The following is a 50,410-nucleotide window of genomic DNA, read 5'->3' as shown; positions in this document are numbered from 1 at the left end:
ATACTCTAATATTCCTTCTGGTAATATTAAACTTAACAAGGAAAACTCAGTGCTTTTATTCATCAATGGAATTTAAAACGCAAAGAAAGTTATTTTTCAATTTAGACCCAACTTTTGAGATTGATCCATTTTAAGCTTACTGGCCATCAAACAGAGGGAGATATACTTCACTTGCATTTTGAAGAGAAACCAGAGGTTCCTAAAGAGTTTTTTTGGATCAATACTGAATTACTTTATCAACAGAAGTACTAACGCTTCAGCTGAGTCCTTTAATGCGAAAATAAAAGCATTTAGAAGCCAATTTAGAGGAGTAAAAAACATAGAATTCTTTCTTATACAGATTAACTACAATTTTTGCTTAAACACAATAATTAGGATTGATCCGTCTTTACTTGAAGAAACTAAAAGTATTGAGTTAATTATTTTTCCTGATCAAGTAGGAGAAGAAACTTTTAAAGTAAGTGTTTTTCTTTCTGGACCTAATTTGTATGTTTTGAATCAAGCAATTTAGAATTCTGCAGAATTAATAAATATAGTTCATTCACAAGATGGATTAATACCTGAAGTTACACTTTTAGATCCAATTAATTCGAGCTTTGAAGTAAATCATGTTCTTTCAGACGTGGTTGGTGAATGGTTAGAATATATTTGGAATCAGGCAGAACACAAAAATATTAAACTTGAAGCAATTATTTCAGATGAAGATTACGGAATGAATTTGCCAATTGAGCTAAATTAAAATGATAGTATGTAAAGTATAAATGTTCCAATTTTAATCTGCGGTGATTCCTTTCAATTAATGCCGAAATTTTTATTAAGATTACTTTTCAACTTCATCTTTTTTGAAAAATTAAGTAATAAGGTATAAGCGTTATAAAATAATTTACCGAAAGTTAGATTGTATATTGGGTACACTCTTATTGATGTAATAATCCTTTCAATATCTTCTTGGTACGAACTGCATAGAATTAAAATTTTTATTTTTCATGTATTTATGTTAAAAAAATATATAATTTAAAAATTTATATTGTATTTTTTTATAATTCTATGCATCTTGCCAATGTCTTAAAAAGAGACATTCAGAATATCACTATATAACAAGCATTAGAATAAATTTAGAAAGCATCTTCAATATTCTTGAAAAATTATAATTTTGTATTCAATTAAACTATTACAAAACGCAAACGAGTTAATGATTAATGATAAAAACCGTTTAGAAGATTTAAATTCTTACCGCATATTAGATACTTCACCTGAGGAAGAACTAGATTTAATTACAGAGTTGGCTACTTTAATTTGTGGAACGCCAATTTCTTTACTTACCTTGTTGGATGATAAAAGGCAGTGGTTTAAATCTAAAAAAGGGCTTGCAAAAAAACAAACCGATATAAAACAGGCGTTTTGTAGATTTGCACTTGAAAATCCTAACGAAGTTTTTGTTGTAAATGATTCATTAGAAGATGAACGTTTTAAAAATAATGAACTGGTTTTAAATGATCCTAATATTAGATTTTATGCTGGTGCACCATTAGAATCTAGCAGAGGTAATGTTCTAGGTACACTTTGTATTATAGATACTAAACCAAGAACCATTACAGAAAATCAAAAAAGAGCTTTACAAATTCTGGCTAAAAAAGCAATGGGGCATTTAGAGCTGAGAAAAATCTTAATTCATAAAAATGAAACCATAGCAATGGGGGCGAATCGTTTAAATAAACTTACACAAAATGTGCCTAGTGGTATTTTTCAAATTCGTGTTCAACCAGATTTAGCTTTTAAATTTGAGTTTATTAGTGAAGGGATTAAAAATTTTCATGCAGATTTATCTATAGAAAAGTGGTTAAATGATCCTCATATAGTTTTTTCTTTAATACACCCTGATGATGTTATGGAACTGAAATTACAAGTTTCTAAAGCTGTAACTGCTAATATAAATTTATATCATGAATATAGAGTCTTAAAAGATAATAAAATTTATTGGCATTCAATTAAAGCGCATCCAGAAAAAACAAATGATGGCGATACAATTTTATATGGTGTTTTTAATGATATTACAGATCATTATGAATATGAGCTAGCCATGGAACAAATATCTTTTGATATTTCTCATAAATTAAGAAAGCCAGTAACTAATTTATTGGGACTCACTAATCTAGCAGAGAGTAATAATAAAGCTACTAAAAAAGAATTAAAGGAATATATGAGTTATATACAAATCGCATCTGATGAATTAGATAAATACACAAAGCAATTAAATGAAACTTATCAATCTAAAAAAAGAAAGTTTAATAGTTGATACTTATATCTGTTGATAATTTTAGTTTTTTAATTTTGATAAAATTCGTTTTATTTTAGCCATATTAAAGGGTTTGGTAATGTAATCATTAACAATCGCATAATTTTTAGCTTTTAAAATATCATCAGAACCTGAGGAAGAAGAAACCACTGTAATCTTTAAATTTTTGCTATTTTCTAATAGAGTTATTTTTTCTAAAAATTCCCATCCGTCCATAACAGGCATATTAATATCTAATAATATTAGATTTGGTAATTTAGAATTTGTTTTTAAAGCCTCTACAAAATAAGAGTAAGCTTCTAAGCCATTTTCAAAAATTAAAAAGCAAGTATTTGAACAACTTCCTATTTCGATCATTTTTTTAGAACTAAATCTAAATAGTGGGTCATCATCGATAATACAGATATGGTTTGTTTTATTTTCCATTCAGCAATTTCACTTTAAAAGTTGAACCTACACCAACTTTACTTTCTAAATCTATGGTTCCGCCTATAGCTTCAACTTGGTTTTTTGTAATAAACAATCCAATTCCTCTAGCATTTTCATTACTATGAAAAGTATTGTACATACCAAATAATTTAGATTTATTTTTTTCAATATCTATACCTAAACCATTATCTACAAAATTAATTTCTATATAATTAGTTATTTTATTTGCAACTATTTTTAATAAAGCTTTTTTATTTTCATCTTTATATTTTATCGCGTTTGTTATTAAATTAAGTAATATACTTTCTAAATAAGCAGGTATAGCTTTAACCGTAAGCTCATTATTTACTTGAATGTCTACTTGAATATTTTCAGCTTTTATCGATGCAGAAACATTTTCTATCGTTTTATCTATGAAATGACTCAAATTTAAAGTTTCGATATTCTTATCATTTGCTTTATGCATTAAAACCACCTCATTAAGATGCTGAATTGTTTCACTTAAATTTTCTACAGATTTTCCTAATAGATACATTAATTCGTTATCTAATAATTGTGGTTGTTCTTCGTGCAATAGTTCTAATAGCATTTCTAAATTTCCAGAATGTGATTTAAGATTATGTGAAACAATATTTGCAAAGTTTAATAATCTTTGATTTTGGTCGGTGGTAATATCTAAATAAGAGTTTAATTTTTCTTCATTTTTGTATTGCGGTGTAAGGTCTATAATTTGTGCTAAATAGTTAATAGGTTCTTTATTTATATTTCTAATAACCGTTAATACCAGATGAACATATAAAATATTACCATTTTTATGTCTATATCTTTTTTTGCTAGTATAACTTTGTATTTTATTATTTTTAAGTTTATTTAAACCAATAAGAAATTTATTTATGTCTTCTTTAAAGATTACATCTTTATATGTGAGCTTTTTCATTTCGTATTTACGATAACCCAATATTTCGCAAAGCCCACTGTTTACCTTTTCAATATGACCAAACTCATCAAAAGAGGCAATACCAATACTGGTGTTTTCTAAAACATGACTAATAAATTGTATTTGCTTATGTAATTTTTCTTTCTTTTTTTCTTCTATATCAATATCTTGAAACAGTCCATAAACGCTAGTACATACACCATCTTCGATCACAGGTATACCTACAGACCTAACCCAAATTTCTTCGTTTAAAGCCGTGGTTAATTTTATTTTAATATCAAACTCTTCATTTTTTTCTATAGCATTTTTTAAAGAATTTATCATTAAATTTTTAGAGTAAGCATCTTTATAAAATTTTAATGCCTCATTAATATTACATTCAAAATTTTCACTTACACCGTGAATTAATTTGGTAACACGGTTCCAATACAATTCATGACTTTTTAAATCTAATTCCCAACTTCCCATTTTAGCATAAAGGGTTGTTTTTTCTAAGAGTGATTTATAATTTTTATTTTGGGGCATGGCAATCATAATAATTAGATAATATTTACGAACTTTTCAAGCATCTAGATTTCATCAAATAAAATTTTAATCTTGTAACAGTACTAATATTTAAATACAAATTTAAGTTGATTCCACATTAATTTATCAATTTTTTCGGTAAGTAGTTTTTTTGTGAAGTCGAAAAGTAAAATTGAAACGCTAACTTGTTATCATATTTTTATAAAAATTTTAAATATTGTTTTTAGTATAAGCTTTTGTTTAGTGTTATCTTCAAAATAAAAATAATAATCATGGAAAATTTAAAACTAGCTATCATTTATTATAGCTCAACAGGGACTAATTATAATTTGTCTAGAGAAGCAGAAACAGCAGCTAAAAATTTAGGAGTAGAAAATATACGTTTTAGAAGATTTGAAGAAACAGTACCAGAAAATGTGATTAAGCAAAATGAAGATTGGTATGAGCATTACAAAGCTACCAAAGATATTGAAACAGCAACAGTAAATGATTTAAATTGGGCAGATGCTATAATTTTTAGCTTTCCTACTCGTTATGGAGATGCTCCTTCTCAAGTAAAAAGTTTAATAGACTCTACTGGTGGGCTTTGGCAAAACGGTAAATTAGTTAATAAAGTAGTTAGCGGAATGACAAGTGCCGGAAATCCTCATGGTGGGCAAGAAGGTACTTTACTTTCACTTTACAAGACTATGATGCACTGGGGGGCTATAGTAGCTGCTCCAGGATATGCAGATCCAATTATTTTTGAAGTAGGAGGGAATCCTTACGGCTTTAGTGTAGTTGGTGGTACAGATCTTACTGGAAAACACAAACAAGCCATTAGTTTTCAAGTGAAAAGAACATTAGAAATCGCAGAAAAAATAAATAAATAAATATTCTAAAAGGGAAGTATTTAAACTTCCCTTTTTCTTTTATACAAGCCAAGTATTTAATTGATAAGCGCTTTCCCAAAACATATATTCTAATTTAGTAGCTGCGATAAATGCTTGAGTCATTTTTTCTTGTTGTGCTTCCGTGGACTTTTCAGCAACAGCATCGCAAATTTCTATTGCTTTAACAACAGATTCTTCAAACTCTTCACCCGCATAAGTGTCAATCCATTTTTGATATGGATTATTTTCATTTATTTTATTAGCATAAATATAATCACCCACCTCTTTATAAATCCAAAAACAAGGTAAAACTGCTGCCATTGCAACTTCAACTTGATCTAAAGCAGCACTACTTTTTAAAAAATTAAGATAATGGTGTGTAGTAGGCTCTATATTTCCGCGATCTGTTAATCCAAATTCTTGAAAGTATGAATCGTGCAATGCTTTTTCGACAACAATGCCGCCTTCTGCAAAACGAATAAAATCTAGAGCGTGATCAATACTTTCTGCACGTGCACCAATTAACGCTAGGCTTCGAGAAAAGTTTTCTAAATAAAATGAATCTTGTCCCATATAAAATTGAAATTTTTCCATAGGAAGTGTTCCATTCTGAAGCTCTTTAATAAATGGCATTTCAATAATTTTTTGATAAATAGGTTCGATGTTTTTCCAGGTTTTAGCTGTCCATTTCATTTTTGATAAGTTTTTGAGGATTAAAAAAGTGATTTACAGGTCCGTTTCCATTTCCTATAGCAACATCTTTACCATAAAAAATAGCTTGATGAATATAGTTTTGCCCTAAGCTTACCGCTTTTAATAACGATTTTCTTTGCGCTAAATAGGAAGCTATGGCAGAAGAAAGTGTACAACCAGACCCGTGTGTGTTGTTAGTTTCATATTTAGAAAATTCAAAACTTTCTATTCTTCCATCGGGTAAAAAATAAAGTGAAGTAAGTTTTTCAGTTTTTAAGTGCCCACCTTTTAAGAGTACCGATTGGCAACCAAGTTCCATAATCTTTTTGCCGGCAATTTTCATTTCTTCTACATTTTCAATTTTCATATCAGCTAAAATTGCAGCCTCATCTAGATTTGGAGTAATCACATTCGCGATAGGAAATAATTCTTGAATAATAATTTCTATGGTTTCTTTATCAATGAGATGATCACCGCTTGTAGCCACCATAACGGGGTCAAAAACAATAGGTAGGTTAGGGGAGTGGCTCAATTTTTTAGTAATTGTTTTTACTAATTTTGAAGTATGAACCATTCCAATTTTTATGGCATCGGGTTTTATATCTTCTAAAATGGTTTCAATTTGTTCACCCACTACTTTTTCAGGAATACTAAAAATAGATTTTACACCAGTTGTATTTTGTACTGGCAATGCAGTCAACGCAGAAGTCGCGTAACAACCTAATGCAGAAATAGTTTTTATATCTGCTTGAATTCCTGCTCCGCCGCTACCATCAAAACCAGCAATTGTAAGAACTGATGGATAAGTATATTTTTTATTATTCATATTTTTCAATTTTATTTCTCAATTCTTCTGCAGCTTTTCTAGGATTTTGAGCTGCGCAAATTGCAGATACAACAGCAATACAATTGGCTCCAGCTTTTATAACATCATCAGCGTTTTTAGCATTCATATTGCCAATGGCTACTAAAGGTTTTTGGGTGATTGAACGAATTTCTTCAATTCCAGCTAATCCCCATTCTATAATTGTATCTGTTTTTGTACTTGTTTTAAAAACCGGACTTACGGCAAGGTAATCTGAAGTTAAACTTTCTGAAGAATTTAACTGATTTTTATCTTCAATAGAATATCCCAAACACTTAACTTTTTTCCAATTTTGACGGATTTGTTTTGGTGGTGTATCTGAAGTACCTACGTGTATACCAAAAGCTTCTATTTGTTGAGCTACTTTTAAATTATCGTTAATGATTAACGGAACGTTATACCGATCTAATATTTCTTTTAATTGAAATGCTTTATGCTGAAATTCTGCCGAAGATGCATTTTTTTCTCGAAGTTGAACCAAATCTACACCGCCTTTTACCGCTTGTTCCGCCACTTTGAGAAAATGATCATTTATACAGGATTCTTCAGAAATGACGAGGTATAATTTATAAGGAAATGAATTATCCACGTTTTATTTCAATTTTTAAGGTAGAAATAAATTCTTCTTCAGATAGGTTGTAGAGTTTATCAATTATATTTAATTGTAAACTACCTGGGCCTTTACTTTCTTTTGCGGCTAATTCACCTGCAACTCCTAACAAAGCCATTGCAGATACAGTTGCTTCAGCAGTATCTTTTATGATGGCAGAAAATGCAGCAACTAATGCGGTAGCAGAACAACCCATACCTGTGATTTTAGCCATCATTTTATTTCCGTTAGAAAGATGAACTTCTTTTTCTTCATTTAAAATAATATCAGTTATTCCAGATATACAAACTGTAGTTTGAAAGTTTTTAGCTAAAAAATTAGCGGCAGTAATAGCTTCATTACTATCAGCAGAACTATCGACACCTTTTGTTATAGTTGTGTTATGTTTGGCTAATGCCATAATTTCTGAAGCATTACCACGAATAATTGTAGGATTTAAACGAAGTAAGTCTGCTAAAATTTCATCTCTATAAGGTGTAGCTCCTGCACCCACGGGATCGAGTACCCAAGGTTTTTGAAGTTTGTTGGCTTGTTTGGCTGCCTTTTTCATAGCTGTAACCCAATATTCATCTAAAGTTCCAATATTTATCACCAGAGCTTGACAGATATTCATCATATCTTCCATTTCTGAGTGTGCATGAGCCATAATAGGAGAGGCACCTGCTGCTAATAACGCATTTGCGGTATTATTCATTACCACATAATTGGTAATATTTTGAATTAGAGGAGTTTCTTTTTTAAGTTGAGTAATATTTTTCCAAAGGAGTTCTTTCATCATTTAATTTTTTAGAGTTTTATAAATGGCTGAAGGATACTTCCTCAAGAATATGAAGAACTGTAATGATAACTTTTCCCTACGCCGGTGCTAACCGAATCAGGTTCAAAGGGACTCTCTCAATTCTTTTTAGAATACCCCTAAAGCCGTCTCAAAAGTAAAGATTATATAGTGAAACGAATAATTTTTTAAGTTATAATTTGAATTGGTAAAACAAAAAAGGCGTGATTAATATCACGCCTTTTTGAAATATATGTAGAGTTAATTAATATTTAAAGCCTAGTGTAAAAACAATTCGGTTACCGTCTTTACTGTGGTAAAAACCTAAGTTTCCTGTAAACGCTTGGAAGCCGTTTAAGAATACAGACCCACCGTAACTATTATGCCACCTGTCTGAATCATCATTCTCTTCCCAAACACGACCATAATCAAAACCTGCAGTTACACCCAATCTTAACGGTATAAAATTGGTTCTAAACTTGGCTACTCCTACACGAAGATCTGAACTTTGAAAGAAGGAATATTTACCATTAAAACGTTGGTATCTAAAACCTCTAAGGCTTGTATTTCCTCCAATAGTTGCTCCATGATAAAATTCGTAGTCATCACCAATAATGGCTTTACCTTGAATTTTTGTAGCCAAAACAGCTAATCCGCTTTCGTGTAAAGGGTAGTCAAATGAAATAGTTGGTTCAATGTAGCCAAATTTGTTGTCATTATCATCGATGTTGGTTTTGTAACCACCAACAATTCCAAATTCCATACCACGACGTATAAATGCTAATTGACCAGGTTTATTTTTAAATTGAAAACCAACTTCTGCACCAGCATATAATTGATTGTTGAATACTGGATCATTAGCATTAAATTCTAGACCAGTTACTTGATTATCATTGTACTTTACATCGTAAGATTCTATAGAAGGTTTTACGTAAAATTTATAACCGATTTTATCTCTCCAAATTAAAGAAGGAGCCACACTCCATTGGCCAATTTTAACTCGGTTATAATCCATAGTAACATCATCTTCATTATAAGTAGTTCTATTACCAGCGCCAAAATAGTTAATGGCATAATTAGCACTTGTAAATCTAGCGTCTAAACCAAAATTCCAATTATAGAAAAAATGTGCAAACTCACCAGAATAGTCAAAAGAGAAACCAGTAGTTGCTGAATAATAACGAGCGTCAAAAGTGTGCTGAGAAGAGTATGGGTTGTTGGTTAAACCATATTTAGTATACGTATCTCTTACCCCAATTTGAAAACCTGCATCTGGATTAAAAGCAATACTTGGTAAAACTACATTCTCATTAATTTTCTTCTTTTCTGGATCGTAGGTATTTACATCATAAGAATCTACTAGCCATGTTTTTCTTGCATTTTTAATGGTGTTTTTCTTGCTTTTATAATCGTAGATTTTAGTTTTTCTAGTATTAGCGAAATCATAGATATCATTATTTTCTCCTCCTAAAATATTTAAGCGAATGTAATGATCCCCTTCTCCTTCAATTTTAAAAGTGTCTTCACCATCTAAACCGTAAATCCAAATTTCATTAGTTTCATCTTTAAGATATTCATTATCAAAAACTAATTTTCCATCTTCGTTGGTAATTTGAATTTGAGTAACACCATCTGGTTTACGTGTAATTAAAAATTCATCATCATCTTCACTTCCTATTAAAGTTTCATATTTTTTTAGATAAGTGTAATAACGTTTTGTAATATCTATTAAATTATCTCTCCTAAGCTTTAAATCTTTCTTGATTTGTGCAATAGTTTCATCTTGAGTATCTTTTGGGAGACTTGCAAATGCTTTATCTATCGTTTGATCTGTTAAATTATTTTGAATAAATTCTGCTTGGTTTTTCCAGTCTTTCCAGTTTGCTTTGTTAATTAGTGCTTTATCTAAATGTGAACCATCTCTGTTAAGCCATTTTACATTTTTAACGTCAGGTCCATAAGATTGCATAGGTCTAAGATCTGTTATTCCTAATTTTAGAAGTTTAATAGCTATACCATCATATTTAGGAAAATCTTGATCACGATCTCTTGGTATAGATTTATAAAGTTTAGAACCATCTTCTTGCTCAAACTCTGCCCATCTCCATTGGTCGCTATGTCTATCCCAGTCTCCAAAAAGCATATCCATTAAACGGGCTCTTATAAAAACGTCTTCATCTATTTTAACCTTGGTTCTGCCTTCTCTAATTTCCAGTAACATGTCTGATGTACTTAAAATATCATCTGCATTCCCAAATCTTTCAAAATCTTTGTTTTCATCTCCAGCATGAGCTTCTAGCATATATAATTTATCACCATAATCTTCATTATAGATACCTAAGTTTTTTTGTTTTGGTAGGTAATAAATATCTGGTTGAGAGTAGTTAATATCTACGGCTGTAAACATATCTCCAACAGCAAACGGAGCAAATGGGTGAGCCGTAGTATAAAAATCTTGTACCAAATCTTCAGCCAATGTTTCATTCATATAATTATAGATATAGTGATCTTTAATAAATGATTGAATAAAGCGTAAAGCACTTTTTTTAACTTCTCTTAAGGTGTATTCGTGCTCATCATCCCCCTTAATTCTTACAGATCTTGATTGGTGGCCACCGCCTTCTCTCATTCCTTTTGGATTACCAGCAATGGTATCTATCCATAAAACGGGAACTTCAATTTTTTTCTGATAAACATCTCTATAGTGATCTCCCCAAAACCATTTATATAACTTGCTTTTATCTGTTTCTTTATCGGTATAAACAGATGCTTTGTAAGTATCTCCAAATTCATCTTTAGTATGATACGTTACCTCGTCAATAGAAATACGTTGCCTCTTGATGATATTTTCACCAATTTTTTCTGAATCTTGGTTAGCCACTTTAAAAAATTCTACTTTAGAGCTACCATCTTTATAAACTATAAGTTTTGCGTAACCTACTTCTGAAGATGCAAAATGACCTTCATCTGGTTTTCTTGTATTTTTTGTTTTTTTCAGTCCTGTACCACTAATAATTTGTGGAATAGCATCATCTTTTAAATATTGTAAATTTTCATCGTTTCCAGATACAAAAATAACATCTTCAAACTGGCTGGCTAGTGTTTCTAATCTTCCAGCAAGCTCTTGGCGTTTTGCCCCATAAAATGCTTGCGAACCAAATCCTCCCATTTTACCAAAAAAACCTTGTTTGGTGTTAGACATAATTGGATGATGAACAACCACAATTACTGTTTTACCTTGCGCATCTTTAATGTCGTCTTTAAATTCAGCAAAGAATTGACTTCTGGTTTTGATTTCACATTTATTATTAATGTAAGGATGATTGTCCCAATCTTCTAAAAACCATTGAGAATCGACCATCACTAACTCGACATCGTCGTTAAGCGTTTTACTTTTGCTGGCGCAGCCATCGTTTGGCCAAAAGTCTGAATTGCTATTGTCTTGCAAAAATGACTCCATGTCATCAATATTCTCATGACCAGTTTTATTCCACTCATTAACTCCAGGACCTAAAATTAATTTCCCATTAAAATCTTTAAGAGGATTTAATAATTCTTCAGTAAGGTATTTTTTTACTTCATCTCGTTTCTTTTCTTCTCCTCTTTGTGGAAATCCTCCTTTAGGAGTAAGATTACCTACTAATAAAAAAGAAGCGTTAGTGGCATCTTGAGAAGCTTTAGTAATTGCATTTAATACTTCTTTAGAAGCAGAATTTTTATTAAACCCAGTATTAGCTGTAATAAATAGTGTTTTAGAAATTTCTTTATCATTTTCTGTTTGTGCTGAAACAGAAATATAAGAACCTAACACAACTAATGTAAATAGCCATTTGAACAAATGTAGTTTTTTCATATAAAATAAAAAGCGTTTGTTTTAAACGGTTCAATTTTCAAAAAAAAACTTTAATAGATAAGAACTTTAACGCACTATAACATTTGATATAACTTTTTTAGAAATAATTTAGAAAAAATATATTTCAGAATGGATTGAAAAATGATTTGTTTTTGTGTAATTGTGAAAATATTACTAAAACGTTATAATTTATATAAATGAGTGAGGTTATTATGTTTGCATAGTATATATTTGTGATAAGTTTGGGGTTATATCCTCAAATTTAAAAGGAAGACTGCTAACCGTTTTTGTGCTTTTAGTACAAGATCTCAGCAAACCGCTGCAGGATTTGTTGTTTTGGTAAAAACAATTATGTGGGGTAAATATGTTTTTATGGCAGTCTTCTTTTTAAATTTTAACTAAATTCCAACAATAAAGTTTTCATTGCCAATTTTCTTCACTTTATCTTGCCCCTCTTATTTAGCTTTATAATTTGTGAATAAAAAAAACACTTCTGGTACTTTTAAAAAACGCTTTAGAAAGGCAATTAATATTATAACAAAAGTTATTTTAACTTTGCTTATAGTCTTTATTTTACTAGTTCTTTTTATTAAAAGTCCTTGGGGTCAAAACATTATTGTTAATAAACTTACTAGTTATATTTCTAATAAAACAAAGACAGAAATTGCTATAGATAAACTTTTTATCACTTTTTCTGGAGATGTTTCTTTAGAGGGTTTATACTTAGAAGACCAAAAAGGAGATACCTTAGTTTACTCTAAAAATTTACAAGCAGATATACCTATTTGGCCTTTAATCAAAGGGAATTCTTTTAGTTTAGATTACTTAGAATGGGAAGGAGTAAAAGCTAACGTAATTAGAAAAGATTCTATTTCTGGTTTTAATTTTCAGTTTATATTAGATGCTTTAGCCACTAGCGATACTTCACAAACTCAAGAAACTAAACCTATGCAAATTTCTATAGGTGATCTAAATCTTTTAGATTTTGACATTTTTTATAAAGATGCAGTGACCGGAATAGATACAGAGGTTAAACTAGGGAAGTTGTATTATAGCGGTGACAATTTTGATTTACAAAAAATGAATTTTGAAGCTCACGAGGTTCGATTAGAAAATACTGAGGCAAATATTATTCAAACCAAACTTACCAGTTCAGAAGATACAACATCTACGGTATTGCCTAATTTTAAAGTAGATGAATTTACGTTGAAAAATGTAAAAGCCAATTTTGAATCGCTTCCACAGCAAATAAAATTTAAGGGTGATTTTAAAGACTTTTATACTGAAATGCCGGTTTTAGATTTACAACGTCAAGAAATTAATTTTGATATTATCAATTTAAAAAATTCTTGGGTTCAATTACAATTACCAGAAGTAGAAAACAAATCTACTGAAGCGTCTTCTGAAAAATTAAACATAGAAGAAATATGGCCAGCATGGAATATAGAGGTTGGAGCAATAAACTTGGTTAATAATCAGTTGCTTTATCAGCAAGGTGATCATCCACCAAAAGCCAATCAGTTTGATCCTCAGCATATACAGTTATCAAACTTTAATTTTAAAGTAAAAAACATTCAACTTTCGAAAGAGCAAACAGCTAAAATTGAGGTTTCAGAACTTAATTTTACAGAAAATAATAGTAACTTCAATTTAGAAAAATTAAATTTTGAGGCCAATTTATCTTCAGAAAAATTTCAACTTAAAAGTTTAGAACTTAGTACTGGTAGTAGTAAACTTGCTGGTCAGGTTACTGCTAATTATACTAGTTTGACGGCAGCGATTCAAAATTATCAGGATGTCCAAATTTCTGCAAATATCAATTCTATCTATCTTCAATTAGCAGATGTTACTAAAGTTAATCCCACATTAAATAACAATGAATATGTTAAACAGTTAAAAAGAAAACCAATTACTGGTCATATTTCAATACAAGGTAATATTAATGATTTTCGTCTTCAGCATCTTCAATTAAATTGGGGAAACCAAACAAGCATAAGTACAAAAGGTGAATTGTTAGCGATTACTCGTCTAGAAAAGTTAAATCTTGATTTAAGAGCTATAAAAATTAATTCAACAAAAAAAGATTTAAGTTATTTTGTAAATGAAAAAGAATTAGGCATTTCTTTACCTAAAAAACTACAACTTACAGGTGAACTTAATGGGAGTTTAGAAGAACTTTCTGCAGATGTTACATTAAAAATGCCAGAAGGTAGCATAGAGGTAGCTGGTACGTTTAAAGATAAAGAAGAACTCGAGTTTGATACTAAAGTTAAAACAGTAGAATTAAACTTAGGTAAATTATTACAAAATGAAAAGTTAGGGAAAATATCAGCCGAAATTAAATTGCAAGGAAGGGGTCAAAACATTAATTCGCTAAGTGCTAAATTAAATTCAGAATTTACACAGTTAACGTATAACGATTACGATTTATCAGATATTAAACTTTCAGGTGAGTTAAATAATGGAGAGGGAAATGTAACTGCAGCATTTAAAGATAAAAATGTAAACTTAAATTTAGATGCATTTGTACAATTAGATAGTGTTGCTCCACAAGTAGATTTTAAATTAGATTTAAAAGGTATAGATCTTTATGCACTTGGTTTTACCCAAAAAGAAATTAGAGGGCAATTACTGCTTGATGGTAGTTATAAAGGCGGAAAAGATGCATTTACTGTAGATGCTAAAATAGATGAAATCACCGCTGTTTATGACAGCAATCCTTATTATGTTGGCGATTTAAAAATTCATTCAAGAATCGCTAAAGATAGTACCGCTTTTACACTTAAGAGTAACTTTCTAAAAGCCAAATTACTTTCTAATGCCAGTCCTACTCAGTTTTTGGAAGCATTGCAACGTCATGGCGCTCATTATTTTAAAACGGTATCGGCTAGAGATAGCACACATCAACCTGTGAAGTTAGTGGCTGAAGCTAGTATTGCCGAACGCCCCATTATTTCTAAAGTTTTTATAGACGGAATTGAAGAAATGGATAGCCTCTATATTAAAGTAGCTTTTAATGAAGAGAAGCAAGAACTAACGGCAGATATAGATTTACCTTACATTAATTATAACGGAAATCAATTAGATAGCCTTGCCTTAAAGTTAAACTCTACCGCAAAAGATGCCGATTTTACTTTTGGATTTGGAGGACTCGATGCGGGACCATTATCTATAGAAAAAACTTATTTTGAAGGTCGCTTAACCAGAGATACACTTCAATTAGACTTTAATTCAGATAAAGGTGAAGAAAAGCTTTATCACCTTTCAAGCATACTTACAGGAAATAAAGAGCGAATACAATTTTCTATAGATCCTGAAAATTTAGTTTTAAATAAAAATCCTTGGCAAATCCCAAGCGATAACTCTATTGTATTTGAAGATAAAACTTTTGTCTATACCAATTTTGAATTCAGTAGAAATAATCAACGTGTTAATTTTAATAACGATTTTGATATTCCTGAAACCCATTTTGGTGTAGATATAGAAAATTTTAAACTTTCTACGTTCTTAGGCTATTTTAATCCAGATGAATATTTAGCATCTGGAGTGGTACAGGGAAATTTTGTGTTGGTAAATCCTTTTGAAGATTTAGGAATGATAGCAGATTTAACCATACAAGACTTAAAAGCAACTGAAGTTGAGTTGGGTAATTTAAAAATAGACGCTAAATCTAAAGGAGGCGGCAATTATGATTTTAATTTAGGATTAAACGGAGATGAAGTTAAGTTTGCTCTAAAAGGCGATTATAAAGCCAATAAAAATGCGGCAAGTTTAGATCTCAATTTTGAGTTAGAGAAACTAGGTTTAGCTTTAATAGAAAAATTTATACCTGAAGAACTAGAAAAATCAAAAGGAAATTTAAGCGGAAGTGTAAATATAAAAGGGACCACTGCAAAACCTGATTTTTCTGGAGAGTTTAAATTTAATGACACACAGTTTGTGGTAAGCAGATTAAATTCTGAATTTTCAATTTCTGATGAAATCATTAAAGTAAATAACGACGGTATCAACTTTTCTAGATTTTCAATTTTAGATGCTAAAAACGATGAATTTTTAATTGAAGGAGCTATTTCAACACAAGAAAATTTTTTAGATCCAACTTTTAATTTAGCAATTAATGCTGAAGATTTTCAAGCCTTAAATTCAACAGAAGAAGATAATGATTTGTACTACGGAAAAGCAATTTTCGATGTAGATGCAAAACTCACCGGTACACTGAGTTTCCCTATTCTTGATGTAGACCTAAACATTAATAAAAATACAAATGTTACTTATATCGTACCACCTTCACAAGTGGGGATGAACGAAAAAGAAGGAGTCGTAATTTTTGTAAATAAACAAAACCCTGACGCCATTATCACCAGAACAGATAAAGATGACCTTACCGCAAAACTAACAGGAATAGAGTTAAACTCAAACCTAACCATAGAACCAGGAGCCACTATAAATATTATTATTAATGAACGTACAGGTGATAATTTACAATTGATAGGTGAAGGTGATTTACGTTTTAATATAGAACGAAACGGAAGAATAACTCTTACAGGAAGGTACCAAGTAGATGATGGCCATTATGAAATGAATCTTTATAATTTAGTAAAGCGTAAATTTAATATTGCACAAGGCAGTAGCATTTCTTGGAGCGGAGACCCTATGAATGCAGAACTTGATGTACGAGCAATCTATAAAATAGAAACCTCAGCTTCATCTTTAATGGCTAGTCAGACTGCAGGAATAGATGGTAATGTTCAAGATAAATACAGACAAAAATTACCGTTTTTAGTCTATTTAAATGTAGATGGTGAATTGATGCAACCTCAATTAAATTTTGGCTTAGATATGCCTGAAGATGAACAGGGAGCAATTGGAGGTACAGTGTATGGGAGAATACGTCAGTTAAATCAGCAAGAAGGGCAGCTTAACCAACAAGTATTTTCATTATTAGTCTTAAATCGTTTTTACCCAGAACAAGGTGCAGATGGTAGTCAAGGAGGTCCTGCAACCATGGCAAGAGATAATCTAAATCAAGCACTCTCAGATCAACTAAATGTATTTTCAGATAAGCTTACAGGCAATACAGGCATACAATTAAGTTTCGGCTTAAATAGTTATACAGATTATCAAGGTAACTCTCCACAAGATCGTACAGATTTAAATGTAAGTGCTAGTAAAAAATTGTTGGACGATCGATTGGTTGTGCAAGCAGGTAGTGAGATTGGTGTACAAGGCGATAACCGTCCTGGAGAAACTAACGCTTTAATTGGTAATGTTAGTATAGAATACCTTATTACCGAAGATGGAAGATGGCGAATTAGAGGGTTTAGAAAAAGCCAGTATGAAAATATTATTGATGGTCAAGTTTTTGTAAATGGTGTAGCTTTAATTTTTACGCGAGAATTTAACAAATTTAAAGAGTTGTTTAAAAAGACCGCAGAAGAACTTGCCCAAGAACAAAAGCAAGAAGAAAAAGAACAAAAAAAGAAGAAAACAGAAGATTCTGCCAATAAAAAAGCTGTGGAAGAAGAAGAAAATTAAATGAAATCAATTTTAAAAAAATATCCTGTATGCGTGATGTTTGTCCTATTATTCTTAGGATATTCTTGTAGCGTGAAAAAGTATATCCCTGAAGGAGAATACTTATACCGTGGCGGCCATATTAATTATATAGATACTGTTCTCAAAAAAAAATATAGTGAAGTAAAAGCTGAAACTAAAGGAGTTCTTTACCCTAAGCCTAATTCTAAGTTTTTAGGGATTTATCCTGGTTTATATGTTCATTACAAAGCGCAGCGAGAAAATCCTGGAATTATTAATAAATTTTTAAATAAAAAAATAGGAGAAGAACCCGTTTATTTTTCTGATGCAAACCTTTCAGAAACTGAAGAATTGATAAATAATCGTTTAGAAAATAGAGGTTTTTTCTATACCGTTATCAATTCTAATTCTATTATAGATTCTACTTCAAAAACTGCTAAAGCTGAATATTTGGTTACGCTAAGAGAGCCTTACGTAATGGAAACTTATCAACTAGAAAAAGATAGTCTTAAAAACATCGATAGTATTATGTTGGTTAAGAATCTTGAAAAAGTAATGTTTGATGAAAATTCAATCTTAAAAAAAGGTATGCGTTTTGATTTAGAGAATTTTAAATCTGAACGTGAGCGTATAGATGATTACTTAAAGCATGAAGGATTTTATAACTTTAATGCAAATTTTTTAATTTTTGAAGCCGATACAAATACCTACGATCAAAGAAAGTACGACCTATTTCTTAAAATGAAGGAAGAGATTCCTAATCGTTCTAAAGTACCATATCTTATCGATAAAATAGAAGTTTATCCAAATGAAACCATAGCTAATAAAGAAGTAAAAAAGGACACCATAACCTTAGACAGCTTAAACTTTGTACAATCAGAAACCTTTTTTAAACCTAAAAGATTATCACCTTATATTCTTTTAAAACCTGGTCAACGTTATAATCCATTACTTTCTAAATATACCAGTAGGCGTTTATCTTCTATAGGAACTTATAAATTTGTAAATATTCGTTATGAAGAAAAAGACTCTATCATAGATGAAAATGGTTTTATGCATTTAGATGCGATTATAGAGCTTTCACCCTTAAGAAAAAGATCACTTAGAGCCGAATTGCAGGGGGTAACAAAATCTAATAACTTTACAGGTCCTGGTTTAGGATTAACCTATACCAATAGAAATTGGTTTAAGGGAGGAGAACAATTAAACATTAGAGGGAGCGTAGGTTATGAAAAACAATTTTCTTCTGGAGAGCAATCGGGTTTAAGTAGTTTGCAATTAGGTTTAGAAACCTCGGTAAGATTTCCCCGACTTTTATTTCCAATTTTAAATATCAATAAAAGTAAACGATTTAAATATAGCATTCCGCAGACCGAAGTAAAACTAGGTATAGATTATCTAAATAGAAGTGAACTTTATAGCTTAAACTCTTATCAAGCTTCTTTTGGTTATATCTGGAAAGCCAATAGGTTTATTACACATCAATTAAATCCGTTAAACATAAATTATGTGAAATTAGGAAATGTCACCGATAGGTTTGATGAAATTTTAGAGGATAATCCTTTTCTTAAACAAAGTTTTGAGCAACAATTTATAGCCGGATTAACTTATAGTTTTACTTATAGTGAATTAGGAGTTACTCAAAATAATGGCGCTTTATATGTTAATTTTAATTTCGATATTGCTGGTAATGCATTAAGTCTTTTTGATAAAAAAGGAACTAACGATGATGGTGATGAGGTAAATAAGTTTTTAGGTTTACAGTATGCACAATACGCAAAAGGAGGTTTAGATATTCGTTACCATTATAAATTAGATGATGATGGCCAGGTGCTTGTTGCTAGACTATATGGCGGTTTAGGTTATGCTTACGGAAATTCTGAATCTTTGCCATTTATTAAACAATATTTTTCAGGCGGTCCTTATAGTGTTCGTGCTTTTAGAATTAGAGGTTTAGGTCCGGGTTCTTACCAACCCACAGATGAAAATAGTTACAATGCTTATTTTGATAGAGCAGGAGATATTAGGTTAGAAGCAAATTTAGAATACAGATTTCCCTTATTTAATTACGTAAATGGCGCTATTTTTACAGACGCTGGTAATGTTTGGTTATTAAATCAGAATGATGCTTTACCAGGAGGGAAATTTACCTCTAGTTTTATTAATGAATTAGGAATAGGATCTGGAGTAGGAGTGAGAGTAGATATTCAGGGATTTGTTATTCGATTAGATTTAGCATCACCAATAAAGAGACCAGCAAAAACTTGGAAGTTTGAATACGATTCTCCAGTTCTAAATTTCGCCATAGGTTACCCTTTTTAGAAAATAACACTAACTGTTATTTAGAATTCACAAGTAAATAGAAACTTTAGCTTAAAAAGTTTACAAGTCTTGGCAAAAAGAGTTTTTTTTGCAGAAAAAAAGTATGAAGAAGTTTTTATCATTTTTATTTTTAGTTCTTTTTTTAAATTCAGTAACAGCTCAAATAGATTCGCTTCAAATTCCTTTAGAAGAAAAAATTACAACTTGGGACTTGGCAAAAAATGATGCTGGTTTAATGTGGGGTGGTTTTAAACAAGTTTATACAAGTCCGCTTCAATGGAAACAAGATGACTGGGCAATTGCTGCTGGTATTGTAATAGGTACTGCAGGATTAAATATTATAGATGAAGATGCTCATCAATATTTTGCAAATCAGGAAGATAAAGTACCTGGTGTCATTAAAGAGTTTGGTTGGTATTTTGGTTCACCTCAAAATAATTACGGTGTTAATGGTGCAATTTATTTAACCGGTTTATTTACAAAAAGCAAGAAACTTAGAAAGACTGGTATTTTAATGATATCTTCAGCAAGTGCAGCAGGTTTAATACAAACCTTCAGTAAAAATATAGCCGGAAGAGCAAGACCACAAGCAGGTAGCAAAGCCACATTTAAACCTTTTAGTAAAGAAGGAGCTTATCATTCTTTCCCCTCTGGACATACGATTTTATCTTTTACCACATTTTATGCACTTTCTAAACAGTTTGATAATATTTGGGTAAAAGGAGCACTTATTGCAGGCGGAATGGTTTCTCCTGTGTCAAGACTATGGCAACAAGCTCATTGGTTAACAGATGTGGCATTAAGCACAGCATTAACCGTTGTGGTGGTAGATTCTATAGATAAATACTTAGACAGAGCTATGAGTGATGACCCTGCTTATAGAGAACATAATAAAAAAATCTCATGGCGATTACAATTTGGAGGAAATAGGATAGGGGTGATAGGTACATTTTAGTCGAATGCTACACATTGTAGACAAAAGCTCTATATTTTAATAAAGCTACAAAAAAAGCACCTCCAATTGCATTACCCATTAATGCAAAAGACTGAAATCTTAAGTAATCTAGAGCTTCAATATTGGGAGAGATAATCATACCTGAAAAAACTTCAATATTACCAATTATACTATGATGTAAACCCGTAAAAGCCATGGTAGCCGTAATCATGAATATGATTACAATTCTACTCACAGTTTCTTTAGCTGAAGATAAAAGCCAAGACAATAACCCCATAAGCCAGCCTGCTAAAATAGCACTTATGAAAATGGTTAAAGAATTTGGTGCTAGCACGTGATTGGCCATTTCTTCTATAGTTTTTAAATCAAAAATTTCAAGTTTTGGACCTACCCAAATTAAGGTTACCCCCATTAGAATACCACCAATTAAATTACCCAAAATTACAAGTCCCCAAATTTTAAAAAGACTGCCAAAACCTCTTTTATTATTCAAAACAGGTAAGGTTAGTAGAGAGGTTTGTTCTGTAAATAATATAGATTGTCCTAGAATAACTAAAATAAAACCTATGGGATATACAAATGTAATTAACTTGAAAAGTGTATCTTTTTCTACTTTATCCTTGAAAAAGTAAAGTAGTGTACAAATTAATAGGTAACTAAAACCTATTTCTAAACCTGCAGCTATCGAGCTTAAAATTATACTGCTAGTTTTTTTATTGTATACTTCTTGACCTTCACAGATTTGATCTTTTAGAACTTCTCCATAAGATTTTTTAGCGCTTTCATTTTCTTTAGAATCTGATGCTGAATTATGTATTTCAGCATCAATGTCATTTTGTGTTTTATCTTTCTCTTCGTTCATTTTATAGTATAAAATCTAATTTAAAAATAAGGACCTATTTTAGCTAATAATAAAGGATTATTTAACAAGAAAAGCCGGCTCAATTAAATTGAAACCGACTTTAACGTGGGGTAAATTAATACATCATAAAAGAGTATTATAATGAAACTTCTGGGGTACTTTTTATAAGGTAAGCTGATTTATCTTTTTTTTTAAAATTATACTTCCAAGCTATTTCTCCTAATTGAAAAATAATTTTTATAGAATCTTTCATAGAAAGTTTAGAGCCATCTGCATGTATCCATCGTTTTAGAGGTTGTTCACAGATATATTTTTGGGCTTTTTTAGCTCCGAAGTGCTGTTTCATTCTCATAAACACTTCTACATCAAACAACCATTTGGTCACAAATTTTTGTTGAAATGCAATTTCTATGATCTCTTTGTTCATAATCTTTGCACCGCATTGAGTGTCTTTAAAGTTCATTTTCAAGATGGTTCTAATAATAAAGTTAATGGTTAAGCTTATAATCTTTCTTGCAGATTCTTTAGTAATATCTGCACCCATTCTGCTAATTCTTGAACCGCTAACAATCTTAAAATCTGACGATTCTATTGTGTTTACTAAAGCATCAAAATCTTGTAAATCTGTAGATAAATCGGCATCTAAAAAGCCTATGTAATCTAAATCTTCAAATTTAGCCATATGTAGCATTCCTAATCTAACCGCTTCTGCTTTCCCTCCATTTTTAGGGCAATCATACACATTAATATAATGTTCTCTTCCTCTTCTTAGTTTTTCTAAAATTTGTAAGGTATTGTCTTTGCTGCCATCATTAACAAAACATAAGTGATAACCAGAATGACTTTCTACAAAGTCTAAAAACTCCTTACTCATTAATCGTTCTTCTTCGTTATAACATGGGATGACCACCCCAACACATCTTTTTTCAATAATAGTTTTAGAAAATGTTTTGGTAGTACTCTCACTACCATATGAAGCCCCTATAAGTCTTTTTACTCTCGCACAAACTTCTTCTAGGCTTAAAGGTTTTTTCATATAATCTTCAATACCCATTTCAAAAGCTTTAACGATTAAATGATCATCAGTATTACCTGATAACACCATAATTGGGGTATTGTGTTTCTTTTCATACTTAATATACTTTATAATTTCTAATCCAGAAACCTGAGGCATATTGATGTCTACAATTACTAAATCTGGTAAAAAACTGCTGTACACTTCTTTAGCTCTATTTGCATCTACTAACGTTGTTACTTCATAGCCTAACTCTGTTAACTTTTTTTCTAAAGGTAATAAGACTAATTGCTGATCGTCTATAGTTAAGATTTTCATAGTTTTAGATTTTTAAGTTTATTGTTTTTGAGTTTTGTTAAAGCAAATGTAGCTGAAAGGTTTATTGAATTTCAGGTAATTAGATTATCTTATGTTTTTCTGTAGATGAATGGAAGTTTTCTATAGACCAATAAATTGTTGTAACTTTTCGCAGTAGTTATCTTTATCGTGAATAATTAAATTATTATTTCTGTTGAAAGAAAAAACAAACAAATACCTAATTGCAGCACTTATTTTAGGATTGGTTTTTCATGGGTCAACCATATTCTTTACTATCGAGAATACCTACGATGCATTAATTCATTTATTTTTTGCAGAACATTATGCTAATAATTGGTTTGAACCTTGGAATTATAAATGGTATACAGGTTTTACAGTGATGGGTTACCCACCATTAGTGCATCAAGCTATTGGTTTGTTTTCACTGCTAGGAGGATTAAAGTTTGGCTTATTTACGGTAGGACTAATTGCCGTTGTTCTCTTTATAACGGGTGTTTATAGGTTTTCATTATTAATGACCGCTAGTAAAAAAGCTGCTGGGTATGCAGCATTACTTGCTGTATTTTCTTCTACATTTATAGAAACCTTACATATATTTGGACAGCTTCCCAGTATTATAGGAATTTCACTTTTAATGCATTCTTTACCCGAAATTTATTTATGGATTAAAACTGGAAAATATAAGTATTTAATAAGAGCTATTTCTTTAATCTCTGTGACCGTAACTTCTCATCATGTCACTCCTATTTTTGGAATGGTATTTTTTATTTTTCCTTTGATAGGCATGGCTATTATGGATGATGCTACCGATAAAGTTCAGGACGTTAAAAAGGTAAAACTCAAAATTTTTATAGCTTCATTTTTTAAGCTTTTTAAAAGAATTATAGTATTTGGTGGGTTGTCATTAGTTAGTATCGTATTTTGTATTTTACCATATTGGATTAATACAAAGAAAAATCCAATCACTCAAGTACCCATACCGCATGGCAGTAGAGATAATTTTCTAGAAGTAACTTCCTCTGGATTAGTGTTTTTTTTAATACCCTGGGGAATATTACTATTTCTTTTGCCTTATATTTTTTATAGGTTTTATGCTAAACGATATTTATTTTTTGGATTATCTATTACTCTGCTCACTATTTTAGGAACAGGAGGTACCACACCCATTCCTAAATTAATGTTGGGCGATACTGCTTTTAATATATTAACCTTAGATAGGTTTACACTTTGGGCATCTATTATGTCTTTACCTATTTTTGGAGAATTTGCCTATCGCTTTGCAGAAGGTGATTTGAGAAGCTTAATTCAGCTTAAATATGGAGCTATCTATCATCGTGTATTAGGTGGCTTTTTGGTAGGTTTATTTTTATTGATGTCTGTTTTTACAATTACATTAAGCTATTTTAGACCTATGCAGCCTCAAAAAATAGCAACCTTACCTATTACTAATTTTTTAAATCAAGATCAACATGATCATTGGCGTTTTTTAACATTAGGTTTTGGAGACCAAATGGCCTGGCTCTCTGCCCAGACTAATGCCTTAACGGTAGACGGAAATTATCATTCTGCAAGAAGATTGCCAGAACTTACTACTAGAGCAGTAGAGCGTTTAGAAAATTCAAAATTTAGAGGAATTGAAGGTATTGGTTCATTACAGCAATTTTTAAGTGTTCCTGAAAAATATAACCTTAAATATATATTCTCTAACGATAAATTTTACGATCCCTTGTTATATTTCTGTGGTTGGCAGCGATTACAACAATTAGAGAATGGAATTATGGTTTGGGAAAAACTTAATGTACCTCCCTTATCTAAAATTTTACCTAAAGAAGATGTGCCTACTTTTTTAAAATTAATGTGGGGAATCATACCTATGTTAATGGTGGTTATAGCTTTTATCATTAACCTACAAGTAATTTGGTATCAAACCTTAAAGACAAAAGTGGTTAGTAAACCTGCATTTTTAAAATTCACTAATTCGTATCATAAATTTAATAAAAATATATTTCGTATTAGTCATTTATGGGCCTTAATAATTTTAGGTTTTATGGCTTACGGGGCTTATCTTTTCTATGTAAAGAATACCACTCAATTAACCGGAGAAAATGTAGTGAGATCTTATTATGATGCTTTAGACTTTAAAGAATTTGAGAGAGCACATTCTTATCTAAATCCAAAAAGCGATGTAAGCATAGCTCAATATATGTTAGAGGTTTCTGTTACCGATGGTATTTTAAGTTCTTATGCTAAGATGGATGAAATAAAAGTAGAGATTATCACTACAGCTAAACATCATGCCAAAGCTATAGCAAAGACAAAATGGATTACACCTTTAGAAAAGATAGAAAAAACATTTACTCATGAATTAATAAAAATTAGAGGGAAATGGTATATAGAACCTTCAAGTTATGATCGAGACATTCCGCCAGATCAGTTATTTTCAAATAATTCTACTCAATTTTATAATCATGGAAGAAGAAGAATTACGACCCAAGAAACTTATCATGAAGATGTTTTAAAACAACCCGTATTAGAAATATTAAGTGCTAAGTTAGTTCAAAACGAGGATCATTATTCTATTATAGGTGAATTGCAAAATATAGATAATGTACCAGCAGATGTAGTGATTAAGGCAACTTTGTATAATGATAATAATGAGGAGTTAGCTAACTACAATGCAAAATATATGATAAAACATAAACTCTTGCCTAAAGAAACCACTTCATTTAGAATAGATTTTGAAGGGGTGGCTTGGTTAGATACCAATACGAGCATACCAGAAACTTTTAATCCAGATGAATTTACACCTATCGAGTTAAAAGATATCCCTACACAGTTTAATTTGCAAACTGCAGGCAATGTAGCTACTACAGATTTGTATAAGCAAGTTTCTTTAGCCTCGTTGAAAGTAGAAAAAGAAAATGTAGAAGGCACATTATTTAATTATGGAATACAAGAAGTAACTATACCACAGCTTTTAATTTCTTACTATGATGAAAATAAAGAATTAATTTGGGTAGATAGTCAATTTATGCAAGAAGGAGTAAGAGTTCAGCGTAAACAAGATTTTAATTTTAAACTGAAACGTCTAAATTGTTTATACCTCATCAATTCATCTTTAGAAAATACATTTGTAAATGGTTTACCAAATAAAGATATTGCAGATAAAGTTATACCTAATCGTATAGAAACTCATCAAAGAGAAAACTTACAGCAAGTAGAAAGGTTGAATTTTAGTTTTTTTAAAATTGAAATCAATAACTATATAGGAAACCCTCATTAATGAACAGAAAGTTTATTTACATATTAATTGTTGGACTAGCGATAGGTTTTTCTTCATTTTCTAATTTTTATATTGAAGAGTTACCTGAAGCAAAACTACTCGAAAAAAAAACAGAATATGAAGCAGGAAGTATTGTTTTAAAATTTAAAGCTTCAGCTTTAGAAAACCCACAGCTATTTTTACATTATTCTTATGGGAGTACATTAATTAAAGCAGAGCGATTAAATAATAATGATATAAAGTTTACCATTCCTGAAAATATTTCAACTAAAACAGGGCAAGTAGATTGGAAATTAATAACAACAAAAAAAACGATTTTAAAAGGAACTTTTAAGATTACTCCAAAGAACACTGCCTATCCCTATTTAGAAAGTTATTTTGGACCAACAAGTATTCAAGCGGGAGATAGAGATTACTCAATGCTGGTGGTAGTACCTACAGATCATTACGATAATCCGTTACCAGATAATACACCTATTCATATTAAAAAACAATTTTTACAGAGTATTTCAGAAAGAGAAGTTTTTACAGAAAATCTTATGGGTTGGAAAAATATCTATACAGAAAAAAAAGCAGGTCTAATGGCGGTCATGTCTACTTGTTTTAAATCTTCATCTAAAGAGTTGGTGAGTCAAATATTTCCTTCTACAGCAACAGATTTCACTATTAATTTTAATAGAAATCATGCTTATGCAGATGGAAACCAATTAACAGAATTTGTAACTTCAGAAATTAAAGATGAATTTGACAATACCATTGCAGACGGCACTACGGTAGAATTTGTAATTAAAGATCAAAATAATTATTATTTAAAAACCGCAGCAGCAACCATCAATGGGGTAGCCAAGGCAAAAATGTTACATCCAGATCATCCTGAAACTTGGAAGGTGAAAGCTTATATTATAGGTATGGCAGAGAGTGACGTAATTACCGTAAACTATCAATCTATATTGGCAGATTTTGAACTAAAATTTATAGAAAATAAAGAAATCTTAAAAGTAGGTCTTTTAAAAAGCTATATGGGGCAGGTTATACCTGATGGTGCTAGAGTAAATCTATCTATTTATCACGAAGGTAATTATATTGAAAGTAAAAAATCAACTTCAAATCATGGTGAAGTGATTTTTAATTTACCCAGTAACTTTTATCCCGAAAAAGAGTACTTATTAGAAGTTAGTACGTTGGGGTTAACTAAATCTATAGAAATTAAAAAACAATGAGTAAAAGGCTAAATAGAAATTTATATCGTGCATTATTAATCATCACATTTGTGGCGGTTAATGCATTTGTAATTTGGGGAATTAGCTTTATTCTAGGATATTTAAATACGGGAGCAGACCGCTCTACAATGCTACATGCAGAAGTGTTTAAAGAAGAAGTTTATCAACCTAAAGTAACTTGGGATATTTCTAATCAAGAAGGAAGACCCATGGATAAACAAACCCTTCAAGAAGTAGAGAATAATTATTTAAAAGCTTGGTATGTTAGGAATGTTGCTTACCAAACAAACAATATACACGGCATTGCAGATTTTTATACAGATAGTGCTCGGGTAAATTTATATAGAAATATACAACAACATAAAGATAACTTTATTAATATAGAAACCACCACAACAAGCCACCAGCCCAAAGTAGAATTTTTTAGTGCAGACGGACAATTAGTGGTGCTTACAGACGAGCAAGTAATTGAATACCAAAAAGTTTTTCAGAATCATAATTTAATGACGGTTCATCAAGATACTTCAGCCTATCAAGTAATGCTTCTTTTAGAAGATGGCTTTTGGAGAATAAGACATTTGGTAAGAACTAACCCCAAGTTAAAACAACTTAAAAAAGTAGATACTTCTGAGATTATAGTAAAAGGAAAACAATTATTTAAAGAAGGGAAACCTTTTTTAGTAAAAGGAATAAATTATTATCCCCAAAAAACTCCATGGGATATGTTTGGAGAAAATTTTGATGAAAAGATAATTAGTAAAGATTTTAAATTTATAAATAATGAAGGCTTAAATAGTATTCGAATTTTTATTCAATATGAAGATTTTGGAAAAGCAGAAGTGCTACCTGAAAAACTCAATAAATTAAAAAAAGTACTTGATTTAGCAGAAGAAAATGAACTTAAAGTAGTAGTTACTTTATTTGATTTTTACGGAGATTATTCAGTTTTAGATTGGACATTAACGCATCGTCATGCCGAAAAAATAGTAAGTGCTTTTAAAAATCATAGCGCTATTTTGGCGTGGGATATAAAAAATGAACCAGATTTAGATTTTGAATCTAGAAACAAACAAACCGTAATAGCTTGGCTGTCTCATATCATAGATGAGGTGAAATTTTATGATCCTAATCATTTAGTTACTATTGGTTGGTCTAATCCAGAATCAGCCACTCATTTAAGCGATAAAGTAGATTTTGTTTCTTTTCATTTTTACAAAGATTTATCTGAGTTACCAAAAGATTATCAACTACTTAATAAAAAAGTAAGTAAACCTTTAGTTTTACAAGAATATGGCATGTCTTCTTATCACGGTCTATGGAATTTTTGGGGCACAGATGAACAAGATCAAGCCAATTATCATCAAAAAATGCAAGCTTTCTTAAAAAAAGAAGAACTTGCATTTATGTCTTGGACATTGTATGATTTTACACAAGTACCAAGCGATGTTGTGGGGAAATTGCCTTGGAGAAAAAGTAGGCAAAAACATTTTGGTTTCTTAGATATTGAAAGTAACCCTAAGCCAGCATTAAAATTTATATCAAACTAATACTTCAGTTAATTTTGCTTCTATCAATTTATTAAATTTTTGCAAATACATATCTGTAATTGTAGTCATAGGTAAAGAACAAGCAGCTTCATAATTAGCTTTAGCTAGCTTTCTTCTATAACCATCGTTACAAATAATATCTTCAATAGCTTCTGCTAAAGATTCTGTTTTATTAGGGTCAAAAAACTGACCTCTATATCCTTCTTCTCTAACTAAAATACCCAAGTCTCCCAAGTCTGGTAAAACTACAGCTTTGCCATAACTTCCTGCTTGATGTAAAACTCCAGAGCTTCCCGTCGTTGATGTATAAGGAAAAACAACTACAGCACTTTCTCCAAAAATTACAGGTACGTCAGATTCTTCTACGTAACCCGTAAATGTAATATTAGATACATTTTTATACTGCTCTTTAACTTCAGCTAAATAACCTGGTGTATTTGGGCTGTCTGTACCAGCAATTACTATTTCAATATCTTCTTGTGTTCTAGCTCTAATTTGTTCTACAGCCTCAATTAAAATTTCTACTTTTTTATACGTTCCAAATTTTCCAAAAGTCATTACCTTCTTGGGTCCTTCGGGTAAATTAAAATTAGGTAATGGTGGAGTTTCAAAAGAACCGTGAGGTATAAGCACCACATTATCTGCTTTATATTTTTCTTCTAAAATAGTTACATATTTACTAATAGTGACAGCTACAATATCTGCTTTTAAAACTAATTTAGTTAGACTTGTACCTATAAAATTATAAGCTTTTTGCATTAATTTATTTGAAGTGAACCCGGCGCTACCTAAATCTACTTGCTCTAAAATATTATGTAATAACACAATAGTAGCTAAACCTTTAAGTTTAAAGATCATTGGTAATAATAATCCAAGTGCTGCAGCAACTTTTTTATCACCAAATTTCATAAACTGTAAGTTAAATAAGATAGCGTCTGGCTTCTCCTGCTGAATGGTTTTGTAAATGGTATAGATGTTTTTATAGCTGTTAAACTTCCAACAATCCTTTACGGTGATTCTACATCCTTGTGTGTCAAAATCTAATTGTTTAGGATCTTCGGTTACATCTGTGATTAAAACCAATTCATCTATTTCTTTTTTTTGTGCGAAATTTTTTACTAAGTGGTAACCATATTCATTTAAGGTTACTTTACTAGGAGGAAAGGCGGTTACGATAGCAAGTTTCATAGTAGTAGTTTTTAATGGTTATTGATGTTTGTTGAGGTAAATTTCTTTATTTAAATGCTTAAAATTATTTTTCTTCGATGAGTGGACGTTTACTTTAGTTCAACATTTTTATTTTGCTGATAAAAGAATAGTATTAATTGAATAACCAATAGTAATACCATAGCAATAATTTGAATTTCAACTACTTGTTCTAGGCTTTTGTGAAAAAATATAATTAAAGATACTTGAGCAATTCCAAACACTCCTGAAGCAATTACAGGAATATACTTTTCTAAAGATAAAAAGTAGTACACAAATACATTAGAAATAGCAAATAGAGAAGTTGCTAATGCATATTTCCATAACAGAGGTGCCATCGCTAAGTAAGCTTTCCCAAACATAAGCTGAATAATAAATTCGGGAATAAAATAAGTAGCTACAACAATGCTTCCGGCTAATAAGCTTATTAAGCTCAGGTATTTAAAAAATACTGGTAAGGTGTTTTCTCCATTTTTTTTCATTTTCACAACCGTTGGCAGTAAAATCATCACAAACATCCAAGCTACAAAATACACCATCCTGCCAATTAAGGCTAAAGAAGCATAAAGTCCCGCTTCATAAGCTTCAAAATAATGTTTCACTAAAATAATATCACTGTTGTTTATAATGATTTGAGTAAATTCATAAAACGCCGTAATGCTTATAAAAAGTAAAACACTTTTGGTGTTTTTATTATCTAATACCGACTTTTTTATTGAGGTTGAAGTTGTTTTTTTATAAGGAAGTAGACCAAAGATAAAAGATGCTAAAATCCCTATGGCTATTAATAGAGAACTGTCAGTATTTAAAGTCCACAATAGAATTATGGTAATACCTAACCTACTTAACATTTCTCCTTGATAAGTGACAGAGAGTTTAAAAAAGTTTTTGTTTCCTTGATAGTAACCTCTATTTACACTCATTAAAAAATATAAAGGTATACCAGCTGCAAAAAAATAAAACATCGCTTTAGAACTAGTTTGTAATAGTATTTGAAGGTTCTCTGCAAAAAGAGCAATGACTATTCCTAAAATAACGCCTATAAATAAACTTATTTTTTTTAGAAAATTCACAAATACAGTTTGGTCTTCATCTACAGAACCTGCTGTAAACTTAGCAACAGTTAACTGAAATGTCATTGCCATAAATGAAAGTACCATCAGTAAAGTTATTAAGATTGCAGCATCAGCAAATTGGGTGGGACCTAACATTCTACCCAAGATTAAATTGTATAAATAATTACCGCCATTAACCAATAGGGCGCTAAGCATAAAAACTTGTTCAGATTTAAAATTAATGTTACGTATAGAGAATTGAGAAGTTAGCATAGCTATTGGTTTTGAGTTAGTATTATGCGCTTTTTTGGTAGTTTTGTAAAATATTGATTCTTGCTCTTAAAAATGCACCTTTAATTTTAGAGTTTTTTTCGCCCACAAAGACAATAACTTTGTGATTTTGATAGGCAAAATTTCTCAAATTTTCAAGTTCAAATACACTACCGCTATCTATACTGTCTAATGCAGACAAATTAATAGTTAGCATTTCTTTAGTTTTAAATATGAGTTCAAAATGTTTTCTTAGAATATAGGCATTACCTACAGTAAGATTTCCTCTTAACCCAAAAGTTCCGTTGTTTTCTGTGATTGCAAAAGCCATAATTTAAAAGTTTTTATGTTAATGTTATTTCAAATATCTACCTTAATTCAATGAAAATTTGCTTAGTTTCGATGAACGGATATTTTCTATAGATGAAATATCTCCATAGTATATGTAAATTGCTCTTGTCTAATTGAAACACTTAAATTATGAATTTAAAAAGAATATCTTATATAAGTATACTTTTATTATTAATGAGTTTTAACTTGTTAGGGCAAAAAATGAATAAAGGTTTTGAGTATTTAGAGAATGGTGATTTTAATAAGGCAGAAGTTTTTTTTAAAAAAATACTTGAAGACTATCCTGAAAACAAAACGGCAAGAGTCTGTTATGGTAGAGCTGTAGGGCTTAATAGTGATGCAAATGAAGCGGTTAAAATTTTTACAGATTTACTTAAAATTTATCCTGAAGATTTAGAAGTTCAATTAAATTATGCAGAATCTCTTTTATGGACTAAAAATTATAAAGAAGCCAAGGCATATTATGGAAATTTGGTAAATGAAAATCCTGAAAATTTTGCAGCGCTCTTAGGTTATGCTAATACGTTATCTAACCTAAAAGAATATGAATATGCTTTAGACTATGTAAATAAAGCTTTAGAGGTTTCACCTAATAATCCTAATGCAATGACTTCTAAGAAGTTTATGCGATTGGGCTTTGCTTATTCTAAGACACAATTACAAGATTATGAAAATGCTATTCAATTACTAAATGAAAACTTAAACGATTTTCCTTTAGATCGAGAAACCCTTCTTAATAAGGCAAATTTGTATTTAATCATGCAAAATAGTGAAGAAGCAACAGATGTATATTTAAAATTAGCAACCACATCTAAAGACAGTATTGTAGCGCTTAATGGCATGGCATTAGCTGCGCATATAGGTAAAAACGATAAAAAAGCGCTAGTCTTAAGTAAACAAGCATTACTTAAAATGAAAGCTCATCGGGATGATGATGATTTAGTAGAAAAAACAGAACAACGCTATGTACAATCTTTAATATGGAATAGGGCTTATGAAGATGCCCAAGAAAAGATCGATGCTCTTATAATTGAATATAGTGATAAAAATTGGATTCTTTCTTTACGAGCTACACTAGGTATGTACACCAGTAATTTTAAACAGAGCATAACTGATTATAAAAATATTTTAGCAAAAGACTCCCTTTCTTTTGATGGTAATTTAGGAAGTGCCAATGCCTATTTTGCAGATGGCGAAACAAAAAAAGCTTATAAAGCTATAGATCAAACACTTATTGTTTTTGAAAATCAAAAAGATGCTTTAACATTTAAAACTAAAATTGATCAAAAATTTACTCCATTTGTAGAAGAAAAAGTTAATTATACGTTTGATAATGGTGATAATAAAGCTTACTCTACGCAAACTTCAATAGAGGTTCCTATTAATTTAAAACTTACTTTAATGGGAGATTATAGTTATAGAAACACTAAAAATTCTGTTACTAAAAATGAAGCTACTTCAAATAGTGCTAATGTAGGGATAAGTTATCAATTTCATCCCAAAGTGAAATTTAGTGTAATAGGAGGTGTCACTTCTGCTAAATCTTTTTCAAATGACTATACAGCAGTTCTGGGTAAAGCTTTTTTCAATATAAAACCTTACAGGTTGCAAGATTTAGAAATTGGTTTTATGCGTGATGTACAAAACTTTAATGCCGATTTATTAAATCGTAACATTACCGCAAACAATTTATATTTAAATTATAATTTAAGCACTAACAAAAGAATAGGTTGGTTTACTCAATATTTTTATACCTTCCAATCTGATGAAAATAAACGTAACTTATTATTTACTTCTTTGTATTATAATTTTTTATCTCAACCAGTTTTAAAAGGAGGGATAAATTACCAATACATTAGTTTTAAAAATCAAGTTCCAAGTATTTACTTTAGTCCATCGCATTTTAATGCTGTAGAAATTTTCGCAGATTTTTTAAAAGATGAAAATAGTGCTCAAATAAAATCTTTTTATTATGGAGCAACTGCGGCTACAGGGTTTCAGTTTATTGAAAATGATAAAAAGCAATCTACCTATCGTTTACAAGGTAAAATAGGTTATAAGTTTTCTAATAGGGTGTTATTAAATGCATATGGCATACATAGTAATATTGCTTCAGCTACAGCTGCGGGTTTTACGTTTACAGAACTTGGTTTACGATTAAAGTGGTGGTTTACGAAACAACCTGTATTCAAAAGAAACTAATATTCATATAAAAATTCTTCATCTAAAGAATCAAATTTTAAAAATATAGAATTTGATTCTGCAATTTGTAGTTCTGTTAAATCAAAAACTTTTTGTTTAGTTATAACCGCAAGACAAGCTTCATTATTATTGAGTATGATTCGCAATTTTCGCTGCGGTGGATTAGATTCTAAAATTGCTTCAGAATCAATTAACTGTGTGATCCAAGTATTACCATCACAACCGCTAGAAGAGAAGCTTACAATAAGGCAATCATTATCTATGGTAATATCGGTAATCGTAACAGCATCAGATTCTGCATTATTATAATTCTCTGCATCTATAATAATACTTTCTCCACAAGTATTTGTTTTGATAATAACGTTGTTATCATCATCTTCTTGACATGCATATAATAACCCAATTAAACTAAAGAATATATATATTTTCATAATTATAAGGTGTTGATTATCAATTATTAGATGTATGAATTAATAAAAGGTTGCTTTTAAAAAATAAAAAAATGCCAGAATTTTTCTGGCATTTTATCACGACAATAACAACGCTTAACATTACATCTTCATCATCCTTAGCTTTAACTCATCTTTTGTATTGGTTACGGCTATACATTCGTAAACTCCAGACGGTAAACTAGCTAAATTCAAATTAATTTTTCTATCGATGACAGCGTGTTCTTTTTCATAGATAATTCTTCCCAGTATGTCATAGATTCTAATTTGAGCTGAAGTTGTTTCTTCTGCAAATTGCAATGTTGTTGTAGTTTGAAATGGATTGGGGTAATTTATAGGTTTTAGATTGTTTTTTGATTCATCATTGTCAACACTTAAAGTTTCTTCTGTAAAGGCAACTTGATTTACAGCTAAATTAAAAGTTTCAAGGTTTTGATAATTTCCTTGTGTAGAAAACACAATTGTTTTTAAATTTTCAGTAGTTAAACTTTCATTTAATGAATTTGTAAAATCTGTAAAAGAAATATTATAGGTTGTAAACTCGTTGTTAGCAGGAATTTGATAAGTAAACCTTTGACTCCAATCAGATAAATCATTAGTAACTAAAATTAATTCTACAGGTAAATTGTTTTTAATATTAAATTCTATAGCACCAAAGCTACTTGCATTAAAACTAAGTTCTCCTGGCATTATCGTTCTAAATAAATTTACCGTTCCTAAAACATCTCCACTCACACTAGGGTTTCTTTCTACTGCATAACCATTTCCTGTGTAATTACTATTGTTCTCTATTTCAAAATTTGTAATTAAAGATTCATTTTCACTGTAATCTAATCCCCAAGGGCCATCTGCTAGATATAAAGCATCAGCTTGTGGAGAATTATTTCCTACTAGAGTTAAATTAATATCAAAAAGGCTTCCTGTAGTAAATGTAATTTGTTCTTCATATTCTCCAGATAAAGAAACACTATTTGCCATTTCTGTTTCTCCAGCTAATTCATTTATTCTAGCGTTTGCTGTAATTTGTAATTGGTTGTCTAATGTTTTATTTACGATATCTAAAGTTATTTGTCCGTGATGATAAGTTCCTTTTTTTATAAAAACAGAAGGAATTCTATCTAACATTTCGTTACTAGTTAAATTACTTGCGTCTTGGTATTCATTTAAAATATGATTAGTAATATGGCTTACCTGACCCATGGTTGATCCCCAAATTTGAAAATTAGTATAGTCTTCCATAGGGTATTGAAAAATATTCCAATAGCTGTGCAAGTTATATTGCTGATTATTTTCTGTGACTGAAAATAAAATGGCATATTCAATTTCTTCATTAGCTCTTCTTACTTTAATCATCACCAAGTCATGTTCTTGTAGGGTGATTTGTCTTATATCTTCTAAGGTTGAACCATTTAAACGGTCACAAATCATCTTAGAATGGTTATAAACACTTCCTATTGTTTTAGTAGCTAAAGCAGCAGCAACACGATTTTCATTTTCATAATAATCTACAGAAAAGACATCTGTAGCGTTTGTAATTTGTAAAAGATCTATAGGTGTAGATTGTAAAGCTTCTTCTGTACCAAACATACCAGAGCTAGGGAACAAGTTTGATAAATTAGAAGTAGTATTCGCATTTCTACTTGTAATTAGAGGTTTAACAAAAGTTTGTTGTAAGCTTTTTTTATGAGCAAAAGTATTTTTTTTCAAGCGTGTAAAATTTCTTTTGGCAATTAATTCAGCCAAATTTCCATTACTTTCTAATCCACCAGAATTACCAGAACTTACATCATTAGCACTTTCTGTATCTGCATAATTTGATGTTCTTAATGCTGAATATGGATTTGCGCTAACATAGAATAATGCATCATTAAAATCATTATCACAAGAATTATAATCTCTTCTAATATCTTCAAAACCTAAAATAATTCTTTCATTTTCAGGGTCTGAAATAAGTACATTATGATACCTAAGTTTTTCATTAGCTTCTGGATTAAAATCTGGATTAGAAAATAACTGCCAGTTTCCTGCAGTAACACTGGATGTAGCATCATCCCAACCATCTGCTAAAAGTACCCAACCAATTCCTGTATTTGCAGGAAAAGAGCCTATTTTTACTTTATTACCAGCTACCAGTTCGCCGCCAGAACCGCTAGCAGAAACATTAGGAAAAATTATAGTAATTTCTGATGGAGTAGGAGTAGTGGTTTGTGGGTTGTTTATATCATAAGAATAGAAACCAAGCACATTTTTATAGCCAGCACCTTCTTGTACAAAAGTAACCCAAACATCTGCTGGTTCATCTAAAATAATATCGGTATCATAACCTGAAGAAATATAATGAGGATTATATTCTGGCACAGGATAACTTTCAGGAACGATGTCTTGAATCATTTGCATAGTTTGTGGAGAGATTGTATCATCAACTGGTTCTAAATACAATGGTGTACCGTTATAATTATATGAACCTAAAAAACTATAATTTTGGCTCAAGCAAAATTGAACCATAAATAAAAGCGAAAGTTGTATTAGTTTTTTCATAATTATAGTATTTGTTACAAATTTATGTTTGAAGTTTCTTAGGTACATAAATTTTCGATAAGAGTTTGATATAGAGCGTTGAATGGTTTATTTTATAAGATAAAAATTAAATTGAAATCTTATATAATAAAAAAGCCGGAAGACTCCTCTCCCGGCCAAAAACCAATAAAAACTTATGAAATAAAAATTACTAAATCTCATTTCAAAGATCGTTAAGTTATGTGTTGCTTAGAGATCATTTTCGATGGAAATGCACTTGGTTTAGTTCAGCTGTTAGATCAACCCGATTAATCTATAAATTTTATATATGAATGTTATAAGATAGATTTTTTGAGAACATAAAAAAAGCCGGAAGACTCCTCTCCCGGCCAAAAACCAATAAAAACTTATGAAATAAAAATTACTAAATCTCATTTCAAAGATCGTTAAGTTATGTATTGCTTAGAGATCATTTTCGATGGATATGCACTTGGTTTAGTTCAGCTGTCAGATCAACCCGATTAACCTATAAATTTTATATATGAATGTTATAAGATAGATTTGTTGAGAACACAAAAAAGCCGGAAGACTCCTCTCCCGGCTAAAAACCAATAAAAACTTATGAAATAAAAATTACTTAACCTTAGTTCAAATTTAAGTAAGTTTTACATGCTATTTATTTATATTTCGTTGATTAAATGTAAACTATCGACCATTGGTTAATTTAAAACGTTGAATTATAGTAGATTCAATCTTTTCATTAACTCTGGACGATTTGATCTGCTTACTGGGATAACATCTTTTTCTATTAAAACACTATTATCTTCAATATCAATAATTTTTTTAACATTGATAATAAAAGATCTATGGATTTTCAAAAAAGTATCTTTGGGTAGTTTATCTTCGATCTTTTTTAGAGTAGAATGCACCGTGTAATTTTTACCAAAGGTTTTAATGAGTATATAATCACCTTTAGCTTCAATTAAATAAATACTAGGAATATCTATTTTAATAAGTCTACGATCAATATTAACATACAAATCATTTTCAGACTCTTGTTTACCTTCTTGTTTATGATCAGAGTTATTTGTTACAGAGGGTGTAGCTGTTGCAGCATTTAATGCTTTATTTACAGCTTTGTCAAACCTATCTTTAGTGACTGGTTTAACGAGATAATCTTTTATACAATCATACTCAAATGCCTCTATAGCAAAATTTCTATCTGAAGTTGTTAAAATTATATTTGGCGGGTTTTTTAAAGTTTGAATTAAATCAAAACCACTAAAGGTTGGCATATGTATATCTAAAAAAATAAGATCTACATGGTTTTGATTTAAGTATTTGATGGCTTGAATTGCATCTGAAAATTGAGCATCTAAAGAGAGATTTTCGTTCTGCAAAGTAAATTGCTCAATTATGGCTCTTGCCATTTCTTCATCATCAATAATAATACAGTTCATAAAATCTAGTTTATCTCTTTTATAAAACTAGTTATAGCATTTAAGACTTCATCAAATTCATTTTTCTTAGATAAATCTTCATTTCTAAGATCGTTTTCATAGTCTATAGCAAGCTGATAACTTAATTCTAATCCTAAAATACTAATTTTATGTTTAATTTTATGCACACTATCTGCTGCTATTTCATATTTTTTTTCATAAAGGTATTGTTGATACTCTTTAACTTCTTCAGGAAATTCTCTTTTAACAATAGCTATAAGTTTGGATTCGAAGGCTTTATCGCCACCAGATAATTGATTTATATATGAAAAATTAGGTTGTTCTTTCATGATTTTTATTTTGGAAGTGTGAAAAAAAATGTAGTTCCTTGATCTAATTTACTTTCTAACCATATTTTCCCTCCGTAAAAATCTATAATTTTCTTTACAATTGAAAGTCCAATACCAGTAGAATTATTATTGTCATCAATCTTCTCAAAAATTTTGAATATTTTTTCAAATTGATGTTTAGGAATTCCTCTTCCATTATCTTGAATAGAAAATTCCCAAAAACTTAATTTATCTAAAAAATCTATTTTTATGATGCCTTCGCCTTTATCAATACTTTTAATGGCATTTTGTATGATGTTTTGAAATAGCTGCTGAATTCTTATTTTATCTCCTGTAATCACAGGAAAATTATCGTAAATTTTAATTTTTACGTTTGGTGGCTTATATATAGATTGTTTAATAGCTTTAAGCAGTTTGTTTAAATCTATTTTTTCTGCATTAAGTTGGTTCTCTTCTAATGTTGAATAGTTTAAAATTCCGCTAATTAAAGCATCCATTTTTTCAAGATTTTTAAGAATAAGATCAAGGTATTCTTTAGAATTTTCTGCAAGTTTTGGATTGTCTTCTAAAATGAAATTTATTAAGGTATTAATGCTTCTTAATGGAGATTTTAGATCGTGAGAAACCATATGAGCATAGTCTGAAAGAATTTCATTTTTTTGCTCTAAATTTTTTAATAAAAGTTCTTGATCTTTGCTTATTCTATTAAGCTCTTCACTTTGATCTTTTAAGTAATTAGCTAAATCTATAACCTCTAAATTTTTATTTTTTTCTGGTTTTTTAAGTTGAAGTGATTGAATTACTAAATTTAAACTATTTAATATTTCTTGCTGTGCTTTACTTTCTTCTTGTAGTTTTTGATTGGCTTCAAATAATTCTTCAGAGCTTATTTGCATAGCTCTTTGCAACATATTAAATTGCTCTTCTTGAATAAGATAGGATTTTTTTACAGCCTCTAAAAAATTCTGAATTCTTTCGTCTTCAGCAAATTCTTGGGGTAAAAATTTTCTTATTTGTCTATTCAGTAAAGAACTCATTATTCACTTATTAAAGTTAACGTCATTGTTTGGTTATGTAACTCGCAATTTTCTTCATTTAAATGTGGAGCTATTTCACCATAAGAGTAAAATCCAGTACAAGGGGTTTGATTGCCTATAGTGGTTAAAACTTCTTCAATTTCTTCTTCAGTTTGCTGATCCATGACTAATTTTCTACCAATGCAACTAATAAGTAGCGCAACCTCTGGAGCTTTTTTTCTGTCTTCTAAAGCTTTTTTTGCTGCTGTTCCTGCGCCTTCAACAATAGCATCAATAGATGCCATCATTAGTTGTACTTGAGATTGAACTGGCACATCTCCAGCAAAAATCATAGATTTATCTTCTTCGTTTATATTTAAAATGGTTCTTACGACAGGGTATGATTTCCCTTTTGCTTTAACGTTTAATGGGAAGAGTAGGGCAGAGTGAGGCAAATCTAGAGCTTTATCTCCTAAATATTTCTTGTAAATATCTAACGCAGGAACGCCGTCTATTTCATAAAGAATATTTCCTTCAGATTTTGTGATAATTCGCTCTGGTCCAAAAGGTATCCATCCTCCAGAGCTAGCGCATGTTATTTCTAATTCTTCGCCATATAACCCAATAATTACTGCTTCCCCTTCTTTTGGATTCTCTTGAAACGAAACTAATGTTTTATCAAAACGTTCATTATCACCACATAAACCACCAGAAATTTTCACCAGTTTAGAATTATGTTTTTCAATCCCTTCGATGAGTGCACTTCCATTAACATAACTACCTTCAGATATTATGAAAATGTGTTTTAAGTTTTTTGCGGGGAGTTGCTTTATAAGGTTTTCTCCTAAAGTTTTAGAATCTTTATTAAAGTCTAAAATATTAGCAGTTTTAATAAGATAATCACTTTTTTGAAATTCTAACGCAGTAACTGTTACAGAATTTTCTAAAACTCTCGCTCCTAAAATTTCTCCAGCGGTGGACCCGAAAATTATATTTTTATATGGAAACTCATCATTTATAGCATCTATTACTTTTTGATCTTGTAGTGTTTTTCTTTCTCCAAACACTAATACTAAAGGGTTGTTAATTTCTTTTTTTTCGATTGAATAATTCCAATTATTTTTATGCAAATAGGCTTGTACAATTTTCATAACTTTATTTTTTAATGCTGAAGTAAAATGTAGTTCCTTTAGTTAATTCGCTTTCTAACCAGACTTTACCTTTATATAATTGAACTACTTTTTTAACAATGCTTAAACCAATACCTGTAGATTTTTCGTAAGAGCCTAAAGAGTTAAAGATCTTAAAGATTTTTTCATGATGTTCTTCAGCAATTCCAATACCGTTATCTTTTATAGAAAAAATATAATGAGTTTTGTTTTCAGAGTAATCTATTTCTATAAGGCCTTTTTCTTTATCTATATAGTTAACCGCATTGCCAATTAAATTTTGAAAAACTTGTTGTATTCTGGTCTTGTCTGCTTTAATATGAGGTAGTTCGTTTTTTACACTTATAGAAATATAATCAGGTATATAGATTAAATCTTTAATAGCGTTTATTAATTCGTTTAAATCTATAGTTTCTTCTATTAATATATCATTGTCAATGCTAGAGTATTTTAAGATATTACCTATTAATAAGTCCATCTTTTCTACTTTATTTTGCATCAAGTCGAGATTAGCAAGACTATCTTTACCTAATTTATCTTGAAAATCTTCTTTTGTCCAGCTTAATAAAGCAGAAATATTTCTAAGTGGTGATTTAAGATCATGAGATACAATATGTGCATATTCGTTTAGCTGTTCATTTTGTTTTTCTAAACTAACGAGTAATTGTTCTTTTTGTTTTTCTAATACTTTATTTTCAGATATATCAAGATGAATTCCTATAGACCCAATTTTTTTCCCTTTAACATCATAATTAGGTGCAGTACTTATTAACCAATGTTTTATTTTTCCTGCTTTGTTTTTAACTGATAACTCATAAGAATCGCCTTTATCTTTTTTTCTGTTTTCTATTCTATCGTAATAAAACTTTTCAGATTTTGAAGTTAAAAATAGATCGGTTGCTTTTTTTCCTATTAGTTCTTCTTTTTTATAACCACTCATTTCACAAAAACTTTGGTTACAAAAAACAATAATATCATCTAAGTCATTTTCTAATAGACCAAGGTTCATATTAGCAATGATGCTACTGTATTTTTCTTTTTGGGCTTTTAAACTTTCTTTATATTTCTTTTGAATGGTTACATCTGTATAACTCCAGAGGTGCCCTTTATATTCATTTTCAAGATATATAGGTATATAATTTCTTTCAAATATGCGTCCATCCTCTAAATAAAGCTGATCATTTAAAGCAGTGTTTTTTTCTTCTAAAAGTTTTTCTATGCGTTTAACAAATCCATCTGGATTTTTAAAGAATTTTTTACTTTCTTCTGCAGAATTGCTACAATTTTGCCCAATCATACTTTTAGGGAGTGCATTTATCCCAAACATTTTGCAAAATCGCTCATTGGTAAGAAGTATATTTCTATTTTCATCTTCAAGTAAAATTCCGGTTTGTAGATTTACAATGAGTGCTGCTAATCTATTTTGAGATTCTTTTAATTTCTCCAGCGCTTCTTTTTCTTTAGAAATATCTTCTATAGTGGCTACTTGATAATAATATTTTTTATTTTTTTCTCTAACTGCTCTAGCTGAAGTTTTTACCCAAATAATAGCACCGTCTTTTTTTATGTATCTTTTTTCTACGGAGTAGTGGTCTAATTTTCCATTTCTTAACGCTTCTAAATATTTTAATGACCATTCACGATCATCGGGATGAGTAATTAAGTTTGGATCTAAATTATTTAATTCATCTCGGGAATAACCTAAGAGTTTTACCAGTGTTTTATTGGCAATCGTCAAACCTTCAGCATTGGATTTTGAAAGACTTATACCAATTGGAGAGTTATCCATAATGATTTCTAATTGTCTTTTTTGCTCTTGTAGTTCTTGTTTTAGAAGTGTTTCATTAGTAATATCTCGAGCAATACCTTGCGCCGCAATTGGTTTTCCGTCTTCATTATAAATTAGACTCGCATTTATTTGTACTACTTTCTCATCACCGCTTTTAGTAATAAGTTCTGCTTTGTAGTTAGAAAATGTTCCATTTTTATATAATTGTTTAAAGGCCTCTTTTGTATATTCTCTGTATTCTTTCTTGAGTAGGTTAAAAACATTAATATTCTCTTCTTTATTATCAAACCCGAGCAATTTTATAGCGGCTTTATTCATATTCATAATATAGCCTTCAATGCCTATGACAATATAAGCATCAATAATATTTGTAAATACCCCTTCTAATTGATTGGTGGTTTGCTTTAGGTGCTTAGAGAGCTTTTGGTTAGAGTTTTTAAGTGCTTCTGACAACTTATAAAGCTCCGAAGATTTATCTTCAAGTATAGATTCGGCTTTCTTTCTAGCATTTTTTTCGCGCTTTAGAGCGCGTTCAAGAAGTTCTACTTTTTTAATTAGGTCCATACGATTTGATTAAGAACTTGACTTGGGTTCCTTGTTCATTCATTAATTCGTATTTAATTTCGACATTTTCTTTGTAATATTCAAATGTTTTTTCCATTAATGCTTTCGCAAACATGAACATGGCTCTTTCAGAGCTATATAAAAGTGATAATTCATGGTCATTTTCTTTTTTTACAGTAAAGCTAGGCAGTTCTGCATCTGGATATATTTTTCTAACCTGTACGTGAATATGGTTTTCTATTGATGCAACTAAATCTAAAGGAGATGTATAATAATTAAATATATCTGAGTGGTGGGTAGTTAGGGTTTTAAAGAAAAACAAACCATAAGTATAGATAAGATCATTTACTGGTATTTTAGAAACTTCACTTAAATGTGTTAAGAGTTGTTGCATTTCAAAAAAATCGTAAGTTCCCACAGCGGTATAACTTCCTTCAGATTCTAGTTCTGAATTTGTGATGATATAATCTAGCGTTTCTAATCCAAACTTATCTTCGACCATTTCTAAAAACTCTGTAAAAACAATTCCTTTCATCTTATTAACCTTTAATTAATTCATTTAAACACCAGTAATCTAAAAGTGATTTAAGTTTTACCACATAGTCTTCATATTTAAGAGGCTTAATAATGTAACCTGCAATTCCTGCTTCATAACACGCTAAAATATCTCGTTGGTTGGCAGACGTTGTTAAAATTATAGTGGGTAAATATCTTAAAATTTCATCTTTCTTTAATATATTTAAAAACTCTATGCCATTCATTTTAGGCATGTTAAGGTCTAAAAGAATAATGTCTGGTAGGGACTGATTACTTTTTAAAAACTCTAAAGCTTCTTCTCCATTTTTAACCTCAATAACATCGTGTGGAAGTTGAGATGAAGATATGGTACGATTGAGTTTCATTACTTCAATCATATCATCTTCTATAAGTAATATTCTAAGTTTATTTGTCATTTTAGTGAGATTAATTTCTATAACAAATATGAATAATTATTAGTATAAAATTTCTATTAATCGTTTAAGCCAGCTTTATATTCGATCAATCGATTTTAATTGTCGTTGAATGGTTTTTAACATAAAAACCAAAAAAAATGTTACCTAACATAATATTAGGAATACTTGGATTTATGTTGACTAATTTTACAAAAAAAAGTTATGTCAGATCAAATTAAAACGATTAATCCTGCTACAGAAGAAATAATTAATTCTTATGAATTAATGTCTACAGAGAAGGCTATTAAATCTGTTGAAGAATGCCATAATGCATTTAAATCTTGGAGACACGTTTCTTTAGAAGATAGAGCAAAAGTAATACAATCTATTGGTAAATCTTTAAAAAAACATAAAGATGAACTTGTTAAATTAATGACTCAAGAAATGGGTAAATTAATAAAACAAAGTGAACAAGAAATAGATTTATGTATTGCTATTTGTGAACATACCGCTAAAATTGGTCCAGAAGAATTAAAAGATGAAGAACGAGTATTACCTAATGGAGGAAAAGGGTTAATAGCCTATTCACCTTTAGGAGTTATTTACGGTATACAACCTTGGAATTTTCCTACCTATCAAGTTATACGTTACGCAATTGCTAATTTAATGACAGGTAATGGTGTGTTATTGAAACATGCAGAAAATGTTACAGGGAGTGGCTTGCTTATAGAGAAAATATTAAAAGAATCAGATTTACCAGAAAACTTATTTAAAGTTTTACTTATAGACCACAATCAATCAGATGCTATTATAGATCATGATTTGGTAAGAGGTGTAACCTTAACAGGAAGCCCTAAAGCGGGGAGAATTATTGCAGAAAAAGCGGCAAAAAAATTAAAGAAAACAGTATTAGAATTAGGATCTAATGATGCTTACATTGTTTTAAAAGATGCAGATTTAAATGAGGCTGTTAAATATTGTGTACAGGGAAGAACTTATAATAACGGTGAAACCTGTGTGGCTGCAAAACGATTTATTGTTGAAAGTGAAATCTACGACGATTTTAAAGAAGCATATGTAAAAGAAATGAAAAAAATCACTTTTGGAGATCCTACAGGGAGTGAAGCTAAAATCGGACCAATGGCTCGTGAAGATTTAAGAAATGAGCTTCATAACCAAGTAACTAAAAGTGTAGAAAAAGGAGCTAAAGTTTTATGCGGTGGAGAAATACCTAAACAAAAAGGATTTTATTATCCAGCAACTGTTTTAGATAATTTAAAACCTGGAATGCCTGCTTATGATGATGAATTATTTGGTCCTGTAGCTTCTTTAATCAAAGCTAAAGACCAAGAAGATGCTTTTAAAATTGCCAATAACAGTAAGTTTGGATTAGGTGGAGGAATTTTCACTAAAGATGAAAAGAAAGCTTTTAATTTAGCTAAAAATCATTTTGATACAGGAATGGTATTTATCAATTCATTCGGAGTAGCACAACCAAATATGCCATTTGGAGGAATCAAAGACTCAGGTTATGGTAGAGAACACGGAGGCTTCGGAATGAAAGAATTTGTGAATGCTAAAGCAATTATGGCTTTGAATAGCTAATTTAATATCACATTTGAAGATAAAAGCATCTCTTAATTACAAAGAGATGCTTTTTTATGAAAAATTTAAAATAGCCAGTTTATGTAGTGCTGAGCATTTTTTATCCAAAACATTTTATCCATTCCAATTTATCGATCCGAGTAAGTTTAAATCTGCCGAGTTCTAATTTTTTTATTTAATTTTTAATTTCTCTGCGCAAAGATTTTCAGTCAATTTAATCTGTTTCTGTTTTGCGTTTTGAGTAAGTTTTTCCGTCAAAATTTTAAAGAAGCCTTAATTTGCAGATTTGAAATAAATTATGAGTAAAAACAAAAGTTGCAATTTAACTCGCTGATTTTTGTTTCGTATTTTAGTTAAAGTGTTTGTATGTGGCTCTTATCGTGTAAATTAGCGATTATTTTCGGATTAAGCACAAGCCAGATTTTTAAATTTTACTATTTATCTTTTTTTTGGAAATAGTAAAATTTAAAAATTTGGCGACTTTCCAAATATACCTTAACTTTTTTTAAGCAACCCATTGGCTATGAGATACATAAGTTGTGTGTGCCCAGCATGGGCATCTTTATCATATCTAAGATATGATATTAATCTATAGGGTGCAAGTCCCTTATGGGCAGGGGTAACCCTTCGACTAGGCTCAGGACAGGCTCTTTGAACCATTAGTAAGCCGCAAGCTTGTCTGTCGTGAGGCGGGAAGTGAAGGAATCGGGACTACAAACCCTGGTACTGACGAACAGGAACCGGATAAGAGGCTATAAGGTTGGATGAGCAAGCACATCATTGTGATGTCCTAAACGTTTCTTTGGAAATGAATACCGAAGTAGTAGATCCGGCAGGAATCAGGGGAAAGAAGATGTCCTTACCTTGGGAGGTCTCCACAGCCACGAGATGGCTAGGTTGAGAAGTCAGCAGAGGTCATAGTACCCATAGGGAACGAGGTGCAGCAAACTGCATAGGTCTCACAAATGGGAAAGGACTGAACATAATCCTTTCGGAAATTAGAATAGGAACATTGTTTTTCATTCATTGGGTGAGCGAATCCCAAGAAAATCTGTAGCCTATTCATAAAGTACGAAATAGTTTCAATTGGTGTAAAGAGCGAGTGAAAAGATGGATTATGAACCGCCGTATACGAGACCCGTATGTACGGTGGTGTGAGAGGCGCACTCCGTCAGTTACTGGCGGAGCCGTCTACTCGATTACCTTGCGTTTTTATTCGTCCGAAAATTTTAAAATTCCGACTGTCATTCCGTTTTCATTAATTCGGTCGGTATAATTTATAAAAATTTCTTTTCCAACGTTTGCACTTATTATTTTATCTATTTCTTGTTTTCGAATACGAAAAGGTGAATGACTTCTATTCTCGTCCGTAAAAGTTGCGAAGATTTTGTCTTTATAAACCAAGTCGATTTTCCGTTTCATTATTTCGTTATTGAAGTCGTAAAACATATTTAAAATCAGATATTCGTAATTTTCAGAAGTTTTGATTTCCGCTGTAAATCGGTTTGAGTCGAACATATTGCTTTTAAACAACAGCTCTGAATCTTTATAAAATTGCCAATTCGTGATTGTATCAGCAACTGTAATTCGGTTTTCAGAATTTACTTTTTTTTCGCCTGTTCTTAGTTCAATTTTGGGTTCTGAATCAGATTCGTTTTCTATTTTTTCAGTTTGACTATTTTTAGTTATTTCTTCTTTTGAGGAGTCAGTTTTTGAAATTGTAAAAACATTATAAATAAAAATACTGACTACTATTGTGCCTGTTGCACAACCTCTTTCTTAATCAAATTTAAAATTAATAGTAGACTTCAATAACACCATACCCTTATAAATCAAAAATTTAACTATTCATAAAAATCAGAATAACCCTCTTTTCTTAGAAATTTAGACTTGTGCAACGGTTACTATTGTAGTAGTCAGTATTGCTAACAAAGTATCCATCCCACGAACCCCATATTGTTAAATACATATACTGCATTTAGCTTTGCTCAAAAATAGTTATCATGAGTAAAGAAGAAGAAATGTTTGCTATGATCGATGAATTTGACAACAGTTCCTTAACCGCAAGGGACTTTTGCAAAGCCAAAGGCGTGGTGCCCTCAACTTTTTATTACTGGAAGAAGAAAAGATATGGTCAGAACGGTAGTGCAGGGTTTGTAACAATAACTCCAAGACCTTCTGTTTCAAAGGAAGTGGAACTTATTTTTCCTAACGGCGTACAACTTAGAATGAACGGATTAGATCCTGATTTTATAGCTAAACTGGTGCAGTTACGGCATGTTTAGCCTTAGCTCTTCTAACACCTATCATTTCTATCGAAAGGCTTGTGATATGCGAAAATCATTTAATGGCCTGAGCGGACTGGTAAGAAATGAACTGGGCAGGGAGCCCACCAGCGGTGATGTGTTCGTTTTTCTTAACCGGAACCGCACCCATCTCAAGCTGCTGCACTGGGAGCGGGGCGGCTTTGTTTTGTACTACAAACGCCTGGAGCGGGGAAGCTTCACTCCGCCTGCAATTAAAGAAAGTCAGACCAGTTTTACCTGGCCGCAATTGGTGCTGATGATCGAGGGTATTACCGTTGAAAAAAGTGTTCAGAAACTGCGCTATTCTCGCTAGAAAATAATTACATTTTATCAGTAAAGACAAGAGTTGGCAGTAGGTTTAATAGGGTTGTTTTTGTATCTTTAACCCATGCAAGAACCCTTAGAAAACCTTACGAAAGATCAGCTTTTGACCCTGTTGAAGAAGGAGACAAAAAAGAGAGAAAAAGCTGAAAAAAGTGTTTCTAAAAGGGAACAAGAAGTTGAAAAAGCAGAGCATAAGATTGCTGACCTGAAATTCCAGGTGGAGTATTACAAACGCCTGGCCTTTGGCCAAAAAAGAGAACGCTTCGAAGGGGATAAAAACCAGATGAGCCTTCCCTTTGCGATGGAACCCCAAAAGGCAGCAGCACAAAAAGCCGGGTTCAAAGAAAAGCGCAGTGAACAGCGTAAAAGAACTTCCAACCACAAAGGAAGAATAGCCCTTCCGAAGCATCTTGAGGTCAAAGAGATCGAGATCTTTCCTGAAGAGGATATTACCGATATGGTTTGTATCGGTAAAGAAGTGACCGATGAACTGGAATACGAGCCTGCTAAATACTATATCAAGCGTTATATCCGCTATAAGTATGCTCCTAAAAGTAAAGAAGGAGTGATCATCGGGGAACTTTCCTAGCGGGTGATTGAAAAAGGAATCCCGGGAGCCGGACTTCTGGCTTCGATTTTAGTCGATAAGTACCAGGACCACCTTCCGCTCTACCGGCAGCTTCAACGCTTTAAACGGGCAGCGATCCCTATAGCATCTTCCACCCTGGAAGGCTGGACCAGGCAAAGTCTTAAAATCATCGATATCCTTTATCAGCACCTGCTGGAGGATATTCGCTCCAAAGGCTATTTGCAAAGTGATGAAACATCCATAAAGGTGATGGATCCCTCTAAAAAAGGAAAAACACACCAAGGCTATTATTGGGTCCATCATTGTCCCATAGATGACAGCATACTCTTTGATTATCAGCCCGGGCGTAGCCGTGAGGCTGCCGATCATATATTGTCTGGGTTTAAAGGCTACCTTCAAAGTGATGGCTATGCCGCTTATGATACAATCGCAAGCGTGAAGGGGTTACCCACCTGAACTGCTGGGCCCACGCCAGAAGGGAATTTGATAAAGCAAAGGATAATGACAGGGAGCGCGCTGAAAAAGCCCTAAGCTTTATCCAGAAACTTTATGCGGTAGAAGCCCAGGCACGAGAGCAAGACTTAAGCCCGCAGCAGCGCAAATCGCTGCGCCTGGAAAAAGCACTGCCTGTTATCAATGAATTTGGAAAATGGATGTTCGATCAGATGAAACATCAGTTGATCCTTCCCAAGAGTCCTATCGGAAAAGCCTTTAAGTATTCTATGGATCGTTGGGACCGGCTCAGCGCCTATCCTTTTTGATGGTATTCTGGAGATCGATAATAATTTAGTGGAGAATGCCATCAGGCCATTGGCCCTGGGTAGAAAGAATTACCTCTTTGCAGGTTCTCATTCAGCAGCAGAAAGAGCCGCAGGAATCTATTCCTTCTTTGCCATCTGCAAAAAACACGAGGTAAACCCATATCAGTGGCTCAAATATACCCTGGAGCATATCATCTCCATCAACCACAAAGACATCCGGAATCTCTACCCACAGCAATACAAGAAATTACAGCAAGTTTAGAATTAGATCAAGCTTACCAGAAAGTAAACCCGTAAATAAAATTATGCAAACTTAAAAGATGGGGTTGGTGGGCCGGATACACATCAAACAGATGCAGACATACTTCACTTGCATTTTGAAGAGCAACCAGAGGTTCCCAAAGAATTTTCCTCAAACTTGGTCATAGCCCACGGATTCCACCAAGAAATAACAATTCAGGATTTTCCTGTTCGTGATAAAAAGGTGTTTTTGCATATAAAGCGACGACGCTGGCTCAACAAACAAAGTAAGCAAATTATTCAGCGTGATTGGAATGTAGTAGCACAGGGAACCCGTATGACCACAGAGTTCGCTGCTTTTTTA

General features: G+C 31.1%; 34 protein-coding genes, 3 pseudogenes and 1 riboswitch. Of the genes and pseudogenes, 15 read left to right on the top strand and 22 right to left on the bottom strand.

Features of this window, described 5'->3' with window-relative positions:
• Positions 1-178 precede the first annotated feature (178 nt).
• Both KW502_RS15650 and KW502_RS13710 read left to right on the top strand, forming a co-directional pair.
• Positions 179-739, top strand: a pseudogene (locus KW502_RS15650) (DUF6389 family protein).
• 414 nt (positions 740-1,153) lie between these two features.
• A complete protein-coding gene (locus KW502_RS13710) occupies positions 1,154-2,296 on the top strand; it encodes a GAF domain-containing protein (protein ID WP_219041127.1) in 1,143 nt (380 codons plus the stop codon).
• A 21-nt stretch (positions 2,297-2,317) separates the two neighbouring features.
• On the opposite strand, the gene KW502_RS13705 is transcribed toward KW502_RS13710, so the two are convergent.
• Together KW502_RS13705 and KW502_RS13700 are read right to left on the bottom strand one after the other, a co-directional pair.
• Positions 2,318-2,722, bottom strand: coding sequence for a response regulator (locus tag KW502_RS13705; protein WP_219041126.1), 405 nt, complete (start codon positions 2,720-2,722; stop codon positions 2,318-2,320).
• Entirely contained in the window at positions 2,712-4,196 is a 1,485-nt protein-coding gene (locus KW502_RS13700) for a PAS domain-containing sensor histidine kinase (RefSeq protein ID WP_219041125.1), read from the bottom strand. Before KW502_RS13700 ends, KW502_RS13705 begins: the two co-directional genes overlap by 11 nt.
• Before the next feature lie 263 nt (positions 4,197-4,459).
• Between KW502_RS13700 and wrbA the strand changes: the two genes are divergently transcribed.
• Positions 4,460-5,059 (top strand): NAD(P)H:quinone oxidoreductase type IV, encoded by a 600-nt coding sequence (wrbA, locus tag KW502_RS13695; protein ID WP_219041124.1) that lies wholly within the window; start codon positions 4,460-4,462, stop codon positions 5,057-5,059.
• A gap of 39 nt (positions 5,060-5,098) precedes the next feature.
• Here the strand turns inward: wrbA and tenA are convergent, their stop codons facing one another.
• From tenA to KW502_RS13670, 5 genes are all read right to left on the bottom strand, one after another.
• Positions 5,099-5,752 (bottom strand): thiaminase II, encoded by a 654-nt coding sequence (gene tenA, locus KW502_RS13690; protein WP_219041123.1) that lies wholly within the window; start codon positions 5,750-5,752, stop codon positions 5,099-5,101.
• A complete protein-coding gene (gene thiD / locus KW502_RS13685; RefSeq protein ID WP_219041122.1) occupies positions 5,736-6,578 on the bottom strand; it encodes a bifunctional hydroxymethylpyrimidine kinase/phosphomethylpyrimidine kinase in 843 nt (280 codons plus the stop codon). Before thiD ends, tenA begins: the two co-directional genes overlap by 17 nt.
• Positions 6,571-7,206, bottom strand: coding sequence for a thiamine phosphate synthase (gene thiE, locus KW502_RS13680; protein ID WP_219041121.1), 636 nt, complete (start codon positions 7,204-7,206; stop codon positions 6,571-6,573). Before thiE ends, thiD begins: the two co-directional genes overlap by 8 nt.
• Positions 7,199-8,002 (bottom strand): hydroxyethylthiazole kinase, encoded by an 804-nt coding sequence (thiM, locus tag KW502_RS13675; protein WP_219041120.1) that lies wholly within the window; start codon positions 8,000-8,002, stop codon positions 7,199-7,201. The genes thiE and thiM overlap by 8 nt, the downstream gene beginning before the upstream one ends.
• A 59-nt stretch (positions 8,003-8,061) precedes the next feature.
• Positions 8,062-8,154: riboswitch (TPP riboswitch) on the bottom strand.
• A gap of 113 nt (positions 8,155-8,267) precedes the next feature.
• Positions 8,268-11,855 (bottom strand): BamA/TamA family outer membrane protein, encoded by a 3,588-nt coding sequence (locus tag KW502_RS13670; protein WP_219041119.1) that lies wholly within the window; start codon positions 11,853-11,855, stop codon positions 8,268-8,270.
• Positions 11,856-12,329: 474 nt separating this feature from the next.
• Between KW502_RS13670 and KW502_RS15645 the strand changes: the two genes are divergently transcribed.
• The 3 genes from KW502_RS15645 to KW502_RS13655 all read left to right on the top strand — a co-directional run bounded on the left by KW502_RS15645 (position 12,330) and on the right by KW502_RS13655 (position 20,667).
• Positions 12,330-17,390 carry a translocation/assembly module TamB domain-containing protein gene (locus tag KW502_RS15645; protein ID WP_219041118.1) on the top strand — a complete coding sequence of 1,687 codons (5,061 nt, stop codon included), beginning with the start codon at positions 12,330-12,332 and terminating at the stop codon, positions 17,388-17,390.
• A complete protein-coding gene (gene tamL, locus KW502_RS13660; protein ID WP_219041117.1) occupies positions 17,391-19,712 on the top strand; it encodes a translocation and assembly module lipoprotein TamL in 2,322 nt (773 codons plus the stop codon).
• Between the two features lie 103 nt (positions 19,713-19,815).
• Complete coding sequence (locus KW502_RS13655) at positions 19,816-20,667, top strand: phosphatase PAP2 family protein (protein WP_219041116.1); 852 nt, start codon at positions 19,816-19,818, stop codon at positions 20,665-20,667.
• 7 nt (positions 20,668-20,674) lie between these two features.
• On the opposite strand, the gene KW502_RS13650 is transcribed toward KW502_RS13655, so the two are convergent.
• Positions 20,675-21,529: a formate/nitrite transporter family protein gene (locus KW502_RS13650; protein ID WP_219041115.1), complete on the bottom strand. Its 855-nt coding sequence runs from the start codon at positions 21,527-21,529 to the stop codon at positions 20,675-20,677.
• A gap of 136 nt (positions 21,530-21,665) precedes the next feature.
• Entirely contained in the window at positions 21,666-22,862 is a 1,197-nt protein-coding gene (locus KW502_RS13645; RefSeq protein ID WP_219041114.1) for a response regulator, read from the bottom strand.
• A 193-nt stretch (positions 22,863-23,055) separates the two neighbouring features.
• Between KW502_RS13645 and KW502_RS13640 the strand changes: the two genes are divergently transcribed.
• The 3 genes from KW502_RS13640 to KW502_RS13630 are packed head-to-tail and all read left to right on the top strand — an operon-like array spanning position 23,056 to position 28,912.
• Positions 23,056-26,145, top strand: coding sequence for a hypothetical protein (locus tag KW502_RS13640; protein ID WP_219041113.1), 3,090 nt, complete (start codon positions 23,056-23,058; stop codon positions 26,143-26,145).
• Positions 26,145-27,365 carry a serpin family protein gene (locus KW502_RS13635; protein WP_219041112.1) on the top strand — a complete coding sequence of 407 codons (1,221 nt, stop codon included), beginning with the start codon at positions 26,145-26,147 and terminating at the stop codon, positions 27,363-27,365. Before KW502_RS13640 ends, KW502_RS13635 begins: the two co-directional genes overlap by 1 nt.
• Positions 27,362-28,912, top strand: a complete 1,551-nt coding sequence (locus KW502_RS13630) for a glycoside hydrolase family 2 TIM barrel-domain containing protein (RefSeq protein ID WP_219041111.1) — start codon at positions 27,362-27,364, stop codon at positions 28,910-28,912. Before KW502_RS13635 ends, KW502_RS13630 begins: the two co-directional genes overlap by 4 nt.
• On the opposite strand, the gene KW502_RS13625 is transcribed toward KW502_RS13630, so the two are convergent.
• The 3 genes from KW502_RS13625 to KW502_RS13615 all read right to left on the bottom strand — a co-directional run bounded on the left by KW502_RS13625 (position 28,904) and on the right by KW502_RS13615 (position 31,774).
• Complete coding sequence (locus tag KW502_RS13625) at positions 28,904-30,100, bottom strand: glycosyltransferase (RefSeq protein WP_219041110.1); 1,197 nt, start codon at positions 30,098-30,100, stop codon at positions 28,904-28,906. The two genes, KW502_RS13630 and KW502_RS13625, sit on opposite strands and share 9 nt — an antisense overlap.
• Before the next feature lie 89 nt (positions 30,101-30,189).
• On the bottom strand, positions 30,190-31,446 hold the full coding sequence (locus tag KW502_RS13620) for an oligosaccharide flippase family protein (RefSeq protein ID WP_219041109.1): 1,257 nt from the start codon (positions 31,444-31,446) through the stop codon (positions 30,190-30,192).
• Positions 31,447-31,468: 22 nt separating this feature from the next.
• Positions 31,469-31,774 (bottom strand): hypothetical protein, encoded by a 306-nt coding sequence (locus KW502_RS13615; RefSeq protein ID WP_219041108.1) that lies wholly within the window; start codon positions 31,772-31,774, stop codon positions 31,469-31,471.
• 149 nt (positions 31,775-31,923) lie between these two features.
• Here KW502_RS13615 and KW502_RS13610 point away from each other — a divergent pair, with 149 nt between their 5' ends.
• Entirely contained in the window at positions 31,924-33,996 is a 2,073-nt protein-coding gene (locus KW502_RS13610; RefSeq protein WP_255554257.1) for a tetratricopeptide repeat protein, read from the top strand.
• Here KW502_RS13610 and KW502_RS13605 read toward each other — a convergent pair.
• The 9 genes from KW502_RS13605 to KW502_RS13565 all read right to left on the bottom strand — a co-directional run bounded on the left by KW502_RS13605 (position 33,993) and on the right by KW502_RS13565 (position 44,242).
• Positions 33,993-34,427 carry a hypothetical protein gene (locus KW502_RS13605; protein WP_219041107.1) on the bottom strand — a complete coding sequence of 145 codons (435 nt, stop codon included), beginning with the start codon at positions 34,425-34,427 and terminating at the stop codon, positions 33,993-33,995. The two genes, KW502_RS13610 and KW502_RS13605, sit on opposite strands and share 4 nt — an antisense overlap.
• A gap of 120 nt (positions 34,428-34,547) precedes the next feature.
• Positions 34,548-36,983, bottom strand: a complete 2,436-nt coding sequence (locus tag KW502_RS13600) for a DUF4114 domain-containing protein (RefSeq protein ID WP_219041106.1) — start codon at positions 36,981-36,983, stop codon at positions 34,548-34,550.
• 716 nt (positions 36,984-37,699) lie between these two features.
• A complete protein-coding gene (locus KW502_RS13595) occupies positions 37,700-38,422 on the bottom strand; it encodes a LytR/AlgR family response regulator transcription factor (RefSeq protein ID WP_219041105.1) in 723 nt (240 codons plus the stop codon).
• Positions 38,423-38,427: 5 nt separating this feature from the next.
• Entirely contained in the window at positions 38,428-38,751 is a 324-nt protein-coding gene (locus KW502_RS13590) for an Hpt domain-containing protein (protein ID WP_219041104.1), read from the bottom strand.
• Positions 38,752-38,756: 5 nt separating this feature from the next.
• Complete coding sequence (locus KW502_RS13585) at positions 38,757-39,788, bottom strand: sensor histidine kinase (RefSeq protein ID WP_219041103.1); 1,032 nt, start codon at positions 39,786-39,788, stop codon at positions 38,757-38,759.
• Positions 39,788-40,918 carry an FIST signal transduction protein gene (locus KW502_RS13580; RefSeq protein ID WP_219041102.1) on the bottom strand — a complete coding sequence of 377 codons (1,131 nt, stop codon included), beginning with the start codon at positions 40,916-40,918 and terminating at the stop codon, positions 39,788-39,790. Before KW502_RS13580 ends, KW502_RS13585 begins: the two co-directional genes overlap by 1 nt.
• Before the next feature lie 4 nt (positions 40,919-40,922).
• Positions 40,923-43,289: a PAS domain S-box protein gene (locus KW502_RS13575; RefSeq protein WP_219041101.1), complete on the bottom strand. Its 2,367-nt coding sequence runs from the start codon at positions 43,287-43,289 to the stop codon at positions 40,923-40,925.
• Positions 43,276-43,824 carry a heme NO-binding domain-containing protein gene (locus KW502_RS13570; protein WP_219041100.1) on the bottom strand — a complete coding sequence of 183 codons (549 nt, stop codon included), beginning with the start codon at positions 43,822-43,824 and terminating at the stop codon, positions 43,276-43,278. The genes KW502_RS13575 and KW502_RS13570 overlap by 14 nt, the downstream gene beginning before the upstream one ends.
• Positions 43,825-43,828: 4 nt before the next feature.
• Positions 43,829-44,242 (bottom strand): response regulator, encoded by a 414-nt coding sequence (locus tag KW502_RS13565; RefSeq protein WP_219041099.1) that lies wholly within the window; start codon positions 44,240-44,242, stop codon positions 43,829-43,831.
• A gap of 201 nt (positions 44,243-44,443) precedes the next feature.
• On the opposite strand from KW502_RS13565, the gene KW502_RS13560 reads away from it, so the two are divergent.
• The gene (locus KW502_RS13560; protein WP_219041098.1) at positions 44,444-45,826 is read left to right on the top strand and encodes an NAD-dependent succinate-semialdehyde dehydrogenase; all 1,383 of its coding nucleotides are present in this window, start codon (positions 44,444-44,446) and stop codon (positions 45,824-45,826) included.
• A 1,212-nt stretch (positions 45,827-47,038) separates the two neighbouring features.
• Here the strand turns inward: KW502_RS13560 and KW502_RS13555 are convergent.
• Positions 47,039-47,248: a hypothetical protein gene (locus KW502_RS13555; RefSeq protein WP_219041097.1), complete on the bottom strand. Its 210-nt coding sequence runs from the start codon at positions 47,246-47,248 to the stop codon at positions 47,039-47,041.
• A 581-nt stretch (positions 47,249-47,829) separates the two neighbouring features.
• Between KW502_RS13555 and tnpA the strand changes: the two genes are divergently transcribed.
• From tnpA to KW502_RS15710, 4 genes and pseudogenes are all read left to right on the top strand, one after another.
• Entirely contained in the window at positions 47,830-48,111 is a 282-nt protein-coding gene (tnpA, locus tag KW502_RS13550) for an IS66 family insertion sequence element accessory protein TnpA (protein ID WP_219041096.1), read from the top strand.
• On the top strand, positions 48,104-48,445 hold the full coding sequence (tnpB, locus tag KW502_RS13545; protein WP_255554256.1) for an IS66 family insertion sequence element accessory protein TnpB: 342 nt from the start codon (positions 48,104-48,106) through the stop codon (positions 48,443-48,445). The genes tnpA and tnpB overlap by 8 nt, the downstream gene beginning before the upstream one ends.
• 75 nt (positions 48,446-48,520) lie before the next feature.
• A pseudogene (tnpC, locus tag KW502_RS13540) lies at positions 48,521-50,068 on the top strand (IS66 family transposase).
• Positions 50,069-50,161: 93 nt separating this feature from the next.
• Positions 50,162-50,410: pseudogene (locus KW502_RS15710) on the top strand (ISAon1 family transposase N-terminal region protein); the annotation flags it as partial.

The sequence above is a fragment of the Mesonia aestuariivivens genome, assembly GCF_019311235.1.
In the GTDB taxonomy this organism is placed as follows: domain Bacteria; phylum Bacteroidota; class Bacteroidia; order Flavobacteriales; family Flavobacteriaceae; genus Mesonia; species Mesonia aestuariivivens.
This window is presented reverse-complemented; position numbering and strand designations above follow the sequence as displayed.

What these genes read in the sequence shown, in the direction of transcription:
- KW502_RS13705 (WP_219041126.1), bottom strand. Translation starts at nt 2,722, where the DNA reads ATGGAAAATAAAACAAACCATATCTGTATTATCGATGATGACCCACTA.
- KW502_RS13700 (WP_219041125.1), bottom strand. Translation starts at nt 4,196, where the DNA reads ATGATTGCCATGCCCCAAAATAAAAATTATAAATCACTCTTAGAAAAA.
- wrbA (WP_219041124.1), top strand. Translation starts at nt 4,460, where the DNA reads ATGGAAAATTTAAAACTAGCTATCATTTATTATAGCTCAACAGGGACT.
- tenA (WP_219041123.1), bottom strand. Translation starts at nt 5,752, where the DNA reads ATGAAATGGACAGCTAAAACCTGGAAAAACATCGAACCTATTTATCAA.
- thiD (WP_219041122.1), bottom strand. Translation starts at nt 6,578, where the DNA reads ATGAATAATAAAAAATATACTTATCCATCAGTTCTTACAATTGCTGGT.
- thiM (WP_219041120.1), bottom strand. Translation starts at nt 8,002, where the DNA reads ATGAAAGAACTCCTTTGGAAAAATATTACTCAACTTAAAAAAGAAACT.
- KW502_RS13670 (WP_219041119.1), bottom strand. Translation starts at nt 11,855, where the DNA reads ATGAAAAAACTACATTTGTTCAAATGGCTATTTACATTAGTTGTGTTA.
- tamL (WP_219041117.1), top strand. Translation starts at nt 17,391, where the DNA reads ATGAAATCAATTTTAAAAAAATATCCTGTATGCGTGATGTTTGTCCTA.
- KW502_RS13655 (WP_219041116.1), top strand. Translation starts at nt 19,816, where the DNA reads ATGAAGAAGTTTTTATCATTTTTATTTTTAGTTCTTTTTTTAAATTCA.
- KW502_RS13650 (WP_219041115.1), bottom strand. Translation starts at nt 21,529, where the DNA reads ATGAACGAAGAGAAAGATAAAACACAAAATGACATTGATGCTGAAATA.
- KW502_RS13645 (WP_219041114.1), bottom strand. Translation starts at nt 22,862, where the DNA reads ATGAAAATCTTAACTATAGACGATCAGCAATTAGTCTTATTACCTTTA.
- KW502_RS13635 (WP_219041112.1), top strand. Translation starts at nt 26,145, where the DNA reads ATGAACAGAAAGTTTATTTACATATTAATTGTTGGACTAGCGATAGGT.
- KW502_RS13630 (WP_219041111.1), top strand. Translation starts at nt 27,362, where the DNA reads ATGAGTAAAAGGCTAAATAGAAATTTATATCGTGCATTATTAATCATC.
- KW502_RS13625 (WP_219041110.1), bottom strand. Translation starts at nt 30,100, where the DNA reads ATGAAACTTGCTATCGTAACCGCCTTTCCTCCTAGTAAAGTAACCTTA.
- KW502_RS13620 (WP_219041109.1), bottom strand. Translation starts at nt 31,446, where the DNA reads ATGCTAACTTCTCAATTCTCTATACGTAACATTAATTTTAAATCTGAA.
- KW502_RS13615 (WP_219041108.1), bottom strand. Translation starts at nt 31,774, where the DNA reads ATGGCTTTTGCAATCACAGAAAACAACGGAACTTTTGGGTTAAGAGGA.
- KW502_RS13610 (WP_255554257.1), top strand. Translation starts at nt 31,924, where the DNA reads ATGAATTTAAAAAGAATATCTTATATAAGTATACTTTTATTATTAATG.
- KW502_RS13605 (WP_219041107.1), bottom strand. Translation starts at nt 34,427, where the DNA reads ATGAAAATATATATATTCTTTAGTTTAATTGGGTTATTATATGCATGT.
- KW502_RS13600 (WP_219041106.1), bottom strand. Translation starts at nt 36,983, where the DNA reads ATGAAAAAACTAATACAACTTTCGCTTTTATTTATGGTTCAATTTTGC.
- KW502_RS13595 (WP_219041105.1), bottom strand. Translation starts at nt 38,422, where the DNA reads ATGAACTGTATTATTATTGATGATGAAGAAATGGCAAGAGCCATAATT.
- KW502_RS13590 (WP_219041104.1), bottom strand. Translation starts at nt 38,751, where the DNA reads ATGAAAGAACAACCTAATTTTTCATATATAAATCAATTATCTGGTGGC.
- KW502_RS13585 (WP_219041103.1), bottom strand. Translation starts at nt 39,788, where the DNA reads ATGAGTTCTTTACTGAATAGACAAATAAGAAAATTTTTACCCCAAGAA.
- KW502_RS13580 (WP_219041102.1), bottom strand. Translation starts at nt 40,918, where the DNA reads ATGAAAATTGTACAAGCCTATTTGCATAAAAATAATTGGAATTATTCA.
- KW502_RS13575 (WP_219041101.1), bottom strand. Translation starts at nt 43,289, where the DNA reads ATGGACCTAATTAAAAAAGTAGAACTTCTTGAACGCGCTCTAAAGCGC.
- KW502_RS13570 (WP_219041100.1), bottom strand. Translation starts at nt 43,824, where the DNA reads ATGAAAGGAATTGTTTTTACAGAGTTTTTAGAAATGGTCGAAGATAAG.
- KW502_RS13565 (WP_219041099.1), bottom strand. Translation starts at nt 44,242, where the DNA reads ATGACAAATAAACTTAGAATATTACTTATAGAAGATGATATGATTGAA.
- KW502_RS13560 (WP_219041098.1), top strand. Translation starts at nt 44,444, where the DNA reads ATGTCAGATCAAATTAAAACGATTAATCCTGCTACAGAAGAAATAATT.
- KW502_RS13555 (WP_219041097.1), bottom strand. Translation starts at nt 47,248, where the DNA reads ATGAAACGGAAAATCGACTTGGTTTATAAAGACAAAATCTTCGCAACT.
- tnpA (WP_219041096.1), top strand. Translation starts at nt 47,830, where the DNA reads ATGAGTAAAGAAGAAGAAATGTTTGCTATGATCGATGAATTTGACAAC.
- tnpB (WP_255554256.1), top strand. Translation starts at nt 48,104, where the DNA reads ATGTTTAGCCTTAGCTCTTCTAACACCTATCATTTCTATCGAAAGGCT.